Genomic DNA, 57671 nt, shown 5'->3' with positions numbered 1-57671 from the left:
ACAGCAAAATATAGTGAGTTTAGCAAAAATGTAACTTTTACAGCAAATACATTTGGCGGTGGCGGATTTCAAATCAAAGATGCTGCTAGTCCACCAGTTACAAGCAAAGACCATGCTAAAGTTGAAGATAAATATCTTGAAGCTACTGTTAAAAACAGTAAGGGCCAAGTATATACTATAACTAGTGCTGACAAACAAATTAGTAATAATGTAACTGTTGATAATGTACAGTTTGATTTTAAGGGAGTAAGTACATCAACTTCTGTAGCCGCAGGTGCAATAACACCATTAGTTGCATTAACAGAAGCAACAGCTTTAACACCATTAACGGAATTAACACCATTGGCAGATGCAGTAGGAACACCAACAACAGATGGAACAACAACAGCTAATGGGATAACAACAAAAAAAACAACAGCAGCAGATGGGACAGTAACAACGGAAACAACAGATGGTAGTGGGACAAAAACAACAACAGTAACCGCAAAAGATAAATCAACTGTTGTTACAACTACAAAAGGAGCAGTAACAACAGTAACAGATGCAAATGGAATGAAAACTACAACTGATACAAGTAATTTAGATTCAGTAAACAATACTGGATACACTTTAACAACAGTAAAAATTGGAACAACAACAACAACGACTAAATTAAACGCTGATGGAACAATACCAGTAACGAAACGAATAGAAACAAGTGCAATACCACCAATAACAACGACATTAACAACAACAGCATTGAATTCAGGTGATGGAAGAACAACAACTGCAATCCAAAAAGATATAACAGTTGGAGGAACCACACCAACGACAACAACAACAACTTCTTCTGTTACTAAACAAGATAAAACAAATGGATCAGTAACAACAGTAGTTGGAGAAGATGGAATAAGCACAACAACAGACTTTACAGTAGACCCAACAAGTGGCTCAACAACAAAAACAATATCAACATCTTCAGGAACACATTTAGCAACAACTGATCCAGGAACAACAACAACAACAGTAGGGGGAATAACTACAGTAACTAAAATAGGAACAGATGGATCAATAACCCAAACGGTAATAACACCTTCTGGAACAAATTTAACACCAGGAGATGCGGGAACAACAACAACAACAGACGTGGATGGAACAACGCAAATAACAACTAAAATAGGAACAGATGGATCAATAACCAAAACACTAACACCACAGGCAGGTGCCCCTACCACTACAGTAACAACTACAACAGTAAAAATAGCAACTGCATATAATGCTCCAACATCATTAACTGGAGCAACTGATGTTAAGGATTTAAAAGATAAGATTGTAAGTTTTGTTAATGATTATAACAAATTATTACAAAGCATGAATACAAAGATTTATGAAACAAGAGATAAAGATTATATGCCTTTAACAGATGAACAAAAGAAGGCAATGAGTGAGACTCAAATTACAGCATGGGAGAAAAAGGCTCAAACAGGATTGCTTAGAAAAGATGATGACCTTCAAAGAATAACAAGTGAAATGAAAAATGCTATGTCTTCTGTTATGTCAGGCTCAGGGTTAAGCTTGGAGAAGATAGGAATAGCTCCAATAAAAAATTATACAGATAAAAATGGAATGCTTAGTATAGATGAAAGTAAATTAACAACAGCATTAGAAGCAAATTCAGGAGATGTACAAGATCTGTTTAAAAGAGCAGCATCAACTACAGATCAAGGCGGAGCAATAACTCAACTTAAATCAGCTTTAAAGAGTGAATTTAAAACAAGTACTTCATCGCTATCAAAAAAGGCTGGATATTCAGGAAGTAGTACTGAAACTGATAATACTATAACTAACAGTATAGCTAAGAAAAAGACATTAATAGCACAGTTAAATAGTTCTTTAACTACTAAAGAGAATGCATTATATAAAAAATATTCAGCATTAGAAAAAGCAATGGAACAATTAAATTCACAAAAATCATCATTAGCTAGTATGCTTGGACAATAGGCATAAGTTTACTAAAATTAGTTAAGTAAAGAGGATAGGATTTATGAATTTAAATGAATATTTGGAAGAGTATAGAACTTTAACTTTAGATTTAATGGATAAGATTAGAGAAGATGGAGAAATAGATATTCTAATTGAAAAAAGAGAAGATATTTTAAAATCGATAAATAACATTAATTTTGATAAAGAAGAAATTAAAAAGATAGGAGATTCATTAAAACTGCTAGAATTAGAGGAAGAATTAGAAATTTTAGCTAAAAAAGAAAAGGTTAAAGTTAAGAAGGAAATAGAAAATCTAAAGAAAATTAAACAAGCTAATACTAATTATAATAGTATTGAAAATAAATCTAGAGTGTTTAATAAAACCATATAAGGAATATTCAAATAAATAACAAGTCAGTATGCTAGTCTATTTTGTGCCATATTGTATCAGCAATATTAGGTTATGAGCTAATATTACATCGTTGTCTGACATAAAATATACATTGCATTTTTGACTTGTTATTAAATTTCATATTCCTAAAAATAAAATTTAAAAATAGTGTAAAGGTTTAAAACTTTCTGTCGAATATATAAATATAGGATTTAAAAGCTTATTACTTATATATTTACAAAATATAATAAAAAACTTGAAAAAGTTTAAATAAAAGCTAAAGTAATATGTATTTAAACCGAATAATAAAGTATACAGCTTGCAAGCTATTAACTCTTAAGAGTTGATATATATTAAAAACAAAAAAATGGACATGGAAGTCCAAAAACAAAAATCAAGGAGGAATTTATTATGATAATTAATCACAATTTACCAGCAGCTAATGCTAACAGAAACATAAACATCAATCAAGGTGCTTCAAGCAAATCAATGGAAAAACTTTCTTCAGGTTTAAGAATTAACAGAGCTGGAGACGATGCAGCAGGTCTTGCAATATCTGAAAAAATGAGAAATCAAATTAAAGGTCTTGACCAAGCTTCATCTAATGCACAAGATGGTATTTCAATGATTCAAACAGCAGAAGGTGCTTTAAATGAAACTCACTCAATTCTTTTAAGAATGAGAGAATTAGCCAATCAATCAGCTAATGGAACTAACACTGATGCTGATAGATCATCAATACAAGATGAAATGAACCAATTAACTTCAGAAGTAAACAGAATTGGTAATACAACTGAATTCAATACTCAAAAAGTATTAAATGGTGGTATGGATGCTGAAGATGGAGCTAAGATTACTAAATCTACTAGTGCTTCAGTTACAATGTCAACATTTACAGCAGCAAAATGTGTTGGGGCTGATAAAGTAACTGTTGATGGAATTACTTTTAATTTCTCAGGCGTTACTACTACAGGTACAACAGCTGATAAGGATATTTTAGGTGCAGTTACTGCTGGTGGTAAGAAACTATCAGATTTAGTTGATATAACATTTAGCGGTGTTTCTATGACAATGACTGCAAAATCAAGTGGAACTACAAGCACCATAAAAGCAGCAGCAGGTCAAGTAGGTGCCAATGATGTAAAAGGAGATCCAACTACAATAGAAAGATCAGGTCTTCAAGGTACTGTAAGTCTTACAGCAGCAGGAGGAAAGACTTTGGCTGCAAATTCTACATTCAAAATTGCAGTAGGTACAGGTAGTGATGTTACTGTTACATTAAACGCAGGCGTTTCTCCTAAGGTTTATGATACTGCAAATGCAGACAAAAATGTAGCGAATGCAGCACTTCAAGATTTAGTGAAAGATATGAATGCATCACTACAAAATGCAGGATTAGGTGGAACAGTTACTGCCTCACTTTCAAAAGATGATAAACTTCAATTTATATCAGAATCAGGATTGGATTTAAAAGTTACTGATGGAACTAATACTCCTTTAACAACTACTTATGGCGCAACTACAATAGCATCTGGAAATGTACAACAAGTTGTTGGAGCAGGAGCTCAAGGATCTGGATTTAATACTACTCTACAAGTAGGTGCTAATAAAGGTCAATCAATGGCAGTAAATATTGCTGATATGAGAGCTAATGCTATTGGGATTACTGGAAATGCAGGCCAATCAGGATTTACTACAACAAATGTTGTAACTAATGGTACAACAGATGTTAAACAAGAATCAGCATTAAATGTTATGAATAAAACAGATGCTACTAATGCACTTGATGTTCTTGATAAGGCTGTAGCTAAAGTATCAGGTCAAAGAGGTAGCTTAGGTGCAATACAAAATAGATTAGAACACACAATAAACAATCTTGGAACTTCTTCTGAAAACTTAACTTCAGCAGAATCAAGAATTAGAGACGTTGATATGGCAAAAGAAATGTCAACATACTCAAAGAATAATATTCTTTCTCAAGCTGCACAAGCTATGCTTGCACAAGCTAAATCACAACCAGAACAAGTTCTTCAATTATTAAGATAGTTCTGTAAAAAGAAGAGTAGAGGCAACTCTACTCTTTTTATATGCTTTTTATAGAGAAACAATATACTATTGTTGTTTTTGTATAAAGAATATATAATTTAGTTTGAAGTTTTATAATAGGAGAGAATAATTATGAAGTTAAGCATATGTATGATGGTGAAAAATGAAGAAAAATTTCTAGATAAATGTTTAATATATTTACAAAAACTTATGGAAAATATTGATTCTGAATTAATTATTGTAGATACTGGTTCAGAAGACAGTACTGTAGACATAGCAAAAAAATATACAGATAAAGTATATTTTCATAAATGGGACAATAATTTTTCGGATATGAGAAATATAACTATAAGCTATGCACATGGAGAATGGATATTTATAATTGATGCTGATGAAATGCTTATAGAGTATGAAGATATAGTGAAATTTTTTAATAGTGAATATATTAAAAAGTATAATACTGTATTTATAAATGTAAAAAACTTAACGGGGTCAGATGATATTTCTACTTATTCTACTCTTTCTTCTGCAAGAATATTTAAAAATGATGGTGAATTTAAATATGAAGGTGCAGTTCATAATAGACCTTTGTTTAAAGAGCCATTTGCTTATGTTAATGGCTTAATAGAACATTATGGTTATATATTTAATGATAAGGAGTTTGCCGAAAAAAAATTTAAAAGAACAACTACTATTTTAAAAAACGAATTAGAGAAAGATTCAGGTAATATTTACTATTGGTATCAGCTATCTGTAAGTTATAGCATGCATAATGATGAGCGAGAAGCTCTTGATTGTGCCATTAAGGCTTTTAATATTATGGAAAAGAAAATAGCTATAAATGATTTAGAAAATTATTTATATGTGTATACACAATTAGCATTATGTTATTTAAAAATTAAAAATTTCAATAAGGTTGAATATATTTGTAGTAAGGCTATAGAAGCAAAAATTAACCATATTGATGTTTGTTATTTATTGGGAAAAAGTCAGTTGATTTTAGATAAAAACAATGAAGCTATAAGAGCTTATGAAAAATACTTAGTTTATTTGGACAAATATGACAATAAGAAAAATATTAATGTTCAAACATATTATCATGGCAAAAGAGAATATGTGTTTTTTGATTTATTTGTATTATATAGAAGAATAGGGGATTACAATCAATCTATAAAATACTATAGCAAAATTAAAGATGTATTTATATTAACAAATGAAGAAGCAGTAGAAGAAAACATAAACTTATATCTTGACATGAATGATTATACTGGATTAAAGAACTTTTATAATAATATAGTAATTAGATATGATATTAGAAACACTTTTATTTTATATTTAGAAAAATATAAAGATAGCAATAAAATTGAAATGAATAAATTAAAGGCTATTTTAAATGAAAATGCTTTATATACGGATTTATATATGGACTTATTAGAGTTTAGAATAGCTATTAAGAATAATGACGATTGTTTATTAAATGATTTTGAAATTATGAGACATATGGAAGAGGAAGATTTTAATGAATTATATTATTTTTACGGTGATATTTTATACTATTATATGAAATATTCATTTAATAAATTTATAAATTGTATTAAGAATGTAAAAGAGAAAAAAGCAATTGAGTTTTTTAAATATTTAGATAATAAGTATGATGATTTTATAAAAGTACTTTTAAACACATGTTATGTTGATGTAAAGGAAGATTTATGTGTTATATGTATAAAGAAGACCATTACAAAGTATTTGGTTGCAGTTGCTAAATTTGATGATATAAAATATAAAGAAATCTTTAATACATATGTTCAATATGGAGTTAATTATATAGAAATAATTTATAAAGTGGAATTGTTAGAAAATGAAGAAATATATTTCTTCGATGATGAAGAATTAGCTTTTTTTGCATATATGAGAAAAGCTAACTTAATAAAAAGTTCAAATGAAGAAAAATATTTAAAATATTTAAAAAAGGCTTTAAATATATATCCATATATGCATAGTGGTATTAAATCTTTATTGGATGAACTTAAACAAAAGGAAACTAACAGTGAAATGGGAATTTACAAAAGTCAAGTTGTGCAAACTATAAAAGTTCTTATAAGCGAAAATAAACTTGATGAAGCTAAAGAACTTATAAATGAGTATGAAAATATAATATCTGGTGATACGGAAATTCAAACTATAAAATCTATGTTTACATAAAAGTGAGGATTATAATATGGAAATATCAATATGTATGATGGTAAAAGATGAAGAAAAGAACATTAGAAGGTGCTTAAACAGTCTTAGACCTATATTGCAGAATATAGATTCCGAATTGATAATTATAGATACAGGGTCTAAAGATAAAACTGTTGAAATGTCAAAAAAATATACAGATAAAATATTTTTTCACCCATGGGAAAATGATTTTTCTGGAATGAGAAATAAATCCATAAGTTATGCAAAGGGAAAATGGATTTTAATAATAGATGCTGATGAAGAAATAATAAATTGTGATAATATTATTCAATTTATAAAATCGCCGAAGGCTAAACCATTTAAAACAGGACTTTTAGATGTGAAAAATATACATAATTTATCTGATGATTCTCAATATGCAATGCTTAAATCTCCAAGGATATTTAAAAATGATGGTAGCTTTCATTATGAAGGGATTGTTCATAATAGTCCAATATTTAAGGAACCTACAATTGATTTAGAAACAACAATAATTCATTATGGGTACATAGAAGAAAATGAAGAAGTATTAAATGAAAAATTCATAAGAACAAGTACTTTACTAAAATGTGCATTAGAGAAAGAACCTGAAAATATTTATTATATGTTTCAACTTTCAGTAACATATACAAGCCATAATGATTATTCTGAGGCTTATGAAATCATTAAAAATGCTTATGAATTACTGAATAAATGCAAAAATAAAAGTAAGTATAAATATGTTTATTATCAAATGGCATTATGTTCTTTGAAGTTAGAAGAAGATGAACTTGCAAAGAAAGTTTGCGAAGAGGGATTAAAGATAGATAATGAATATGTTGATTTAATGTTTTATTTAGGAAAAGCAAAAGGGTTATTGGGAGAATATGAAGAATGTATACAAGCTTATAAAAAATATATGAATTTATGTGATAATTATAATAATATGAATATAAATTTTGATGTAACTTTAGGAATGTATACCTTAGGACAAAAAGATGAAGCTCTACAAGATATGGTGAAAATATATTTTAAAATTGGAAATTTTGATGAAGTTTTAAAATTTGCGTCTCAAATTGAAAAAGATAAGTACATACAAAATGTGTTGGAGCTAATAATTAGAGGAGCAATAAACTCAAAGAATATAAAATATATTAAGAATTTTTATGAAGAAAAAATTATGAGCGACAAGATAAAAGAAAATAAATTCTTTGAAATTTTAGAAAAGTATTCTAATGAGGAAAGTATTTATGAGATTTTTTCTATATATAATAATGATTACTCAAAGCTATATTTATTGAGACATAAATATAATAAAAAGGATATAAGTTTACAAGGTGTTATTGATAATATAACATTTGAAGGTGATTTCAATAAATTGGAAGATTATTTTGGAGATATTATTTATTATAAGTTGAAATATTGTAGCTATATACCTACCATATTTGAGACTGTATGGGATAAAAATATAAACAGGTATTTAGATTACATTTTAAAAAAGTATGAAGATTTTAGTAATGTAGTTGTTAAATATATTAACTATTTTAAAGATGAGATGAATTATAAAAATTTAAGAATTAATAAAATTTTATGTAGGTATGTGTTGTTAGTTGATAAAATTTATGATTCTGAATATGAGTGGATTTTTAAATATTATTTAAGTATAGGTGTTAGATGTATTAAATATGTTTATAATGATTATTTGATGGAAGAAAAATATATTAACTTTTTCAAGGATGAAGAGGAAAAATTTTTAATATTAATTAAGATTGCTATGGAAAATAAAGAATATAAAAAAAATTATATACAATATTTAAGAAAGTCTTTAGAAGTATATCCTTATATGAAAAAAGGGATAGAAATATTTTTAGAAGACCTTAAAATGGAAGTAGATTATGATAATAATGAATTTGAAACTTATAAAAAACAAATAAAAAAGACAATTGAAAGTTTTATAGATATCGATGATTTTAGGAATGCAGAAACTTTAATTAAAGAGTATGAAGGTATAGTAAATAATGACTTGAATATAGTCTTGTTTAAATCTCAAATTGCAATTGGAAAATTAAAATCACATACGAAACATAAAAAAAGATGCTTAGTTTTATGTCATTTTTTTTCTGTATATACCAAGAATTTTTTAGAGAAGCTAAAAAATGATTATGACATAGAATTTGATGTATTAACTATGGATGAAAATTATAAGGTCAAAATAGATAAAAATATCATAGAAAATGTATTTATATATAGAAATATAGATGAATTAACTGATAAAATAAATTTAATTGAAAAATATGATATAATTCATATTCATTTTTTAGCATATTTTTATGGTTTAGTTGCAAAACAAATAAGAAAAAAATGTGATAAGATAATTGTAACTATATGGGGAAGTGATTATTATAGAACCACACAAGAGCAAAAACAGTTTCAAAAAAATATATTTGAAATAGCTGATAATATTAATTTTGGAAATGAAAATACATTAATTAATTTTAATAATTATTATAATAAAGTATATAGCAGTAAACTATCAATTTGTAGATTTGGGTTAATACAACTTGATTATATTAAAGCTTTTATAAATGATGATAAAACTGAGATAAAAGAATTATTGAGCTTACCGAAGGATTCTATAATAATAACTTGTGGATATAATGCATCACCAGAACAGAATCATTTAAGTATAATTGACTCAATACTTAAAGTTAAAAATCAGTTGCCTGCTAACTGCTATTTTTTATTTCCTATGACTTATGGAGAAAAAAGTTTGTTTAGTATTGTAAGAGAAAGACTTAGAGAATCTGGAATAAAGTATAGAATTTATGATCAATTTCTAAGTGAAGAAGATACTGCTAAGCTTAGATTAGTTTCAGATATAATGATACAAGTACAGACAACAGATCAATTAAGTGGTTCTATGCAAGAGTATTTATATGCTGATAATGTTATTATTACAGGAAGCTGGTTGCCATATAGTGTATTTAAAAATAAGGGGATATATTTTATAGAGGTTGATAAAGTTGAAGAAGTGGGTAAGAAACTTATGTATTCAGTTAGAAATTTACATAAGTTAAAAAATAAATGTGGTAAAAATAAAGATATTATTTGGAATATGACATCTTGGGAAAAGGCTATAGATAATTGGATTCATGTTTACAAAAAAGAAATATGATTTTAAATCTCGTAATAAGTAAGTACAAAATTAATTGATATTTAATATAGTTGTTGAGGGGAGTGATTAGGGTGAATTTATCAGGCAAAAAAGTATTGGTTACTGGAGCTGATGGTTTTATTGGTAGTCATTTGTTAGAAAGGTTAATAGAAATTGGAGCAGAAGTAACAGCACTTGTTCAATATAATTCCTTTAATAATTGGGGGTGGATTGATACCTTTGATAAAAGTGTTAAAGATAGTATAAATGTAATAGCAGGTGATGTTAGAGAATACGATTGTATTAAAAGAGTGGTCAAAGGGAATGAAGTGGTATTTCATCTTGCTGCTTTGATAGCAATACCTTATTCTTATAGTTCGCCTATGGCTTATGTAAGAACAAATGTTGAAGGGACTACTAATGTTTTAGAAGCATGTAGAGAATATGATGTTAAAAAAATAGTACATACGTCAACTTCTGAAACATATGGTACCGCACAATATGTACCAATTGATGAAAAACATCCTATGCAAGGGCAATCTCCATATTCTGCTTCTAAAATAGGTGCTGATAAAATTGCAGAAAGTTATTATAAAAGCTTTAATTTGCCAGTTGCTACTATAAGACCTTTTAATACATATGGCCCAAGGCAGTCTGCAAGAGCTATTATACCTACAGTTATAAGTCAAATTCTAGATGATAAATTAGAAATAAAATTAGGTTGTTTAACGCCTACTAGAGATTTTAATTATGTGCTAGATACTGTAGAAGCTTTTATAAAAGTTGCAGAAAGTGATTTAACTTTAGGTGAAGTAATAAATACTGGATCAAACTACGAGATAAGCATAGGAGAGTTAGTAACAAAAATATCAAACATAATGGGTAAAGAAATTGCTATAGTTTGTGATGATAATAGATTAAGACCAGAGAAAAGCGAAGTAAATAGATTATGGGCAGATAATAGTAAAATAAAGAAATTGACAGGTTGGAAACCCGAATATTCCTTAGATGATGGATTAATACATACGATAAAATGGATTGAAAATAATATGAAATATTTTAAAACTGATATTTATAATGTTTAAAAAGGGAGAGATAATATGAGAGCTATAATTATGGCAGGTGGAAAAGGTGAAAGGCTTAGACCTTATACTACCGTAATTCCTAAACCTCTTATGCCAATTGGAGATGTGGCTATTTTGGAAGTTGTAATATTACAGTTGAAAAAAGCTGGATTCGATAGAATAACTATAACTGTAAATTATTTGGGTAAACTTATAGAAGCTTATGTAGGTGATGGCTCAAGATTTGGAATACCAGTAGATTTTATTTATGAGGATAAACCTTTAAGTACAATAGGACCTTTAGCGTTTATAAAAGATTTGAAAGAAACATTTTTAGTAATGAATGGTGATATTTTATCTAATATTGATTTTAAGGAATTAATGGATTTTCATAAAGATAAAAATGCAAAGGCTACAATTGCTACGTATAAAAGAAATCTAAAGGTAGATTTTGGCGTGTTAAAATATGATAAGGAGAGAAAAATTGACCAATTTATAGAAAAACCTGAATATAATTATGATGTAAGCATGGGTATTTATGCTTTTGAGCCAGGCATATTAGAATATATAACAAAGGGTGAACCTTATGGAGTAGATTCTCTTGTCTTAGATATGATAGAAAAAAAGGATAAGGTATATAGCTATAATTTTGATGGTTATTGGTTAGATATTGGAAGACCTGATGATTATGAAATTGCAATAGAAAAATTCAAAAATGAAAAAGAAGAGTTTCTATAAAATTTAGTAAAGCAGGTGAAAAGTTGAAACAAATTTTAATTACAGGTTCAAATGGCTTTATTGGAAGTAAACTTAAAAGCAGATTAATAGAATTGAATTATGATATTATAGAATTTAATTCTAGTGATGGAGATATATCAGATTTTAATTCAATAAAAAATATAAATTTTGAAAATATATATCATATATTTCATTTAGCAGCTAAAATTTTCGTACCTAATAGCTGGATTAATCCACAAGAATATTATAAAGTAAACTCTTTTGGAACAGTTAATATTTTGGAATTTTGTAAGAGATATAATAAAAGTTTAACTTTTATTAGTTCTTATATTTATGGGCAACCTGAAAGGTTACCAATTTCAGAGGAAGATAAATTAAATCCCAACAATCCATATGCACATTCCAAATTTATGGCAGAACAGTTTTGTGAATTTTATGCAAAACAGTTTAATGTTGATATTGCAGTAATAAGACCTTTTAATGTATATGGTGAAGGGCAGAATAAAAAGTTTTTAATTCCTCTTATTATAGATCAAGCACTGAATGATGATGAAATTAAAATAAAAGACTTATCACCCAAAAGAGATTATATTTTTTTAGATGATTTAATTGAAGCTTTAATTTTAACTATCAATAAAAAAGGGTATTCTATTTATAATATAGGAAGTGGAAATTCTATAAGTGTAAAACAAATAATTGATGTAGTACAGGAAGTACTTTCAATTAATAAACCTATTATTAGTGAAGATATTAAAAGAAAAAATGAGATTTTTGATGTTATAGCTAATATAGGAAAAGCGAATAATGAGTTGAATTGGTTTCCAAAGCATTCATTTATCGATGGTATAAGAAAAATTATAGAGCAAGATAAGAAATAATTTTTTATTTTAAAACCTTAGAAAGAAGTGATAATATGAATGATGAAATTGATTTGATTAAACAAGAAATTAAAGATAATATAGATGTTTTAATAAATAATAATAAATTAGAAGAGGCTCAGGGGTTAATTAGTGAATATATAAAAATTTATAAAGATGATGCAGAAATTTATTCAATTAAAGCTGTAATTTTAATATTACAAGGTTCTATTGAAGAAGCTGAAGAGGTAATAAAGGAAGGACTTGTTTATGATGATGAGAGTTTTGATTTAAATTATAATTTGGCGTACATATATGAAAAAAAGGAAAATTTTGTAGAGGCATTACAACTTTATGAAAAATCTTTAGAAAAATGTAATGATGAAAATTCACGAAAAGAATTGATTGATAGCATAGGAAAAATAGAACAGGATCAGGACGTAATAGAGTATAGGAAAAGTTTACCTTTGGTTAGTATTTGTATTCCTGTTTATAATGGAGAGAAATACATTAAGTATACAATTGATTCTGTGCTAAATCAGACTTATAGGAATATTGAGATTATAATATCAGATAATTGTTCTATAGACGATACAGTAAATATTGTGAAGTCTTATAAAGATAAAAGAATAAAATTGTATAAGAATGATACTAATCAAGGTCCTTTAGACAATACCAATAAATGCATTGAATTATCAAATGGAAAGTATATTAAATTTGTATATGCTGATGATACTATTCATGGCAATTGCATCAAAGAGATGGTAAGCATTATGGAAAGAAATTTGGATGTTAATTTATGTGGAGTTAATTTTTGTCATGTCAATGAAAAGAATGAGAAAATTAGTGGGTATATATTAAATATGAGTTGTGGTAAATATGAAAGTAAATTTATTTTTAAGCAATTAATAATTAATGGAAATATTATCGGTTGTCCTTCTGGTGTAATGATAAGAAAAGAAGCATTAAACATAACTGGATTATTTGGTGATAGTAACTTAAAATATATGGCCGATTATGATATGTGGATAAAGTTATGTAAGTTTGGAAACTACTATTTTATCAATAAGGAGTATATGTACTTTAGAGTTCAATCCGAATCTATAACAAATCAAAATATAGTCACAATTAAAAGAGTTAGTGACTTTTATTATTTGTTAGACAAATACATAGATAATAATAGTTTTTCAGAAATTGAAATAAAAAATGCATATATAAATGCGAATAATAGGAGTTATTATAGTTTACAAAATAATAAAAATTCACTTAAAAAGTTAGAAATAGCAGAATATATATTAAATAATAGTAAATATATACCTGATAATGAGAAAATAAGCTTATTGAATTTTAAACATAAAATATAGTAAATATCAAAATCAAATTACAATAAAATTTTAGATTAGAGGAACGTAATATGAATATATTTGAATTAAAAAAAATTTTTAAAATTAATAATTTAAAAGAATTATATACATACCTATATGAAATTAAAGAGTGTAAGAAACTTGGAAGTTTAGATGAATTAATCAAAACTAAACAAATAGTTCTATTTGGAGCAGGAAGGATTGGTAAACAAGTACTAAATACTTTAAAAAAATATGGTTTTAAAGTAGCGTATTTCTGTGATAACAATAAAGATATATGGGGAGATTGTATAGATGGAGTATATATACTTCCGCCTAATTATATAAAAAACAACATAAAAGATACATTAGTAATAGTATCTATGATGACGTATGTAGAGGTAATAAAACAACTGGAATCTATGAATGCTCAATATATTTTTTCTGATATAGATGGAACATTAGGTTTTTTACCTTGTCCTAATTTGTATAATAATATAGAAAAACTTAAACAAGTAAATGATTTGTTTATTGATGATTTTTCTAAAAAAGTTTATTTAAATGTTATTAAAGCTAGAATTTTTCAACAACTTTCTTTTGGATTGTCTGGTAACTTACTTATTCATCCAATAGTTACTGGACCACAATATTTTGATACTGAGTTTTTTATATATACTGATAATGAAATTTTTATTGACTGTGGTGCCTATGATGGAGATTCAACTGTAGAGTTTTTTTTAACAATGCACCAATTAAATCTAAAAAATAGCAAGGTATATGCTTTTGAGCCTGATAGAGAAAATTACGATAATTTCTTAAAAACAATTGAAAATTATAATTTAAATAATGTTAAAATCTTTAATTATGGTGTTGGCAATGATAATTATAATATATCTATGGAACAAATACAAAATTGTAGAAATAATAATGAAGAATATGAAATTAAAATATGTAAAATAGATGATATTGTAAAAAATGAACCCATTACTTTTATAAAAATGGATATAGAAGGTTTTGAACTAGATGCTTTAAAAGGAGCAGAGAATACTATAAAAAATAATAAACCTAAACTTGCGATTAGCATTTATCATAATAGTCAGGATTTATATGAAATACCGTTATATTTAAAATCTATAGTTCCAGAGTATAAATTTTTTGTGAGACATCATTCAAATAGCACAATTTTTGAAACTATATGTTATGCTTATGTAGATAAGGAGTGAAATAATGAAAGCAAAAGTAAAGCCAAGGATATCTTTAAATGAAAGGACAAAGTTAGAGGATGTCATACCTTTAGAAACACCATTTACTGTTTTTATAGATGTTTCGAGTGCATGTAATTTTAGTTGTGAATTTTGTTTTAATAGAGATAAAAATAATATTGGAAGAATGCAAGAAGTGATGAAATTTGATTTATATAAAAAAATAATTGATGATTTGACTAAATTTTCTAAAAAAATAAAATGTATTAGGCTTTATAAAGAAGGAGAACCTCTAATTAATAAATGGTTACCTGATATGATTAAATATGCAAAAGAAAAAGATGTAGCTGATAAAATTGAGTTTACAACGAACGGATCATTGTTAAATATAGAAAAAAACAAAGAACTAATAGATGCAGGATTAGATAGAATTGTTATTTCGGTAGAAGCACTTTCAAAAGAAAAATATAAATCTATATCAAAAGTTGATATAGATTTTGAAGAATATATTAGCAATATTAAGCATTTTTATGATAATAAAAAACAATGCAAAGTCTGTATAAAATCTACAGATATAGGAGTGAAAGGAGAAGAAGAAAAATTTTATGAAATATTTGGTGATATTTCGGATGAAATTTTTATTGAAAATATAACTCCAATTTGGCCAAATTTTGAAATAGGAGAGTTAAAAGAAAAGTGTGATAAAGGATTATATGGGCAAGAATTAGAAAAAGTAAACATATGTCCATATATATTTTACTCTTTAACGATTAACTCAGATGGAACAGTAAGTGCATGTTTTGTAGATTGGGAACACAAGATTATAGTTGGAGATGTAAAAGAACAGTCTTTTTATGATATATGGAATGGTGAAAAGTTAAAAGAACTTAGAATTATGCATCTAAAAAAAATGAGGGGAAATCATGAAACATGTGGTAAGTGTGGTCAACTTGATTTTGGCGCATCTGACAATCTGGATAAATATTCGGAAAAATTATTAAAAAATTTAATATGATATAGTGTGGTGAAAAAGAATATGGCAGAAATAAAATCTAAATTATCTACTGATAGAAATGATTTATCAAAAGTTTTACCATTAAAAACTCCATATGTAATTCAGATAGATCCTGCTAGTAAGTGTAATTTTAAATGCAAATTTTGTCCTACTAGTAAAGATAATGATAAAAAAAGAACGATAATGAGTTTCGAATTGTTCAAAAAGATTATTAATGAATTAGTCTATTTTGATGATAAAATTAAAGCTATTAAGCTTTGGAAGGATGGCGAACCTTTATTAAATAAGAATATATCAGAAATGATAAAATATGCAAAAGAAAAAGAAATTGCAGAAAAAATTGAAATAACAACTAATGGTTATTTACTGAATGAACAATTAAATTATAAATTAATAGAATCGGGATTAGATAAAATTATTATATCAATAGAAGGATTAAATGAAGATGATTATTTAAAAAATTCAGGAGTTAAAATAAATTTCAATACGTTTATTAAAAATATAAAACATCTGTATGATAATAAAAAACAGTGTGTTGTGCATGTGAAAATTATAGATGTAGGCTTAAGTGAAGATTGTAAAGAAAAATTTTTCGAAATGTTTAATAATATTTCTGATGAAATGTTTATTGAAAAAGCTATATCTTGTTGGCCAGATTTTGAAGATGAAAGTATAAGTCACAACTCATTAAATGTTTGGGGAAGCGATATTGAGCAAAAAGAAATATGCTCACTACCATTATATTCATTGGTAGTTAATGCAAATGGTAAAGTTTCAATGTGTTGCAATGATTGGCAACAGAAATTAATAGTGGGTGATGTAAGTAAACAAAGCTTAAGAGAAATATGGGATAGTACTAAAGTTAAAGAGTATCAAATTTTACAATTAAGCAAAAAGAGAAAATCAATCGCTGTTTGTTCTCAATGTATGTATCCAGACTATGTTTGTATAGATAATATTGATAAAAATGCATTAGAAATTTTAAATAAATATAAAAATAATTAAAATAGGGGAATTTTGAATGAATAAAGTTTTGCATATTACCGCACATCTTGGTGGAGGAGTAGGGAAGGTACTTTCTAATGTATGTAGTTACAATCAAAATGATGAATACGAACATGCAATTATTTTATTAGAAAAACCACAGCAACTACAATTTGTAAATCAAGCGTTAGAGAATGGGGTAGAAGTGTTTATAGAACCATCAAGAGAAATCATTGAAAAAAAAATAAAAGAATATGATATAGTCCAAATTGAATGGTGGAATCATCCTCTTATGTGCAAATTTCTTTATAATTTCCCCGAAATGCCTGTAAGGTTGATTATTTGGAGTCATATATCAGGTTGTTCTTATCCATTTATAAAAAAAGACTTTATAAAGAATTGTAATAGATTTTTATTTACGTCACCTTATTCTTTAGAAAATATTTATTTGAGAAATCAAGATACAGAAGAATTTATAAAAAATAATACAGATATAATTTACAGTTCGGGTGGATTTAGTAATATTAAAAAAAGGGAACATTTTAATGATAATGTCTTTAATATTGGGTATATTGGTACATTGAATTTTTGTAAACTAAAACCTGAATTTGTAACTTATTGCAATGAAATAAATATATCAAACTCTAAGTTTATCATGGTAGGAGATAATAGTACTCAAAATGCAATTTTAAATGAAGCAGAAAAAAAAGGGATTGATGAAAGATTTGAATTTATTGGATATACTGATAATGTTCAAAATCAATTAAATAGGTTTGATGTTTTTGGATATCCATTAAATACAGAACACTATGGAACTACAGAGAATGCTTTATTGGAAGCTATGGCAGCAGGGGTACCACCAATTGTATTGAATCAATGTACTGAAAAATACTTAGTTAAAAATATGGAAACAGGTATTGTTGTAAATAATGAAAAAGAATATGGAAATGCAATAAGATATTTGTATGAAAATGTTGATGAACGAATTAGAATAGGCAATAATGCAAGAACGTATGTGTTAGAAAAGTTTAGTTTAAAAAATACAATAATGAATTTAAATAAAAGTTATGAGTGCGTAATGAAAACAGAAAAAAAAGATTTTTCATTTAAAACTATACTTGGAAGTACACCGTCAGAATGGTTTTTATCTTGTTTAGGTGATGATAAGCAAATATTTAAAAATGGCATACAGAGCCTAAAATGCAATAATTATGAAGAAATATTAGAAAACCAACAACAAATACAAAATTGTAGACAAATTCTTAAAGAAAAAAATAAAAGCTCAATTTATCAGTTTCAAAGATATTTTAAAGATGATAAGTTTTTAAGCTATTGGAAAAATGTCTTAGAAAGAAAAGAAATATAAAGACTACATAAGGAAAGGAGTTAATTATAACGTATACTATAGATTCAATTAACAAAAAAAAATTACATTATATGTTAGATACGATATTGAATTACAAGCAGGAAATAAAGCTACTAAAGAATTTAGATTTACTAAATAATGAAATAATACTTTATGGAGCTGGGAAACTTGGGGAGCTTGCTATAGAAATTTTAAATCAAATAGGAGTTATTCCTAAGCTTATTATTGATAAGGCACCTGAAAAACGTGGAAAATTACTTAAGGGAATAAAAATAATATCACCAGATGATATAGATGAAAATGACAAGGATAAATCCATATTTGCTATTTGTACTGTTAATGTTCCATTTAATGAATTATATAATTTTTTAAAATATTATGATTGTAAGAATATATTTCCATTTTTTGATTTAATTCAAGGGTATTCTAAGCAATTAGGAATAACCAATGGATGGGTTTGTAATAAACTATCTCAAGATGATAAAGATAATATTATTAAAATTTATGATGGATTTCAGGATGATATTTCAAGAGCTTTATATCTACAAGTACTTTATTGGAGAATTAAAAGAGAAGAGATCCTGTTTAAAGATGCAAGAGTTACTGTAGGAGAAAAATTCTTTCCAAAGGATATTCTACATACATCTAAACAAGATGAATTTTTTATAGATTGTGGAGCTTATAATGGATACATAATTAAAGATTTTTTGAAATATTGTAATTATAATTTTAATAAAATAATTGCGTTTGAACCAGATTTGAAAAATTATACAGAACTTAATAAATATATTTCTATTCTGGATGAGCATGTTAGACATAAAATTGAAATATGTAATTATGGTATTGGAGATAAAAAAGAAAAGCAGTATTTTTATTCAGGATTAGGTGAAGCTTCAAGATTTGAAGATCAACATAATAAGGAAATTGTAGATTTAAATACTATTGATAATATTTTTCAAAATTATAACAATATATCATATTTAAAAATACATGTAGAAGGATATGAATTAAAAGTTTTAAAAGGAGCATTAAAAGTTATTAATAATAGTCGCCCTATTATTGGGGTCACAATATATCATAATGAAGAAGGTCTTTGGAAAGTACCTAAGTTTTTAATGGAAAATTTGCAAGGTTATGTATTTTATAATAGATTACATTGCTATTGTGGAATTGCTAGCGTATTATACGCTATACCAAAAGAAAGAATTGTATAATTACACATATAATATTTGTAGTTATTTTAAGTAAACTATTGAGTTATGGAGGAAGTTTTAGTGTTAAACTAAAGAGTAAGATTTCTCGAAATAAAAACTTGAAAAAATTTTAAACAACTAAAACAATAATCACTTTTTCTGTACAATGGTATAGAAGGGGTGATGAAAAATTGTTAAGATTGAAGGTGTTAGAATTATTTGGGTAGATTAAGTAAATCAAAGAAAGAAGATTTACTTAATCTCAGATATTAACTCGAGGTTCCTCTAAAATGTATGCCAAGCCTATGTTTTCGACAGGTTTTCAAGAAATTATGTCACTACAAGTTAAATAGTAGGAATAAGGATAGTTTTCTTAGAAAAGTTCTGATAGAAATCATAATTGATTATATAGAAAACCATATTTTCTATCACCACCACATATTATCAAATTAGGTCACTATATTTATAAAAACTGCATTTTAAATGAGTGTAGCCCGCGTAATACATTGAAAAATTAAAATTTTAGCACTTTTTTTAATTAAAATCGGGAAAGTCGGGTTAAGACATTTATCAATAGATTTTGAAACAGTATAAAAGTATTGGAATATTAAATTACTAATTAATAATTGAGATTTTAAATATAAATTTTATTTAAGAATTCCTAATATTTTGGGAATATCTACAGTCTTCCATGGGGGATGTAAATAAATAATTATACAAGGAGTGATAAAATTATGAATATTTTATTTGTAATACCTTTAAATGTAAAAATAAATACTGATGGTAATAATAAGGAACAAATAATTAAATCAGTTCCCTATGGTGTTTTATCAATAGCTACATATATAAAAGCTAATTCAGCTAAAGAAATAAATATAGAAGTATTAGATTTTAATTCATTTTCATATAATGACCTAGAAATGTGTGATATTTTAACAGAAAAAATAATTAGTTTTAAACCTAATATTTTAGCGGTATCTGTAATGTTTAACTTACCATATAGTTATTTGAATGAATTTTCAAAAATAGCACATTGTTATGATGAAAATATACTTATTTTAGCTGGTGGAATAGTTGCCACTAATTCATTTCAACAACTATTAGATGAAAATAAATATGTTGATGCTGTTTGTTATGGTGAAGGAGAAATTCCATATTTAAAACTTGTAAATTCTAATGATATTTACGATATAATTGAAAATGACGTCTCATGGATTACTAGAAAGTCAATATTAAAAGGAGTAAAACCACAAACTTCATATATAAATAATCTTGATGAAATTCCATTATTAGATTTTAGTTTAATTAATATTAATTCATATGGAGAAAGGCTTATAACTAAAAATCTAAGGAAAGGGACTTCAAATAATAATGGATCAGTTATTCCTATTCATACAACTAGAGGGTGTCCTTTTAATTGTGTTTTTTGCTGTGCTGGAGCTAATCACGGTAAAAAAGTAAGATATATGAGTGCAGAACGAGTTGTTTCAGATGTTGAAGAAATGATAAAATTATATAATCTTCGAAAATTATCAATTGATGATGATCAATTTTTATTTGATACTCAACGAGCAAAAAAAATTTTAGAAGGTCTATCAAACCTTGGTATAAAGATTGAGTTAGCAAGTGGCATTTCTGTTGCATTTATAGATGATGAAATAGCATATCTTTTAAAAAAATCAGGGGTAGATATAGTAAATTTAGCAATAGAATCAGGATCAGATCATGTTCTAAAAGAAATAATTTCTAAACCGCTAAAAGTTGCTCAAATTAAACCTGCTATAGCTTCATTAAGGAAGTATGGGTTAACTGTTCATGCCTTTTTTATAATAGGGTTTCCAAATGAAAGTGAATATGATAGGGAATGCACATTAAGACTTATAAATGAAATTGGTTTTGATTGGAGTTATATTTATATTGCAACCCCATTTAAAGGAAGTAGATTATATGATTTATGTATAGAAAATAACTATATAGATCTATCTCAAAATATTTTAGACGCAACTACATATAATTGTGTTATAAATGCACCCAATATTGATCCGGAATATATTACAAAAAAAGCGTATATTATGAATTTAGAAGTTAACTTCGTTAAAAACTATAGGATGAGCATAGGCGATTATGAAATGGCAGGGGGGTATTTTAAAAGTATATCAGAAAAGTATCCTAATCATGCTTTTGCACATTATTATCTAGCAAAAGTTTATGAAAAAATAAATGAGAAACCAGAAATTATACAGAAACATTATGATATTTACATGGAAATTCTAAATATTAATGAGGAATGGAGGAACTATGCTAAATATTTTAATTTAATACAATAAACAATTGACAATTAAAAAATTATTTATTCTACTAATGTTTAGCTTTAAATTAACTATTCAAAATTTCTAGAAATAAAAATTCTTTTTTGGAGGTATAAAATTATGTATGCAGTTATACTTGCAGGTGGCTTTGGAACAAGGTTAACTGAAGAAACAGAACTGAAACCAAAGCCTATGGTAGACATAGGCGGAAGCCCTATAATTTGGCATATTATGAATATTTATTCTCATTTTGGTATAAATGATTTTATTGTATGTTGTGGATATAAAGGATATATGATAAAAGAATATTTTGCTAACTATCATATGCACATGAGTGATATGACAGTAGATTTATCTTCTGGAGATATAAATTATTATAATAGCAAAGCTGAACCTTGGAAAATTACTCTTATTGATACAGGATTAAACTCTATGACTGGTGGAAGATTGAAAAGAGTTAAAGATTATATAGGAAATGAAACTTTTATGCTTACTTATGGTGATGGAGTTGCAGATGTAAATATAAAAAAACTTTTAGAGTTTCATAAAACTCAAGGTAAAATAGCAACAGTAACAGCAGTTCAACCTGGTGGAAGATTTGGAGCATTAAATATTGATGATAATGGTACAGTCAATACATTTGAAGAAAAACCTATAGGTGATGGTGGGTGGATAAATGGTGGCTTTTTTGTAATGGAACCACAAATATTTGATTATTTAGAAAATGATAGTACTGTCTTAGAAAAAGAACCATTAGAAATTTTATCAAAACATAACCAACTTTCAGCATATAAGCATAATGGATTTTGGAAGCCTATGGATACATTAAGGGATAAATTAGAATTGGAAAATCTCTGGAAAAATGGAAGAGCACCATGGAAAATATGGGACTAACAGGTAGGTGATTATAAATGATAGCTGGAGTGGTAATAAAACTATTAAAAAAAATACCAGACGATAGAGGAACTATAATGAAAATGCAGGAAGCCTCTGATAATGAATTCAAAGGTTTTGGTGAAATATACTTTTCAACTATATATCCAGACGTAGTTAAAGGGTGGCATCTTCATAAGAATGCAATTTTAAATTATACAGTAATAAAGGGTATGATAAAATTAGTTTTATTTGATGATAGACAAAATTCTTCAACAAAAGGAGAAATACAAGAAATATATTTAGGCGATTATAATTATTGCCTTGTTCAAATACCTCCCAATATATGGAATGGGTTTAAATGTGTTGGAAATAATGAAGCAATAGTAGCGGACCTTATAACGGTTACCCATAAAGATGATGAGATGTTGAGATTGAATCCTCATGAAAATGATATTATAAAATATGATTGGTCATTAAAGGATAGGTAGATGTGTAATGAAAACAGTATTAATTATAGGAGCATCAGGATTTCTAGGTAAGGAATTACATAAAGTTTTTAAATCGGATAATAAATATCTAACATATGGAACTTATTCTAAAAATAATATTTTAGATTTAGAATACGTAGATGTGACGAATTTAGATAATATAAAAAATATTTTTAAAAAAATAAAGCCTAATATTGTAATAATAACAATGGCTTTAACAAATGTAGAATACTGTGAAGTAAATAAGGAAGAAGCTTATAACATAAATGTTGGTGGAATAAAGAATTTAGCGAAAATTTCCAAGATATATGATTGTAAGGTTGTATATGTATCTACTGAATATGTATTTGACGGGAATGATGGACCTTATGATGAAACTTATGATGAAACACCTATAAACTATTATGGTAAAACAAAGTTTGAGGGTGAAAAAATAATACAAAGTGAAATAAAGGAATATATGATTGCAAGAACTACAGTTGTATATGGATGGGATTTAGATTCTAAAAATTTTATAATGCAATTGATACAAAATTTAAGTGAAAATAAAACTATGAAAATTCCTACTGATCAGATTAGTAGTCCAACGTATTGTCCTAATTTAGCTCAAATGATTAAAGAAAGCTGCGATAAAGGAATTAATGGTATATTTAATATGGTTGGAAGTAATGTTATGGATAGATATAATTTTGCTTTAAGAGCAGCAGAAATATTAGATTTAAATCAAAAATTATTAATTCCAATAGAAACAAAAACATTAGGACAAATTGCTAAAAGACCACTTAATGCAGGATTAAAAGTAGAGAAAATATCAAAAATATTAAATAACAAGCCGATGAGTGTTTTAGAAGGGCTTATAGAAGTAAAAAAACTTTATGACAAATATAAAGTTGAACAGTGTGAGGAGGTAGCCTATGAATAATGCATTTAATAATATTTATTCAGGCAAAAAAGTGCTTATAACAGGTCATACTGGTTTTAAAGGGTCATGGCTTTCAATATGGTTAAAAAAGCTTGGAGCAGAAGTTATAGGATATTCTTTAGACCCCCCCACAGATCCATCTATGTTTAGAATATGTAGATTAGATGAAAGAATTACAAATATAATTGGTGATATAAGGGATGAGGCAAGGTTAACAAATGTTTTTAAGGAATATCAACCAGAGATAGTTTTTCATTTAGCGGCACAGCCACTTGTGAGATATTCATACAATTTTCCTAAGGAAACTTATGAAACTAACGTAATGGGAACTGTTAATTTACTAGAAGCTGCAAAAAAAGTTAATAGCGTAAAAGCTGTTGTGGTTATTACTACTGATAAGTGCTATGAAAATAAAGAATGGATTTACGGATATAGAGAAACTGATCCTATGGGCGGATATGATCCATATAGTTCAAGTAAAGGATGTGCAGAATTAGTAGTATCAGCTTATAGAAATAGTTTCTATAGAGAAAATGGCATAGCATTGGCTTCTGCCAGAGCGGGTAATGTAATAGGTGGAGGCGATTGGGCGGAGGATAGGTTAATTCCAGACTTTATTAGGTCAGTATCTGAAAATAGGCCTATATTAATAAGAAATCCACTGGCTACACGACCATGGCAACATGTATTAGAGCCTTTATCTGGTTATTTGAGATTAGGTGCATTAATGCTTAATAATAAAGAAAAATACAGCAATGGATGGAATTTTGGACCTAGTGATACAAATATATTAAATGTAGAAGATATTTTAAAACTTTGTATAAATTGTTTTGGTAAGGGAAGTATTCAAGTAGATGAGTTAGAACATCGACATGAAGCTAATTTATTGAAACTTGATAGTACTAAAGCAAGAAATTATTTAAATTGGTGTCCAGTATACAATGCCAATCAAGCTGTTGAAAATACAATACTATGGTATAAAAGGTATTATAAAAATAGAGATGAAAGTATGTATGAATATACTTTAAATCAAATAGAAGATTATGAAAGGCATTAAAGATGAAAGCTGACAATAATGAACAGTTTAAAAATAATAATAAAGAAGAAATTGAATGTTATTGGACTAAAACCTCTATAAAAGAAGAAAATGAAAATTTTTGGAATAAAAGCTTTATAGTTGAGTTTTGGGAGGGGATATTTAGGGTTTTAAGTACAATTTCGATCTTCTCACTTATTAGAAGGATAGATATTGTAAATAAGCATGGAGTACATATTTTTAAAAGTTATAGATTTGTTGATAGTTGGGTATTATCTAATCTAATTATGTCACTCATTTCTCCAATAATTTTATATTACTTAGATACTAAATATAAAGTAATATTCTATATAATTGGTGTATATTCCATAGAAAGAATTTTTGAAATTATAGTCTATCAAGTTAATGTATTATTATTTGATGGATATAGAAAAAGAAAAGAAGGCAATAGTTATGAGATATATTCTGTAACGAGAATGGTTATTAGCCTTCTGCAAAATTATGTTGAAATAATCTTTTGGTATTCTACTATTATAATAACAACTATAAAATTATTTTCGGAACTGTCAATTTCTTTAGGTGATATCATTATTTCTAGTATATTATGTATGACAACCTATAACATGGATATAGTAAGCAAAGTTAATGATTCCGTTGGAAGTGTAATATCTAATATAATATTTTTTGAAATAATTTGTGGATTTTTAATGACACTAATTTCATTATCAAGATTTATAGGATTATTACCAAGCGTTAAAGAAAGAGATAAACGATAATAATATTATATTAGTTCAAGTAAATGGAGGAGAAAAATGTTTGAAAATAAAACAGAAAATGAAGCAAGACAAGAAATCTTAAATTTAGTAAAACAATACTATAATCAATTTCTTAAAAAAGATACAACATTCAAGGTTGGAGACAGAATATCATACTCTGGAAGAATTTTTGATGAAGATGAAGTATGTAGTTTAGTTGATAGCTCATTAGATTTCTGGCTTACAATGGGGAGATATTCTGATAGATTTGAAAAGGAATTTGCAGAATTTCTTGGAACTAAGTATTGTTCTGTAGTGAATTCAGGTTCATCTGCTAATTTAATTGCTTTTGCTGCATTGACTTCTCCATTACTTAAGGAACGAAAAATAAATAAAGGTGATGAAGTTATAACCGTCGCAGCTGGATTTCCAACAACTGTTGCTCCTATAATTCAATATGGTGTAGTGCCAGTTTTTGTGGATGTTACAATTCCTGAGTATAATATAGATATTAATATGCTTGAAGAGGCATTGTCAAATAAGACAAAGGCTGTTATGGTTGCACATACCTTAGGGAATCCATTTAATCTTTATAAAGTAAAGGAGTTTTGCGATAAACATAATCTTTGGCTTATAGAAGATAATTGTGATGCTCTTGGATCGAAATATTGCATTAATGGAGAATGGAAATATACGGGAACTATAGGGGACATAGGGACATCTAGTTTTTATCCACCACATCACATTACTATGGGGGAGGGTGGTGCAGTCTATACTGATAATTCACTGCTTAATAAGATAATTAAATCTATGAGAGATTGGGGGCGGGATTGTGCATGCCCATCTGGAGTCGATAATTTGTGTGAAAACAGATTTAATGGACAATCTGGTGAATTACCTAAAGGCTATGACCATAAATATGTATATTCACATTTTGGATATAATCTAAAAATAACTGATATGCAAGCTGCAATTGGATGTGAGCAAATCAGAAAGCTACCATTTTTTATAGAAGCAAGGAAGAATAATTGGATTAGATTAAGAGAAGGACTTAATTGTCTTTCAGATAAAATTATTTTACCTAAGTTAGATGAAAATACTGAACCATCATGGTTTGGATTTTTGATAACTTTAAAAGATGATAGTGGTATTAGTAGAGAAGGCTTTGTAAGATATCTTGAAGATAAAGGAATTCAAACTCGTATGCTTTTTGCAGGAAACTTAATTAAGCAGCCTTGCTTTGATGAAATGAGAGAATCAGAAGCTGGATATAGAATAGTAGGAAATCTTAAAAATACTGATAAAATAATGAATGATACATTCTGGATTGGAGTATATCCTGGAATGGATGATGATAGACTTGAATATATGATAAAGGTTATTAAAGAATATTTTTATTTTAGATAGATATTTTCTTTAGGTTCCAGCTCTTGTAGCATTAATATGCTTAATGACGAAAATGATATTTTACTACAAATTGTAACAAAATTAAATACAGTAGAGTTAATTAATAACTTCTTAGATACAAAAGATATAAATATATATGGTACTGGAGAGCAAACTAGAAATTTGCTGTATGTTAAAGATTGTGCTAGATTTGTAGTTGAATCAGGTTATAATGATAACGTAAATGGAGAAATTCTTAATGCAGAAACAGGAAGAGATGTAACAATTAATGAACTTGCTAAAATAATTTCTAATAATAGAGTAAACATAAATCACGTAAGCATATTCACCCTCAAAGTGAAATGATGAAATTGAAATGTAACTATGATAAGGCAAAAAAACTTATTGGATGGGAACCACAATATAGTTTAGAAGAGGGGATAAAAGAGACAGAAGAGTGGATAAAATGTTGATTTCCACTCTCCTTTGTACACAATATTTATATTTTTAAAATATTGTTTATTTTATATGCACCCAAATCACTCATGTGATCAAAATCTCTAAAGTCCTCATCATTAAATAGATTATTATTTAAATCTATAAATTCAAGTTTACTTTCCTTATTTAAGCTTTCAATTATATCATAATACTCTTCCTTGAATCTTTTATCTAAAAATTTATTATAATACTTTGATGTTGGGAAATTTACTATTACAGGTTGTACATTTCTTTTTTTCAAATATATTAAAAATTCACTTAATAAAGCTTTATTTTCTTCTTTAGTTATTTGATATTGAATCAATTTATTATGCTGTTCTGCTCTAACTTTACCAAGCAAATATTTTTCTTCAGCATCTAGTAAATCTAAATTTTTATCACCCAATAAGCTTAATGATTGCCTTGTTATAGAACTAGTAAAGTAACTTTTATTACTATCATAAATAAGTTTACTTAAGCAATTATATAGTGCATCTATATTGAATATTGCTCTGCTTAACGTATCAACATGTTCATTAAGATTTATAATGCTTTTCGTATTAACATATTCATAATGATGACTATCCTCAAATATAGGATAAAATATCTTTTCTATTCCAATAGCTTCATTGTTTTTTGATTTTGATAAGTCAAAATGAAAGGTCCAATAGCCAGTTCCAATATAGCATTTTCTAATGGTACTATTATAGTCTATGATTTCCTTAGCTATTTTAATTGAGTAGTATATATCTTGAGAAGACAAACTTAAATTTACGATATTCTCATTGAGTTTTGTATCATCAATTCCATTCAAAGAATAAGAATGTCCAACAAAAATTTCATGTGTGTTATTATTTTTTGCTTTAGTAATTGAATTGACAAGATAATTGTAATCATAATTATTGTAGAATAACTTATCTACCAATATAAACGTATTATTTATGTATTTATCATAATATATTATTTTATCAAATAAACTAGTTAAATCATGATTTTGTGAAGTAGCTTCTTCACTTAAGATTAAGACATCGAATTCATGTTTTTTCTTTTTAAAGACATTTTCAACATCTAACGAAATACAAATGAAATTTATATTTTTATTAATTATATTTGGAATTAATTCATATCTATCTATACCTACAAAATAAACATTTATTTTGTAGCTTTTATCAATAATATCAGCCATTATTAATTGATTATTCGTAATATTTATATATCTTTCTATAAAGTTATTTAGATTATATTCCTGACTATTTGAAAAATTAATAATATCAATCAGTAAGTTTTCTGCAATATCAAAGCTCTGTATATAAGAATACTGTGGATTCTCTTGAATAAACTCTGATAATTTGTTAATTACCGAGAACATTTCATTTTCACTATCTGCTTTTTCAGCCGCAATACATAATTCTTTTAACAAGTCAATATTGTATATGTGCTTATCTATAGTATAATCAATCATATTTAACAACTCCTAATAAATGTATATTATTATTTTATATAAATAGTTATTTTTCTGTCAGTGCATAACTTAAATTATATAACATTTGTAGATTTTTTAGAAGTTAAATTTTTAATGCTGGAACAGGAAGAAATGTTACTATTAAAGAACTTTCTCAAATAATATCTAAGAATAGAGTAAATATAAATCATGTTAAGCATATTCATCCTCAAAGCGAAATAATGAAATTGAAATGTAACTATTCTAAGGCGAAAAAACTTATTGGATGGGATAAAAGAAACTGAAGCGTCGATAAGTAGTAATAATAGTATTTGTCGTTAAAAATTAGTTTGAATAAGATTTAGTCTTGCTTTGGCTTTATATAATCTTGAAATTCATAATTTGGAAGAACCGGTTAAAGCACTTGATAGTGAAAGCAGAAGAATAGAAGATAGTAAGATATTAGAATAAGTATCAGTAGCCGGGTAAAGAATGGCTATTGATGCTTATTTTATTGTATATATTGGATGTGATTATATCTGTGTTTAAATAAATATGGTAGAATAAATACATGATAGAGCAAAAAGGATAGTTGAAGCTTATTATAAAAAAGACAAAGAAGAAATTATAATATTGAATAATTTTTACTGTGATCCTTTAAATTAAGGAAGGAAATTACTATGTGATGGATGAAAGAGAAGAACTAATACAACAATTAAAAGCAGAACTTCAATGGGTAAAGTATAGAACAAGAATGTTAGACATAATTGAGGAAAAGCTATTAAAAATGAGAAAAATGGCAGAAATAGCTATAGAGGAAAATCTTAGTTCAGATGAAACTCAGGCTATAAATTCTGAAATCAAAGATTTAGAAGAACAGGTTAAAGCGCTTGATAGTGAAAGTAGAAGAATAGAAGATGGAAAGATATTAGAATGAGCATCAATGGCTACGGAAATAGCTATTGGTGCTTAGTTTATTGTATGGGTGTGTTTGATGTAAATGGTGTAGAATAAAACCTAATTTTCTGATAAAATAAAAGTATACAAACATGAATATAATGAAGTACAATAGTCAAATCTAAATATAGAGGATGTGATAGAATGCCTAGGAAAAAAGTGAAAATAATAGATGATAAATTCATAATGTCCCCTAAATATGATTTTGTATTTAAGTATATATTTGGAAATGAGAAACATAAAGACCTTCTAATAGCACTTCTAAGTGATATATTGGTTTTACCAGAAGAAGAATTTGAAGGAATAGAAATAATAAATAGTGAACTGCTAAAGGAATTTAAGGAAGATAAAAAAGGGATACTTGATGTACGAGTAAAAACAAAAGTAGGCAAGCAAATAGATGTTGAGATACAAATACTACCAACAGAATACATGGCAGAGCGCACTATGTTTTACTGGAGTAAGATGTATACAAGTCAAATAAAGCCAGGAGACACATATGATAAGCTCAAGAAATGTGTAACTATAAACATAGTAGACTTCAAGTGTACACCACTGAAGAAGCTCTACTCAAGCTATCATTTAACAGAAGACGAAACAGGATATAGATTGACGGATATACTTGAAGTGCATTTCTTGGAAATACCAAAGCTATTTGATAATGATATTGAGAGAAATGAAAATGACCCAATAGTTCAATGGATGGAATTCTTAGATGCAAAATCGAAAGGTGTGATGGAAATGTTAGCAGAAAAGAATAAGGATATAAAGAAAGCCTATGACTTATTGAAGATAATAAGTAAGGATGAAAAAGCTAGAATATTGTATGAAGCTAGACAAGCCGAAATCAGTGACCAATTGACTAGGATAAAGTCGGCAGAAGAAAAGGGTGCAACAGAAAATGCGATTGAAAATGCTACCAATTTTCTAAGACTTGGAGTAAGTGAAGAAATAGTTGCTAATGGTACAGGATTACCAATAGAAAAGATACTAGAAATAAAAAAGAAAATGGTGCACTAGAAAATATCTCGCAATGTTACCTGGTATCTGGTGATTTATCGAAGGAGAAAATACTTGATATTTTAAGTAATTATAGTATTAAAGTTAAAAAACAAATATTGGAGGGCTAACTATTGATATAGCACAATTATCAATGGTAATGAGTTAATCAAGGGTACAAGAATCTGTTGGGCATAGCGGTGATGATGATGGCTATGGATACTGGCAAGGGAAATGCTAAACGGATGACAGAAATGATAAAGAATTCTGCAGTAGCACATAATCTAGGAAATTACTTGGATTTTAGTTTTAATATAGATGTATGGAAGAGAAGAACTAAAGCAAGAATTGAAATTGGAGTTACAGTGGGTGCAGTACAGACAAGAGATGCTGGATATCATTGAGGAAAAGTTACTGCAAATCAGAGGAATAGTAGATTGATTAAAGAGGTAAACCTTACTAAAGAAGAAATAATATCATTAAATGTTAGACTAAAGAACTTAGCAGCACGGGTTAAAGCATTAGATGGTGAAAATAGAAGAATAGAGGATGAAAAAGTATTGGAATGAGCATCAATGGCTGGAGTAATAGCTATTGGTGTTTATTTTGTCGCATGGGTTATGATATAAATGGTGTGGAATAAAATCTAAATTTCTGATAAAATAAAGTTATAGAAAGACTAAAATATAGAATGTTGAAACAGAAAGGAAGTGCTTCTAGTGGCTATAAACGCTATTAATAACAAAGTATATACTTATGTTGATTATCTAACTTTTACAGAAAATGACTCCATAGAAATTATTGAAGGGAGAATCTTAGCAATGTCACCGGCACCATCAAGAATACATCAAAAAATAATATCTAAAATTATAACAGAATTGAATAATTATATAACTTCTAATAATGGGGAATGTGAAGTTTATCCTGCTCCCTTTGATGTGATTTTAGTTAATGATGATGAAGAGGTTGATAATAGCAAAAATATAGTTCAGCCAGATATTTCAGTAATATGTGATAAGGATAAATTAAATGATAAAGGTTGCATTGGTTCTCCAGATATGATAATTGAAGTAGTATCTCCTTATAATCCTAATAATGACTATATAAAAAAGCTTAATCTATATGATAAATATAAAGTTAAAGAATATTGGATTGTAAATCCTATGAAGAATACTATATTGGTTTACACATTAGAAGATGATAATGGGTATGGTATGCCTGTTAATTACACATTTAAAGATAAAGTAAAAGTAAATATTTATGAAAATCTTCAAATAGATTTTAACTCATTTAACTGATAATGCTACTTTCATGAAATAGAAGAACGTATCTCCATCGCAAGGGCAACTGTGACTTGGAATAAAAAGTAAAATAATTAGTTTAATAAAAATATAGAAAGTGAAAGAGCATCAGTAGCTAATACAGTAGTTACTGATGCTTATTTTTGTAGCTTGAGTGTTGAGGGCGTAACGTTAGAAAAAAGACGTTTTATCATAAATTCCTATATGCCTAAGTGTATATTTAGGTAATCTTGGCAATCTTCAAGAACATACATAGGATCTACAGTAGGATATATCTTGTAATTTCTTAATAAATGTTCAACATCAGTAAGTAGTTATGAAACAGAAGAATGTATTAAAATAGCTGAAGAAATTTATAAAATAGACTCACTACGCTAACAAGCTCGAGCTAAATCCATCACAAGGTTACCAGTATAGTTTACAAGAATTGAATAAAGGAAAATATAATAGAGGTGTATTGCTAAAGATATTTTTTATCATTACGACAATAAAGTATAGTTAGATATATGGCACAAAATAGACTAGAATAAGGATTTGTTATTTTTTTAATTATACATTAGTAAATGATTAAGAGAAAGGATTTGATTTTATGGATATAGGCACAATATCAACAGGTATGCATCAAGCTGCTATTCAAAGTGCAGTTTCTATATCAGTTATGAAGTTGGCAATGAATAATGGAAGCCAAGAAGCAACTCAGATGACAGACATGATAAGTAATATGGCTGTGGATACGAGCAAAGGTATGAACATAGATGCAAGAGTATAATTTTAATGGGGAATGAACGGGGATAATGTAATGAAATTTCATAGTTATTATTTACCATTTATTCTTAAAAAGGAGGTTTTAAAGTGAGACTTAGTCATAATATGTTTTCATTGAACATATATAAAAATTATAAAAATACGCTTTCTGATAATGCTAAAGCACTAAACAATGTAAGTACTGGTAGCAAATTAAGTTCTGCAGCAGATAATCCTAATAAAATAGGTAAGAGTGAAACTCTAAAAATACAGGTATTAACTTATGATGCTGCAAGTAAAAATATTCAAGATACTAATTCTTTAATTCAAACTTTTGATAGCTCACTTCAAGAAATGAATAATAATCTGGTTAGAATGAAGGAATTAGCAGTTAGTGCCGGATCTGGAGCTTTAGCGCCTGATGATAAGAAAATTATCCAAAGTGAAATTGACAGTATAAAAGCCAATATAAATGAGTTAGCTAATAATACTGAATTTAATGGAGTTAAATTATCAGATTCTACCTTAACTGGTGAAAATGTTTCAACAATAAAAACAAGTATTGGAAATATGGATGATGAAAATATGGATATACCGTTTTACAATGTTAGTGCAGAGAACTTAGGGATTAGTACTGTAAATGTAAATGATATAGATGCAGGTAATGAGGCGATTGATAAGGCTGTTGAAATGGTTGGTAAAGTAAGAAGTAAATATGGTTCAATACAAAAACGATTAGAAGGTACAGCGGATTATTTAAGCAGTAAAAGTATTAACACTGAATCAGCTCAAAGTAGGATTGGGGATGCTGATATTGCAGAAGAAATGATGAAATATTCGACAAGTCAAATATTGATACAATCATCAATCGGATTAATGGCACAAAGCAATAATTTCCCTAAAGATGCTTTGAAAATTTTAGAAAATGTTAAATAGCTATAATATAAAATACCTAAAAATGTGATATATATTAAAAAAGTAGCTAAAATTAGTCGCATTAAATTTTATATTTGTTTAAGTTTGTTATATTTTGGTGACTATAATTGCATAGTCACCTTTTGTTTTTAGAAAATTATTATAAAGTCAAATCTTAAATAATTTTATAATAGTATAAATATATAGTCTTAAAGTCAAATTTCTTAACAATATATCATTAATTAATAGAATAATATGTTAAAAAAAATAAAAAAAGTTACCATTACTAAATAAAGTAGCGAAGATATTAAAAAAAGATATAGATAAAATACTTTAATTATTCTATAATTAAGTTATCAATAAATATGAAGAAAATACAAAGAATTTAGGTGAGTTAAGATTATTGAGGAAAATATTCAATTTTACAAGTTATAGTTAATAAGGTAAAATTGCTATTTATAGAAGAAATTTTTGATTTTTATGAAAATAAATGGGGAAATGTGAGGATGTAAAATTATGGAGATTCAATCTATTAGTTCTGATGCTTCTTATGATTTAATTAAATCAGGACTTAAGGCATCAAATACTAGGGCAAAAGCAATTGCCAACAACATGGCCAATATTAATACTAAGGATTATAAGAAATTCAATGTGGTTTTTGAAGAGAATTTAAAAAAGGAAGAGAAGTCTTCAGAATTTCAATTAAAGAGAACTAATTCTGCTCATTTTGCTGGTAGTAATTCAAAAAATGAAGATAATATATCAATAGAACAAGATAAAAGTACTAGCATGAGAAGCGATGGTAATAATGTTGACTTAGATCTTGAAAAAGTTAACCAAGCTGCCAATACATTAAAGTATAATGCTTTAATTACTAGTATAAATAGCAAATTTAATAATTTGAAAACTGTAATTAGATAAGATAAAGAATTTTTATTACTTAATGACAAATAAATTAAATTATTATGACGATTTTTATGAAATGGGGGGATTATGAATGAACGCATTTAGTTCTATGCAAATAAGTGCAACAGGTCTTTCAGCAGAAAGATTAAGAATGGATACTATAACTTCTAATATGGCAAATGCAAGTACAACAAGAAGTGCTGATGGAAGTGGACCATATGTTAGAAAGATAGCTGTATTTCAAGAAGCTCTTGATGCTAAAAAGGAAGCGGCTGGAGTTAAGGCAGTGAAAATTGAAAAAGATAACTCACCTTTAAGAAAAGTATATAATCCAACTCATCCAGATGCGGATAAAACAACAGGATATGTTACCATGCCAAATGTTAATGTATTAAATGAAATGGCTGATATGATGGTAGCAACAAGGTCTTATGATGCTAACATTGATACTTTTAGTGCTTTAAAAAGCATGTTTTCAAAAGCTTTAGAAATTGGGAAGTAGGGAGGATTTGAAATATGAGAATAGAGGATAGTTATTTATTAAATGAAGTGCAATTTAACAATAAATTTCAAAATGTTGGAAATAATAAAAGCAGTGATAAAAGTAAAGAAGAAAAAATCAATTCAGTTGGGTTTGGAGATGTTCTGAAAGAATATATGAATGACACTAACGATAAGATGCTTAAATCTAATGCAACTACAACAAGTTTTATTAAGGGCGAAGATGTTAATATTGATGAAGTTATGATAAAGGCACAAGAAGCTAGTCTAAGCTTACAATTTTTAACTCAAACTAGAGACAAGCTATTGGAAGGATATAATCAATTATCAAGGTTGCAATTGTAGTAAGGTGAGGAGAGCTAAATAATGAAAAAACTTTTAGAAAAAGTTAAGGGGCTTTTGGAAAAGTTTAAATCCCAGAGTAAGAAAATAAAAATTGCTATAGTAGTAGCAATTATAGCAATTATTATAGCAATTATAAGTGGACTTTTTTATTCCTCTTCTAATAAATATCAGATTTTATTTTCTGACCTTGATGCAACAGATTCGCAAACAGTAGTAAATACTTTAACGGAAAGCAAAACAGAATACAAAATAGAAGGTAATAGTATTTTGGTTCTGAAAGATAAAGTTTATGAATTAAGAATGAAATTAGCGCCAAATCTAACATCTGGAAGTAAAGGCTATGAACTTATGGATAGTGGAAGCTCTTTTGGTATGACAGATGAAGAATTTAAAATTAAAAAACTTAGAATGCAACAAGGGGAATTAGAGAAAACTATAAAAGCTTTTCCTCAAGTGGAAGATGCAAGAGTACATATTACTGAGGCTAAAGATTCTGTTTTTGCAAAAGACAAAGAGCCTGGAAAAGCTGCTGTTGCATTAACTTTAAAAAAAGGAACTAAAATTACTGAAGATCAAGTTAAAGCAATAGTAGCAATAGTATCAGGAAGTGTAGACAATATTCCAAGGACAAATATAGATGTTGTAGATCAGAATATGAAATTACTTACTAAAGATATTAATAATGATGAAAATAATCCAGCAAGTTCAGAAGAAATAGCAAAACAACAAGATGCAGAAAAGGTAGATGAAGATAGACTTGAAAAGAAAATTGTCGAGTTGTTGGAACCAAGATTTGGCGTAAATAAAGTTAAAGCAACTGTTAATGTTAATTTAGACTTTGACTCAAAGCAAGAGACCAAAAAAGTAGTTGATCCAAATAAAGTTATTATAAGTCAAGAAAATTCTAAAGAAGCTAATACTTCAGATGCAGGAAAAGCTACAGCTCAAAGCCCTGTAGATAATAATATGCAAAATCAAATAACTACTAATAATGGTGGAAATTCAACTTCAAGTAAAGACAACCAAAAGACTAACTATGAAATTGGTAACAGTGAATCAAAGGTTATAAGTTCACCAGGAGAAACTAAAAGGCTTACAGCTGCAGTTATGGTTAATGGAGATTTAGATGATGCAACTAGACAACAACTTGAAAGCTTTGTAGGAAATGCAATAGGATTAAATACACTTAGAGGAGATCAAGTTCAAGTGGTTGGAATGCCATTTGATACAACGATTGAAGATAAAGCTAAGGCAGACGAAGCAGCCGCAAGTGCAGGAGCAGCAACAACTAGCAAAAATACAATGACTATTATTGCTGGAGTTTTAGGAACATTAGTTTTAGGATTACTTATTTTCTTAATTGTAAAGAGAAGAAAGAAGAAGAAGGTAGAAAATGATCAATTATTAGATACATTAATAGATGATAGTATAATCCCTAAAGAACCAGAGACTTTTGAACCAATAGAATTTGAATCTAGATCACAAAAGACTCATTTAGAAAATGAGATTAAGAAATATGCAATAGAAAAGCCAGAACAAGTTGTAGATATAATCAGATCATGGTTGACTGAAAATGAGAGGTAGGTGATAGCTATGGCAAAAGAAGCAGTTGCATTAACAGGAGTTCATAAGGCGGCAATATTATTTATAACACTTGGGCCTGAAGCATCATCTGGAATATTGAAAAAATTGCCAGAAGCTGATATTCAAAAAATAACTTATGAAATTGCTAATATCACATCAGTTACGCCAGAACAAAGGGAAGAAATATTAAATGAATTTTTACAAATAAATAAAGCTAGAGAATATATAATTGAAGGTGGTATGGATTATGCTAAGCAATTATTATCAAAGGCATTAGGAAATCAAAGAGCAAGCGAAATATTGGAAAAAGTATCAGAGGCTACTGCTCAATACAGACCTTTTTCAATTGCAAGAAAGGCAGATTCTCATCAATTATTAAATGTAATTATATCAGAACAACCTCAAACTATTGCACTCATTTTATGTTATCTTCAAGCAGATAAAGCTGCACAAGTAATGGCAGAGTTACCAGAAGAAACACAAAGTGAAGTTGCTTACAGAATAGCAACCATGAATAATACTTCACCTATGGTAATTAAAGAAATAGAATCTGTACTTGAAAGTAAATTATCTTCAGTAGTAAGAACTGAGATGACATCTTTGGGTGGAGTAGAAACTTTAGTTAATATATTAAATGCAGTTGATAGAACAACTGAAAAAAATATTACTGAAGGTTTAGAAAGAGAAGATGCAGAACTTGCTGATAAAGTTAAAAGTTCAATGTTTGTATTCGAAGATATTCTTTCTCTTGATGATGTATCTATTCAAAGAATACTTAGAGAAGTTGAAGTTAACGATCTTTCACTTGCACTTAAAGGATGTTCTGATGAAGTGGCTAATAGTATTTACAAGAATCAATCAAAGAGAGCTGCTGCTTCATTAAAGGAAGATATGGAATTCTTAGGACCAGTAAGACTTATGGATGTTGAAAAAGCACAACAAAAGATTGTTTCTGTTATTAGAAGGTTAGATGATGCTAACGAAATCATCATTGCAAGAGGTGGAGAAGATGCAATCATCGTATAGTTTAATAAAGAATGGTTTTGCAAAGGAAGGCGAAAGTAAAGTTATTTCAACAGAGTATGTTAGGCCAAAAGCAATGTTTGAAGAACTTTTAGAAGAACAAGCAGTTGAAGAAGAAGAAACGGTCATAGTAAAAGTTCCTCAAATTGATCCGGAAGAACTTCTAAGGCGTTATGAAGATATTGGACATAGAATAATACAAGATGCCAAACGAGAAAAACAAGTTATTGATTTAAGAGCACAAATGGAGGCAAATGCGGCAGAAAAGAAGGCTTATGAAACAGGATATGAACAAGGACTTCAAAATGGATATGATGACGGATATAAAAAGGCTTATGATGAAACAATTGAGGTAGCAAAAGCAGAGGCAGCAGATATTGTTAGTAAAGCAGAATTACTTTTGAAGTCTGCACATGAAAATTATTCAAAATATTTAGAAGCTAAAAAAGTGGATGTAGTAAAATTAGCATTAGAGATAGCTGAAAATATTGCAAAAAAAGCATTAAGTAATGATGATTCAATGAATTTAATTATTGAAGAGGCTTTTAAAATTTCAAAAGGTGAAGATAATGTTATTTTAAAAGTAAATTCGATTCATGTGGAAGAATTAAAATCTGAAGTTCAAAGATGGAAGATGTCATATGGAATAAAGGATGAGATTTTTATAATTACTGATGATTTTATGGAACCAGGAAATGCAATTTTGGAAAAACCTAGTGGAATAGTTAAAGTAGGTGTAGATACTGGGATGGAACAAATACGAGAAGCTTTATTCAGTTAACAATTAACAATTAACAATTAACAGTTGAGGAAAAAATCTCAAAGAGAAAGTTCGAGTAGCCAAATATGAAATTTGGACTCTCACTTTTCCTACGGAGTTTTTAAATTATATATTTAAAGAAATTTCATAGAAATTTTATCATACATTGTCAACTGTCAACTGTTAACTTTTACTTGAATTAAGGGGGTAGTTCTATATGTTGGAGTTAGACTTAGATTTTAACAAGTTAATTAAAAAAGTCAATAGTATATCAACAATATATAGTGAGGGCGTTGTTAAAAAAGTAATAGGGCTTACTATAGAAGTACAAGGTATTAAGGCATTTGTTGGTGAACTTTGTGTAATATATAATGAGAAAAATACTCCTGTAAATTGTGAAGTTGTAGGATTTAGAGATGAATTCATAATTCTTATGCCTCTTGATGAACTTATAGGAATTTCACCAGGTTGCAAAGTTGTACCACAACATAAACCATTAAGTGTTAAATGTTCAGATAAATTACTTGGACATATAATTGATGGACTTGGTAATCCTCTAGATTGCGATATCATATCAATGGAAGGTGAAGATTATCCTCTAGAAAATGATGCTCCAGATCCATTAAAAAGAAAACGAATAAGAGATATAATGCCAACTGGAGTTAGAGCAATAGATGGATTTTTAACTTGTGGAGATGGACAGAGAATTGGTATTTTTGCAGGTAGTGGTGTTGGTAAAAGTACAACTCTCGGAATGATAGCAAGAGAAGCTAAGGCTGATGTTAATGTTATTGCATTAATAGGTGAAAGAGGCAGAGAGGTTTTAGAATTTATTGAAAATGATCTAGGACCGGAAGGTATGAAGAGATCTGTTGTAGTTTGTGCTACATCCGACAAGCCTGCTTTAATAAGAATTAAAGGAGCATTAACAGCTACAGCAATAGCAGAGTATTTTAGAGATAAAGGCAAAAAGGTGATTCTTATGATGGATTCTGTTACTAGATTTGCTATGGCTCAAAGAGAAGTTGGACTTGCTATAGGTGAACCACCAGCAACTAAAGGATATACACCTTCAGTATTTGCTAAGCTTCCTAAACTTATGGAAAGGTCGGGTACATCTGCAGATGGATCAATAACAGCCTTTTATACCGTACTTGTTGATGGCGATGATTTTAATGAACCTATAGCAGATGCTGTTAGAGGTATATTAGATGGACATATAGTTCTGTCAAGAGATTTAGCACATAAAAATCATTATCCAGCTATTGACACATTAAATAGCGTTAGTAGACTTATGAGTCAGATAGCACCTAAGGAACATAAAGAAGCAGCATCTATAGCAAGAGATCTTTTAGCAACTTATAAGGATTCAGAGGATTTAATAAATATAGGTGCATATGTTAAAGGCAGTAACAAAAAAATTGATATGGCAATCAATTATAATGATGCATTGAATAAGTTTCTATGCCAAGGGATTGATGAAAAGTCAAGTTTTGAGGAGACAGAAGATGCTTTAATATCAATGTTTAGATCAGTTAACTGAAAAGGGGTGTTTCACTTTGGCTGAAAGATTTAGGTTTGGTTTAGATAAGCTTCTTGAAATTAGAAAAGAAAAAGAAGAAGAAAGTAAAAGGTTATTTACCGAAAGTCAGAGAGAAAAAAATAAGATAGAAGAAAAATTAGAGGAACTTAATCAAAATTATAATAAATATAAGGGGATAACTCCTAATGAGGATATAATATATCAAAAATTAAAAAGATATTATATTCAAGGAGTTCAAAATGGAATAAAGTCAAATGAAAAAGAATTGGTTATAAAAAATCAAGAAGTTGATAAAAGAAGAAGAGATTTAACTACAAAACAAATGGAAAGAAAAACTGTTCAGACATTAAAGGATAAACAGTATGATGCATATGTAAAGGAACAAGATAGGGTAGAACAAATAAATCTTGATGAATTAGCTCTTTATGCGTATGTGAGAAATCAAGATAATTAACAATTGAAGGGAGGTGAGAATAATGAGTACAGCTACAAAAACATCAAATGATTTTACAAATAATAGCATGGAACTTTCAACAAAAGCTTCAAGGTCAAAAGTATCTAGTAAGTCTACTTCAGAATTGTATAAGGCAGATAATAGTAAAACTACTTCAAAACATGAAACTTCTAAAAGTGAAGAATTTAAAGATGTATTAAGTTCAAAAACTAATTCTAAAGATGAAAATATTCAAAAAGTAGATGATACTAATAAAACTACAACTGAAACTAAAGATACTACTAAAATTGATGAATTAAAAGGAAAACTTGAAGAGCTAGAGGATGATAGTAAATCTACTTCTAAGGATGACGTTAATGATATCTTAACTCAATTACTAAATTTACTTAATAAATTAGGTGTTAAGGAAGAAGATTTAAAGTTAAATGGAGAAATTAATTCTGAAACTTTAAAAACTATGATTGATGGGATTAGTGGAGATGAAGCTTCTAAAAGTAATTCAAGTAGTATTATGGATAAGCTAGTGGCACTTTTGAAAAATGACTCAGTGAAGGGTAATTTAGATACTGATTCGCTAAAATCAATGGAAAAACTTTTAAATAATTTAAGTGCTAATCTTGCAGATGATAATACTGAAGGCACAAAAGATATTAAAAGTGGGATAAAGAACTTAATGTCACAAATATCTAATATCCTAGATAATAAGCAAAATCAAAATGGAAAAGTTTTAACGCTAGAAGATATGTTAAACAAAAACTATTCACAAGATAATAAAGAAAGTTCAACTGAAAATCAAAGTAATAAGAATGCTACGAGCGAAGCTACAAAAGATAATAAAGAAGTATCAAAAGAAGATAAGTTCCTAAAGTCACTAATTAATGATGATAAGGACAGCACTTCAAATAAAATAAATTTATTTGCATCAAGAAATCAAACTGTTCAAAATCAAGGCGTTGATGCGGTTAAAGAACTTACAATCAACAAAGCAACATTTGCAGATGATTTAATAAAAGATGTTAAATTTATGAGTAATAATTCACTTAAAGAATTAACAGTTAAGATTAATCCGGGAAACTTAGGAGAAATAACTATAAAACTAATTCAAGAGGATGGAGTTATGAAAGCTAATTTAAAAGCTAATTCAAAGGAAACAACTGCATTGCTTTCGCAAAATTTAGTTGATATTAAAAAGCAACTAGGTGAGCAAAATATTAAAATAGCAGATGTTAATATTGAACTTTATCAAGATGATACGACTTTCTTTAACCAACAAGGATTTGGAAGTCAACTTTCAGAAGAACAAGGGAGAAGTAATAATAGCAATAGTAAGAATAATGCAACAATTACTGAAGAAGATCTGATAGATAATATTGAAACGAGTAATAATAATAATATAGAATTTTTTGCATAGGAGGTAAAAAATATGGGTAATTCAGTAAATGCATTTAATGATTCTACTATCAATGTTCCAACTTCGGGAATCACAGAAAATGGAACAAAAATTAGAAGACGAACTGATAGTACTATGGATAAAAATGCGTTTTTGAAGATTTTGTCAGCACAACTAAGTCATCTAGATCCATCACAAAATCAAGATTCAACTGCATATGTTACTCAAATGGCTCAATTTACATCAATGGAACAAATGCAAAATTTAAATACTACCATGTCAAATTCTGCTTATCAACAAATGGTTGGTAAAACAGTAATAACAAATGAAACAAATGATAAGAATGAATATATTCAAGGCTATGTAACTGAGGTAATAAAAAAATCCGGAGGAACTTATTTCAAAATGCAGATTGATGGAAAAGAAAAAGAAATTTCTGCTGAAAATGTAATAGGAACTGTACAAGCAAATGATACTGACGCAATTTCAAATAGTAACGCAATTTCAAATGGTAAAACGGCAATTAATTCAGATTTCTTAGCGGCTTCAGCTTTAGCGGGTGGCCAAAAAAGTGTTGTTATAGGAAGCACAGGTACAGATAATAAGATTACTTTTGTAAAAGGAAAAGTAACAGGTGCTTATATTGATGGTGTTAGTGCAAAAGTAAAAATAAAAGTCGATGTTTTAGATGCTGAAAATAACACAGCAAATAAGACCTATAACTATGACGATATAATAAAAGCTGGTGATTTGACACCTGATGAGATGACTGCAACAATAAAAGAAGTAGAAGCAGCATTAGCAAAAACAGCAGCAGATAAAGCAGCAGCAGATGCAGCGGCAAAAACAACATCATCTAGTACATCAACAGGCGCATAGATGAGTTATAGAATTATTAACGGACAAGCATATTCAGTAGGGAATATTGGTCAAATTGGTAGTAGTACAAAAACTAAACTAAATAGCACAACTAATGATAAGGATAAAACAAGTTTTAAACAAGTTCTAGATAGTATAAAAAGTAAAGATGAAGGTTTTACTGTATCTAAACATGCAGCACTAAGACTGAATGAAATTAATTTTACAGAAGAAGACATGAAACAAATAGAAAAAGGATTTCAAATTGCAAAGGATAAAAATTCAAAGAATACAGTTATGTTATATAAAGACGTGGCACTAATTGCAAGTGTTGAAAACAAAACACTTATAACAGCTGTTGATAAAGAACGAGCAAAAGACAATATATTTACCAATATAGATAGTGTAGTAATTTTATAGGCTGGACCTAAGGGAGGCCTCAACTTGTTGAACGATAGAAGCAAGTTAAAAAATATGATTTAGGAGGAGTATATTATGGCATTAAGATCTATGTATACAGGAATAAGTGGAATGAAAGCTAATCAAACTAAATTAGATGTTGTAGCTAACAATATAGCCAATGAAAGCACAACGGCATTCAAGGCTTCAAGGACGGCATTTAGTGATATGTTATATCAAAATTCCGGAGAAGCAACTTCACCTACGTCCAATAAAGGTGGTACAAATGCTAAACAAGTAGGTCTTGGAGCAAGCGTATCAAGTATAAATAAAATGATGGGACAAGGAAATAAGTTAGCAACAGGAAGAAAGCTTGATGTTTGTGTTGATGGTGAGGGATATTTAATTGTTTGTAATGGCCCTGTAAATGGAAAAATTGATTCAACTGGTAATAAAGTAGCTTCTGGAAGCCCAGCAATGTCATCAGTTTCATATACAAGAGATGGAAATTTAACTTTAGATAAGGACGGAAATTTATTAACAACTGATGGACAGAGAGTTATGGGGTATCAAATTACAAATGGACTCATAACATATAGTACTACAACACCAATAACACCTATTATAGTAACAGGAGCTCCAGCTGATGGAGCAGTTGCAGTTGCAAATGCATTAGTACCATTAGTAATACCAGCTTCGATAGGTGCTGACAAAATTAAAGATTTCAATATAGGATCAGATGGGGTTATTACGGCTAATCTTAGTGGCGGAAGTAGAGTTGCAATAGGTCAAATAGCTATGGCAAGTTTTACAAATCCAGAAGGATTAACAGCTATTGGAGGTAATATGCTGTCGGAATCAACAAATTCAGGATCTGCTCTAGTAAAGTCACAACTTGGAGCAACTGGAACTGCGGATAATAGTAAAGCCTTTGGAAGTATTAATTCAGGAACACTTGAAGCGTCAAATGTAGATTTAACAGAACAATTTACAGAGCTGATTACAGCAACTAGAAGTTTTCAAGCTTCATCTAAGCTTATATCAAATGGAGATGAAATTCTTCAAACAATTACTGGATTAATTAGATAGTTTGAAGTTTACAATAGTATGATATAATAATGAGCAAGTTGAGCCTATCATATATAAGCTCAACTTGCCAATATTTAAATTAAAATGAATAATGCAGAATACATATAAGAGAATTAACAGTTAATAGTTGATAATGGATAATGAAGGAACAAGCTCAAAGAGAAAGTTCAAGAGATCAAATATAAAATTTGAATTTTCACTTTTCCCTAAGGCGATTTGAAACAATCATTTTCAATTGTCCATTTTAAATTGTCAATTGAAAAGTGTGTATTGTGAATTGTACATTGATTAATTTAAAAGAATAAGGGGTGAAATTTATGATAGACGTAACAGGAATGAACCACGAAAAATTCATACTAAATGCTGATCATATTGAAAAAATAGAAGAGGTCCCTGAAACAATAATAACATTAATAAATGGGAAAAAATATATAGTCCTTGAAAGTGTAGATGAAGTAAGAAGTGCAGTTATAAAGTACAAGAATAAGATATTTACATACAAAATATAAGAATTAACATTTTAATTGTTGGAAATAGTAAGGAGTGATACTAATGGCTTTTGGAAAAGGAAAAGACAAAGAACAAGGTGAAAAAACTGGTAAAAGCGGCAAAGGGGTTATGATAATTTTATTCATTTTAGGGTTGTTGGTTTTAGGAGCAGCAACTTTCGGGGGAGTATATTTATATATGAAAACTAGTAAAACAATAGATGCCAAAGAAGTCGTTATAGAAAACACATATATGGACTTAAAAGAATTTACAGTTAATTTAGCTGATGAAGGTGGAAAAAGATATTTTAAAGGGGAATTATCGTTAGGTTATGATATAACAAAAGATAAATTAAAGACAGAATTAACTGCTAATGAAGTAGTTGTAAGAGATGATATAATATTTTATTTTAAAAGTCAAAAAGCTGATTATATAAATAATGTAGAAAATAAAGAAGCTATGAAAAAACAACTAATCGAGGCTATTAATAAGGACTTAACAAAAGGCAAGATTACAGATATTAGATTTAAAAGTATGATAATTCAGTAGGTGAAAAATGAATTTTGAATTTTTAGGAATGCTTGTTAAACTTATTTTAGCATTGGGAGTAACACTCGGATTAATGTTTTTAAGTTTTAAATTAATGGGTACAAAGCTGAATGCAATTAATAATAACAAGTATGTAAAAGTTATTGAAAGAGTACAAGTAACAAAAGAAAATACTATATTAATAGTTAAAATTGGGAAAAAGGGATTTGTAATGACTAGTACTGCAGGACAAATGGAAAAATTATCAGAACTATCGGAAGAGGAAATTAATGTTATTGAGGAAGATAAGAAAAAAGTAGCTAAAGAGATGACGGAAAGCTACACTAAATTAATGTTAAATTCAAAAGAATTCTTTTCTAAAATAGTAAAGAATATAAGATCGAAGGAAGAGAAACATGAAAAATAATAAAAACAGAATAATATTGACCCTCATGATGGCTCTTGGACTTATGATGTTTTGTAGTATAAATGCATATGCAGCTCCGAGTAGTACACAACTGCCACAACTTAATTTATCACTTGGAGATAAAAGTGGTACACCACAAGATTATGTATCAAGTATTAAAATATTAATATTTTTTACTATTATATCATTGTTACCATCTATAGTAATAATGATGACATCTTTCACTAGAATTATAGTGGTTTTTTCATTTCTTAAAAGTGCAATGGGAGTACAACAGGCTGTTCCAAATCAGATTTTAACAGGTCTTGCTATATTCTTAACATTATTTATTATGGCGCCTGTTTATAATCAAATAAATACGAATGGAATTCAGCCATATTTAGAAAATAAAATAACTCAAGAACAAGCAATTGAAGAATCCTCAAAGCCGTTAAAAGAATTTATGTTAAATCAAACAAGAAAAAAGGATTTAGAATTATTTGTTGAAATTAGTGGAGCTGATAAAGCAAATTTAACAAAAGAAAATGTTTCGTTTATTACATTAATTCCTGCTTTTGCAATAAGTGAATTAAAAACGGCATTTCAAATTGGATTTTTAATATATTTACCATTTCTTGTAATAGATATGGTAATATCAAGTATTTTAATGGCAATGGGTATGTTTATGTTACCACCTACAATGGTATCTCTTCCATTTAAATTAATAATATTTGTAATGGTTGATGGATGGTATTTATTAACAGAGTCCTTAATAAAGAGTTTTATGTGAGGTGAGATGTTATGACACAAACAATGCTTAATGCTGTAGTTAAAGATACAATAATGACAGCGGCAAAAGTATCAGCACCTATATTAATATCAGTTCTTGTATTAGGATTAATTATAAGTATATTTCAAGCCACTACTCAAATACAAGAACAAACATTAACTTTTGTACCTAAATTAATAGCAACAGCTGTTGTTGGAATATTTTTAGGTAGTTGGATGCTGCAAACAATTATGGCTTTTACAACTAGAATCTTTGATTTAATTTCAAAGATTACCACATAAGGAGGTAAGCCGCTGTGATAGACGTAGCCTACTTCCTTGCATTATTTTTGGTTTTTTTAAGAATGACTTCATATTTTATAGCTGTTGAAATATTTTTTCCATCTGGAACACCTCAAATTTTTAAAGGTGTATTTTCACTTATACTTTCATTTGGAATTATATCGGGTATAGATTATACTACAATAAATGCTATAAATAATGGTTATACTTTGGTGTTTTATGCAATAAGTGAAATAATGACTGGGTTAATACTAGGTTACATAACCAATTTAATTTTTCAAGCAGTAAAATTTGCAGGAGCATGGATGGATATTCATGCAGGGTTTTCAATGGTATCTGTACTTGATCCAACAAGTCATACTACATCAACTTTACTTGGAAACCTTTCTTATTTTATTTCAGTAGCATTTTTTTTCATAATAGATGGACATCATGTACTTATAAAAATGTTAATTGAAAGTACAAATATAGTACCTATTGGAAAAACCATAGTTTATCAAGAAACTTTAATGGGTGTTATGCAAACTATTTTTAGGTGCTTTACATTAGGGGTAAAAATAGCGATACCTTTAGTACTTATAATTGTTATAACAGATATATGTTTGGGATTGATTTCAAGAACAGTACCAACAATCCCAATTATGATTTTTGGTATGCCTATTAAAAATATGCTTGGTCTTGTAACATTTATTATATTATTACCGTTAATGCTTAAATTAATAGGTGCAACTATATTTAATTTGCCGAATATTTTCCGGGAAATAGTTAAGTTACTACCAGCAGTTCCATTAGCATTGATTTTTGCGAGTGATGACAAAACAGAAGAAGCAACTCCAAAGAAAAAATCAGAGTCTAGAAATAAAGGACAATTAGCTAGAAGTAAGGATGTTTCAGTAGCAATTACAATGGTGGTTTGCACAATGCTTATATCTTCTTTATGGGGAATGTTAACTAATGGATTTAAAGATGTAATCATTTATTTTTTTAAATTTCCTATGCTAGAAAGTTTAAATCAAGGAACACTTTTTAATATAGTGATTACTGTTGTATTAAAAATAGCAGCACTACTTTTACCTTTTGCATTACCTATAATGATTGGTGGAATTGTTGCAAGTTTACTTCAAACAGGTTTTTTATTTACAGGAGAACCTTTGAAACCTTCTTTTGGAAAGTTAAATCCAATATCAGGACTGAAAAATATGTTTTCTAAAAGAAGTTTAGTAGACTTAGGAAAGAACATAATAGTAATAACTATCGTGTCAACTTTAGCATATAAATATATATTAGCAAATTATCAGAATATATTGGGTATTTCAAACTTATATTTACCGACCTTAGGAAATGAGGTTAAAAATTTAGTCGTTGGCATTTTTAAGCAAATAACCATAGTTCTTGTTATTATTGCAGCTACTGATTATTTTCTTCAAGTTAGAATGCATAATAAAGAAATGAAGATGACAAAACAAGAAATTAAGGATGAATACAAACAATCAGAAGGAGACCCACAATTAAAAGGGAAAATTAAGCAAAAGCAAAGAGAAATGGGGATGAAGAGAATGATGTCATCTGTAGCAGATGCTACAGTTGTAATAACTAATCCTACTCACTTAGCTATTGTTTTAAAATATGAAGAAGGCGGAAATATGGATGCTCCAAAAGTTGTGGCTAAAGGAGCGGATTATATTGCAATTAAAATAAAGAGTGTAGCAAAGGAACATGATGTTCCTGTTATCGAAAATAAATCACTAGCAAGAATGATGTATGATAGGGTAGAAATAGATGAAGATATCCCACAAGATTTATATCAAGGTGTTGCAGAGATTTTAGCAGTGGTGATGAAACTTAAAAAGAAATAATAAACTCAATTGAAAATACTAATTTACAAATGTGAATGTTGAATTTAATAAAAGTTCTCATGGGACTTAAAAGATGATATTATATAGATAACAAAGATAAAGTTTTGTATATGGAATTATGAAAGATACTTCACATATTAGTAAAATAAGATTTAAATTATATAAAGTTGATAATTAAAAGTGATAAGTGGAGAATGGGAGGTTTAAATTTTGGAATTTGGAAATAGAGGGCTAAAGATAAAAGACAATTTGGACGTAATAGTAGCAGTAGGCGTTATAGTCATAGTGCTTATGATAATAATACCATTGCCCAAACAAGTCATTGATGTGCTTTTAGCCTTAAATATAACAATTTCTATAGTAATAATTTTGATTACAATGTTTACAACTAGTGTATTACAACTTTCAGTATTTCCTACCTTGCTTTTGGTTACAACACTGTTTAGATTAGCACTTAACATATCGTCAACAAGATTAATACTTTCAGATGCAGATGCGGGAACTATTATTACAGCCTTTGGTAATTTTGTAATACGTGGAAACTATGTGGTTGGTATAGTTATATATTTAATTATAATGGTAGTACAATTTATGGTTATCACAAATGGTTCTGGAAGAATTTCAGAAGTAACAGCTAGATTTACACTTGATGCTATGCCAGGTAAACAAATGAGCATTGATGCAGATTTAAATTCAGGAATGATTGATGAAGCTCAAGCTAAAAAAAGGCGCCAAGACCTTCAATCAGAATCAGATTTTTATGGATCTATGGATGGTGCATCTAAATTTGTTAAGGGTGACGCTGTAGCAAGTATTATTACTACAGTTATAAATATAGTAGCTGGTATTATAATTGGTGTACTTCAAAAAAATATGACTGCATCTGTAGCAGCTCAAACTTATGTTATATTAACGGTTGGTGATGGTCTTGTAAGCCAAGTTCCAGCACTACTTATATCAACAGCATCTGGTATTTTAGTTACACGTTCAGGAAGTTCGGGTAATTTAGGAGATACTTTATCTAAACAATTAACAGCGTTTCCTGTTGCTACGGGAATTGCAAGTACTTTAATGCTAGCTTTGGGACTTATACCTGGTATGCCTAAATTTCCTTTCTTTTTAGCTTCAGCAGCAACAGGAGGATTAACGTATATGCTTTATAAAGAAGCAGCAGTTAAAGAAGCAAGTGAAATTATATCTGAAGAAGAAGAAATAATTCAATCAGAACGTAAAGAACCAGAGAATGTTATGAATTTAATTTCCGTAGAATCAATGGAAGTTGAAATCGGATATGGTCTTATACCACTTGCTGATGAGGCATCAGGAGGAGATTTACTTCAAAGAATTGCATCTGTTAGAAGGCAGTGTGCTATAGAAATGGGAATTGTAGTTCAGCCTATAAGAATTAGAGATAATCTTCAACTTAAGACTAATGAATACATAATAAAGATTAGAGGAACAATGGTTGTTTCATCAGAGTTAATGCCAAGTATGCTACTTTGCATGGACCCAACTGGGGAAAATTCAGATATGCCAGGTATAAAGACAATCGAACCAACATTTGGTCTTCCAGCAGTTTGGATAAATAAGGATCAAAGAGAAGAAGCAGAAATTAAAGGATTAACAGTAGTTGATCCAACAACAGTCATGGTTACTCATTTAACCGAAACTATAAAAAGCCATTCTTATGAATTACTTGGAAGACAAGAAGTTAAACTTATTGTTGAGAATGCAAAAGAAAAATACAGTGCAGTTGTTGATGAACTTATACCAGACTTGTTATCTATTGGTGAACTTCAAAAGGTATTACAAAATTTACTTAGAGAAAAGGTTCCAATTAAAGATATTGTTACTATAATGGAATCTTTAGCTGATAATTGCAAAAACACTAGGGATTTAGAGATATTAACTGAATATGTTAGATTTTCATTATCTAGAACTATTTGTAACCAAGTAGTTAATGAAGAAAAGACAATATCAGTAGTGACTTTAGATCCTAATATAGAGGAAACAATAGCTAATAATACACAAAAATCTGTTCAAGGTTCTTTTCCAACAGTAGATCCAGATACAACTACAAAAATACTTACAAGTATAAAGAATACTGTGGAATCAGTTTATTTTTATAATAATCAACCAATTATATTGGTTTCTCCAAATATAAGACCTGTATTTAGAAAATTAATAGAAATGGTATTTCCTCATATTATGGTAATTTCTTTAAATGAAGTGCCAAATGATGTTCAAATTAATAGTGAAGGAGTCGTAAGAATATAGATGGTTATTAAAAAATATCTTGTAAAAAACATGAATGAAGGTTTGACTCGCATTAGATATGAACTGGGAAAAGATGCTATTATTATAAGTCAAAGAAAGGTTAGAAAGCCAGGATTAAAAGGATTATTTTCTAAAAAAGTAATTGAGGTTACAGCAGCGGTTGAAAATTCACCAAATCAAGAAAAAAATAATTTTAATGAAGATAAAAGTCATTATGATAGAGATGAGGAATTTAAAAATTCTTTGGAAAGTATTAAAAAAATGATGCAAGGTGAAATGTCAGTTTCAAGTGAAACTGTAAAAGTTAAAGAAATTGAAAAACCTGAAACATTAACTAGTAAAATATTTGAACATAATTCAAATAGAGAAAAAGAGGTTAATAAAGTTAATATTGAAGAAGAAGATAAAAAGGTAGAAGATTCTAATATAGAAGCTATACATAAAGAAGTTAGTGAGCTTAAAAATTTATTTAACAGAGTAATAGAGGGTACGTCATATCAAGAAAATTCAAATGATTATTTAAAAGAGAAATTAAAAAAATTAGAGATTGATGAAGAATTCCAAGCTGAAATTATGAAAATAGTAAAGGAAAATTGTAATGAAAGCAAAGATGAGACAGAAGTACTAAGGGATGTTTTTGAAAAAGATATTTTAGTATCTAGACAAGGTTTAAGTGGACGTGTTGTATTAGTAGGACCAACTGGAGTTGGGAAAACTACTACCATAGCAAAACTTGCAGGGAGACTTGCTCTTGTTGAAAAAAAGAAAGTGGGATTAATAACAGTAGATACATATAGAATTGGAGCTGTAGAGCAACTTAAAACTTATGCTGAAATAATGAATATTCCTTTTGAAGTAGTTATTACCATGAAAGAAATGGAAGAAGCTATTGAGAATATGAAGGACTGCGAGGTTGTACTCATAGATACTACAGGAAGAAGTAGTAAAAATGCAATGCAAATTTCAGAACTTAGAGCTTTTGTTCAAAAGGCACATCCTGATCATGTAAATATGGTAATAAGTGCAACTACAAAAAATAGTGATATAAAGAGTATATTAAAGGGTTATGCAGAACTTCAATATGATAATATTATTATTACAAAACTTGATGAAACTAGTGTTTATGGATCTTTGTATAATATAGCTAAGATTTCTAATAGGCCAGTTAATTTTATAACTATAGGACAAAATGTACCTGATGATATAAAGGTACCTACAAAGGAAGAGATAGCAAGCTTCATCCTAGGGGAGGAAATACTATGTTAGATCAAGCAGACGCGTTACGAAAATTGATAAATAATGAAGAAGAGCAACATAAGAAGATATCTACAAAAATCATAACAGTAACATCTGGAAAAGGTGGAGTTGGAAAAAGTAATTTTGTTGTTAATGTAGCTATAGTTCTCCAAAACAAAGGTAAAAAGGTTTTGATATTTGATGCTGATTTAGGCATGGGAAATGATGATGTCTTAATGGGTCTTTATCCTAAACATAATATATTTGATATTATATTTACTGATTTGGAAATAAAAGATATAATCATAGAAGGAACTAATGGCGTAAGCTTAATTCCAGCAGGATCTGCATTAAGTAAAGCCCAAGAGCTAGAAGAAAGCGATAAAAAAATATTTTTAGAAAAACTTGATACATTAGATGAGTATGATTACATATTAATGGATACAGGTGCGGGTGTTAATAAAGATATTTTATCGTTTATAGCAGCATCAGAAGAATTGATTATTATAACTACTCCAGAACCGACATCGTTAACAGATGGTTATAGTTTAATAAAAGCTATAGATCACTATAAACTTAAAACAAGCGCAAGAATAATTGTAAATAAAGCATTCACTAAAGAAGAAGGTCAAGAAACTTATAATAGATTTGATAGAGCAGTTAGTAAATTTTTGAAAATTAATATTGAATATTTGGGATGTATACTAGATGATAAAAAATTAGTACAAAGTGTAAGACAGCAAAAACCTTTTGTTGTCCTCTATCCTAATTGTGATGCAACTAGAGATGTAGAAAACATTGCTATGAAAATTATGGGTCAAGAAATTAATTCAGTAAATGGAGCAAAAGGATTATTTAGTAGATTATTTAATAGATTTTCATAGGAGGAATTTACGATGGAAGACTTTAACCTAAAAGTTAATGATAGAATAAATGTAATGATAGAAAGAAAAGCATATAAAACATTAATTATAGATGTGCAAGATGATTTCTTAAGGATAAATTTGCCGGTTAATGAAGGTGAATATCTAATGTTACATGTAAATGAGAAAATTGAGTTCAATTCTTATTTAGATGAAGGTAGATGTTATAAATTTTATTCTAAGGTAATTTCGAGGGGAAAAGAAGGGAATATAATATACTATAAGATATCAAAACCTTTCGATATAAAAAAAATACAACGAAGAAGTTTTTTTAGAGTGGATTTATTCGATATGATAGAGTATAAAATAATTACAAATATTGATAAAGAAGATGTTGATAGTGTACCTTATAAAGAGGGATTTATGGTGGATTTAAGCGGTGGTGGATTAAAGCTTAAAGTAAAAGATGATATAAAAAGAGATGATTTGATCTTAATTAGAATGGCAATAAAAGGTGCTGAAATTGAAGCGAAGTGTGATACTGTTAGAATTGAAAATACAGAAGATAAAGAAAAATTATGTGGTTTAAAATTTTTAAATATTACACCAGCTCAAACTGATACTATAATTCAGGGTCTTTTTGAAATAGTGAGAAAACAAAGATCAAAATTATAAATTATGGATTTAGGGTATAGAAGCTAGTAAATGAATGAAGTGATAGGGGGTAATATGGTATGCACGCAGAAAATGATGTAGATGGAAAAACGCAAATAATACAAGAATATATTCCATTAGTAAAGTATATTGCCTCTAGAGTGATGTTTGGGAAAAACAAATACATGGAGTATGAGGATTTAGTGAGTTATGGTTTAATTGGACTTATGGATGCATTAAATAAGTTTGATAGCACAAAGGGAATGAAATTTTCATCTTATGCATCTATAAGGATTAAAGGGTCAATGATAGATGAATTAAGAAAAAATAGACCAATATCTAAAGGTGCTATGGATAAATTAAATAGGTATAATAAAGCCATTGATGCTTTACAAATGAAGCTACTCCGAGAACCTACAACTGATGAAATAGCAAAGTATTTAGAGATTTCTTTAAGTGAAGTAGCAGAAATTGAAAATTATATAAATTATATTTCAATGGTATCCTTAGAAAATGTTATTTTTTCAGAGGATGAAGATGTAAACCTTATTGGTATTATAGAAGATAAAAATAGTCCGAGTCCTGATGCTTGTCTACAAGACAAAGAACAATTAGAGGTTTTAACCCATGCAATAACTTTACTTAAGGAAAAGGACAGAACTGTATTGAATCTTTACTATTATGAAGGTTTAACATTAAAAGAAATAGGTGTAGTACTAAGTGTGTCAGAGTCTAGAGTTTGCCAATTACATAGTAGGGCTATTAGTAATTTGAGAGAATGTATGAAAAAACTACATTACATAAATTAAATAAAAAAGTGCTAAATTAACTATTCATCAATTTTGCTTAGCAAAATTCTTATTCGAGGTGTTTTATGCCATTAATATTAATGATAATAGGTCTTATTTTGATAATTTATAATTATCGTGCTATAAAAAAAGAAAATGGAGTTGAAAGAGAAGAGGATATTTTAAATATATCATTTCAAAGTGTGTTACAAGATAATAAAGAAGAATTAAATGATTATAAAATGGAAATTGGACTTTTAAGAAGAGATATAGCTGAGAGTTTAACAGAATTGCAAGAGGAAATTATAGATATAAAAAATAATTTAAATAGGCTCAAGAATAATAAAAAAATGTACGAAAATAAAGAAGAGTTAGAAAATAAGGATTTTCTAACTGAAGATGATATAGATAGTAATATAAATGGGGAATATAATAAAGTTAATGAGCAAAAAGTAGAAGAAATTAATGAAATGCATGATAGTATAAATGAAATATCTGAAAATTTATTGGTTGACTCAGATATAATGGGCGAAATAATATCTGAAATTGATTTTTTACAGAAGGCAGATAGTAGTAAAACTCAAAATATTAAAAGGCTTTTAGAAGATGGGTTAACAGAAGAACAAATATGTCACGAATTATCTGTGAGTAAGGGGGAAATACTATTAGTAAAGGGTTTATTCAAAAGATAAAAGAAAGAGTATCTTTTTTCATGGATAAAAAGATTTTATTAGGAATCGGAATCGGATTAGTTTTAGGGGTTATATGTATGTTTGGATATAAATATACAATTAATATTTCTGATAGCCAAATAGAAGAAAAAGCTAGGGGTTTAGGAATGATTTACGAGAGTGAGAATAAGTCGATTTTCAAAGGAGAGGATTAAATTGATAAGAGGATTGTATACTTCTGTTTCAGGGTTAATAGCATTACAAAATGAGCAGGAAGTAATCACCAATAATATTGCAAATATAAATAATAATGGTTATAAAAAACGAGAACTTACAAAAAAAAGTTTTGAAGATGTTATGATATCCAATAGACAAAAGCTTTTAGGAGATGAATATGTAAAAAACAATATTGGTAGTTTAAATTTAGGTGTAAAAATTAATGATGTAGAGACGGTTTTCACACAGGGATCTTTTAAGGCTACAGATAGCAGTACAGATTTTGCTATTGATGGAAGAGGTTTTTTTGTGGCTCAAAATGGAAATCAAGAGGTATATACAAGAGATGGAAACTTTAAGATTAATCAACAAGGATATTTAATAACAAATGATGGATGTGAAGTTTTAGGAACAAATATTACAACTGGTACTAAAGAGCCAATATATATAGGTAATAATAAGTTTTCTTTGGATGGAGGAAATAATATTAATATAGAAGGTATTGGTGCAACACATACATTATTAACAGTTGATTTTAAAAATGAAGATTATAAATCATTAGAGCCACTTGGTGACAACTATATAACAAAAAACAATCCTATTTATAATTCTATAGTTAATGTAAGGCAAAATGTTCTTGAAACATCAAATGTGGATCCAGCAGCAGAAATGGTAAAGCTTATGGAAGTAAAAAGACAATTTGAAACAAATCAAAAGTTTGTTAAGATGCAGGATGAAACACTTCAAAAAGCTGCAAGTGAATTAGGACGCGTATAATAAGGGGGAATAAATTATGTTTAATATTTTTGCTACTGCTCAAAGTGGAATGAATGCATATCAAGAAAAAATAGACTTTCTTTCAAATGACTTAGTTAATAGTTCAACAACAGGATATAAAAGTACAGATGTAGGATTTAAAGATCTTTTAACAGAATCATTAGACAGAAACGGGACTCCACTTGTAAATAAAAAAGCTATAACGGGTACCGGAGTTAAATTAGGTACTAATTATGCAACAAATAAGCAAGGTAATATTTTAACAACAGGTGGAAAAACTGACTTAGCTATAGATGGAATAGGATATTTTGCTTTGCAGCAAGATGATGGAAATGTAGTATATACTAGGGATGGCAGTTTTAAGATTGATGCTAATGGAACATTAGTAGATTCAAATGGAAAAAAAGTATATATTCAATATGAAGATGGAGCTTCAGAAGGAAATCCAGCCTTAAAAAGTGAGAATATATCTATAGATCAAGAGGGTGGAATAACCATGAAGGTTGGAGACGAAATGACTAAGATTGGAAGTATTCCAATTTTTACAGCAATAGGAGACAAAGGATTTATTCCTTTAGGAAATAATTGTTTTACTCCAAGTTCAGATGCGCAAGTAACAGCAAGTGATAATTATACAGTAGTACAAGGTGCTTTAGAAGCATCAAATGTAGATACTGGTGAAGTTTTCTCTGATCTAATATTAACTCAAAGAGCTTTTCAACTTAGTTCAAAAGCAATAACAGCAGCAGATGATATGTGGAGCATGATAAATAGTATGAGATAAACTGCAATTTTGTGAAGCAAAATTAATTAATGATTAATAGTGAATGATGAATGATTAAAGGAGATTTTACACGCACGACCCCA

At 28.3% G+C, this 57671-nt stretch carries 56 protein-coding genes and 2 pseudogenes (1 of these 58 cut by a window edge); 57 read left to right on the top strand and 1 reads right to left on the bottom strand.

Features of this window, described 5'->3' with window-relative positions:
* From fliD to psyc5s11_RS23350, 22 genes and pseudogenes are all read left to right on the top strand, one after another.
* Positions 1 to 1980 carry the 3' portion of a flagellar filament capping protein FliD gene (gene fliD, locus psyc5s11_RS23460; RefSeq protein ID WP_224034878.1) on the top strand. 555 nt of this gene lie to the left of the window's left edge, so the window shows 1980 of its 2535 coding nt (coding positions 556-2535); the start codon falls outside the window, past its left edge; the stop codon is at positions 1978 to 1980.
* A 43-nt stretch (positions 1981 to 2023) separates the two neighbouring features.
* Positions 2024 to 2353, top strand: a complete 330-nt coding sequence (locus psyc5s11_RS23455; RefSeq protein WP_224034877.1) for a hypothetical protein — start codon at positions 2024 to 2026, stop codon at positions 2351 to 2353.
* A gap of 411 nt (positions 2354 to 2764) precedes the next feature.
* Complete coding sequence (locus psyc5s11_RS28135; protein WP_311196386.1) at positions 2765 to 4399, top strand: flagellin N-terminal helical domain-containing protein; 1635 nt, start codon at positions 2765 to 2767, stop codon at positions 4397 to 4399.
* Positions 4400 to 4531: 132 nt separating this feature from the next.
* Positions 4532 to 6601, top strand: a complete 2070-nt coding sequence (locus psyc5s11_RS23440) for a glycosyltransferase (RefSeq protein WP_224034876.1) — start codon at positions 4532 to 4534, stop codon at positions 6599 to 6601.
* A gap of 16 nt (positions 6602 to 6617) precedes the next feature.
* Positions 6618 to 9773, top strand: coding sequence for a glycosyltransferase (locus tag psyc5s11_RS23435; protein ID WP_224034875.1), 3156 nt, complete (start codon positions 6618 to 6620; stop codon positions 9771 to 9773).
* A 71-nt stretch (positions 9774 to 9844) separates the two neighbouring features.
* Positions 9845 to 10837, top strand: coding sequence for an NAD-dependent 4,6-dehydratase LegB (locus psyc5s11_RS23430; RefSeq protein ID WP_224034874.1), 993 nt, complete (start codon positions 9845 to 9847; stop codon positions 10835 to 10837).
* A 15-nt stretch (positions 10838 to 10852) separates the two neighbouring features.
* Entirely contained in the window at positions 10853 to 11554 is a 702-nt protein-coding gene (locus psyc5s11_RS23425) for a sugar phosphate nucleotidyltransferase (RefSeq protein ID WP_224034873.1), read from the top strand.
* A gap of 23 nt (positions 11555 to 11577) precedes the next feature.
* Positions 11578 to 12432, top strand: a complete 855-nt coding sequence (locus psyc5s11_RS23420) for an NAD-dependent epimerase/dehydratase family protein (RefSeq protein ID WP_224034872.1) — start codon at positions 11578 to 11580, stop codon at positions 12430 to 12432.
* Positions 12433 to 12467: 35 nt separating this feature from the next.
* Positions 12468 to 13775, top strand: a complete 1308-nt coding sequence (locus tag psyc5s11_RS23415; RefSeq protein ID WP_224034871.1) for a glycosyltransferase — start codon at positions 12468 to 12470, stop codon at positions 13773 to 13775.
* 50 nt (positions 13776 to 13825) lie between these two features.
* Complete coding sequence (locus psyc5s11_RS23410) at positions 13826 to 14977, top strand: FkbM family methyltransferase (protein WP_224034870.1); 1152 nt, start codon at positions 13826 to 13828, stop codon at positions 14975 to 14977.
* A 4-nt stretch (positions 14978 to 14981) separates the two neighbouring features.
* Positions 14982 to 15971 carry a radical SAM/SPASM domain-containing protein gene (locus tag psyc5s11_RS23405; protein WP_224034869.1) on the top strand — a complete coding sequence of 330 codons (990 nt, stop codon included), beginning with the start codon at positions 14982 to 14984 and terminating at the stop codon, positions 15969 to 15971.
* A 21-nt stretch (positions 15972 to 15992) separates the two neighbouring features.
* Positions 15993 to 16976 carry a radical SAM/SPASM domain-containing protein gene (locus psyc5s11_RS23400; RefSeq protein WP_224034868.1) on the top strand — a complete coding sequence of 328 codons (984 nt, stop codon included), beginning with the start codon at positions 15993 to 15995 and terminating at the stop codon, positions 16974 to 16976.
* Positions 16977 to 16992: 16 nt separating this feature from the next.
* Positions 16993 to 18321 carry a glycosyltransferase family 4 protein gene (locus psyc5s11_RS23395; protein WP_224034867.1) on the top strand — a complete coding sequence of 443 codons (1329 nt, stop codon included), beginning with the start codon at positions 16993 to 16995 and terminating at the stop codon, positions 18319 to 18321.
* A 71-nt stretch (positions 18322 to 18392) separates the two neighbouring features.
* A complete protein-coding gene (locus psyc5s11_RS23390; RefSeq protein WP_224034866.1) occupies positions 18393 to 19535 on the top strand; it encodes an FkbM family methyltransferase in 1143 nt (380 codons plus the stop codon).
* Positions 19536 to 20248: 713 nt separating this feature from the next.
* Complete coding sequence (locus tag psyc5s11_RS23385) at positions 20249 to 21841, top strand: B12-binding domain-containing radical SAM protein (protein ID WP_224034865.1); 1593 nt, start codon at positions 20249 to 20251, stop codon at positions 21839 to 21841.
* A gap of 102 nt (positions 21842 to 21943) precedes the next feature.
* The gene (gene rfbF, locus psyc5s11_RS23380; RefSeq protein WP_224034864.1) at positions 21944 to 22717 is read left to right on the top strand and encodes a glucose-1-phosphate cytidylyltransferase; all 774 of its coding nucleotides are present in this window, start codon (positions 21944 to 21946) and stop codon (positions 22715 to 22717) included.
* A gap of 17 nt (positions 22718 to 22734) precedes the next feature.
* Entirely contained in the window at positions 22735 to 23187 is a 453-nt protein-coding gene (locus psyc5s11_RS23375; protein ID WP_224034863.1) for a dTDP-4-dehydrorhamnose 3,5-epimerase family protein, read from the top strand.
* A 7-nt stretch (positions 23188 to 23194) separates the two neighbouring features.
* On the top strand, positions 23195 to 24109 hold the full coding sequence (locus tag psyc5s11_RS23370) for an SDR family oxidoreductase (RefSeq protein ID WP_224034862.1): 915 nt from the start codon (positions 23195 to 23197) through the stop codon (positions 24107 to 24109).
* Entirely contained in the window at positions 24102 to 25166 is a 1065-nt protein-coding gene (rfbG, locus tag psyc5s11_RS23365; protein WP_224034861.1) for a CDP-glucose 4,6-dehydratase, read from the top strand. Before psyc5s11_RS23370 ends, rfbG begins: the two co-directional genes overlap by 8 nt.
* A 2-nt stretch (positions 25167 to 25168) precedes the next feature.
* Positions 25169 to 25921 (top strand): hypothetical protein, encoded by a 753-nt coding sequence (locus psyc5s11_RS23360; protein ID WP_224034860.1) that lies wholly within the window; start codon positions 25169 to 25171, stop codon positions 25919 to 25921.
* A 36-nt stretch (positions 25922 to 25957) separates the two neighbouring features.
* Entirely contained in the window at positions 25958 to 27307 is a 1350-nt protein-coding gene (gene rfbH / locus psyc5s11_RS23355) for a lipopolysaccharide biosynthesis protein RfbH (RefSeq protein ID WP_224034859.1), read from the top strand.
* A 99-nt stretch (positions 27308 to 27406) separates the two neighbouring features.
* Positions 27407 to 27759, top strand: a pseudogene (locus tag psyc5s11_RS23350) (NAD-dependent epimerase/dehydratase family protein); the annotation flags it as partial.
* Between the two features lie 26 nt (positions 27760 to 27785).
* On the opposite strand, the gene psyc5s11_RS23345 reads toward psyc5s11_RS23350, so the two are convergent.
* Complete coding sequence (locus tag psyc5s11_RS23345; RefSeq protein ID WP_224034858.1) at positions 27786 to 29225, bottom strand: hypothetical protein; 1440 nt, start codon at positions 29223 to 29225, stop codon at positions 27786 to 27788.
* A gap of 107 nt (positions 29226 to 29332) precedes the next feature.
* Here psyc5s11_RS23345 and psyc5s11_RS23340 point away from each other — a divergent pair.
* The 35 genes and pseudogenes from psyc5s11_RS23340 to psyc5s11_RS23175 all read left to right on the top strand — a co-directional run.
* A pseudogene (locus tag psyc5s11_RS23340) lies at positions 29333 to 29509 on the top strand (NAD-dependent dehydratase); the annotation flags it as partial.
* Positions 29510 to 29889: 380 nt separating this feature from the next.
* Positions 29890 to 30141, top strand: a complete 252-nt coding sequence (locus psyc5s11_RS23335) for a hypothetical protein (protein ID WP_224038256.1) — start codon at positions 29890 to 29892, stop codon at positions 30139 to 30141.
* Between the two features lie 164 nt (positions 30142 to 30305).
* A complete protein-coding gene (locus psyc5s11_RS23330; protein WP_224034857.1) occupies positions 30306 to 31181 on the top strand; it encodes an Rpn family recombination-promoting nuclease/putative transposase in 876 nt (291 codons plus the stop codon).
* 167 nt (positions 31182 to 31348) lie between these two features.
* Positions 31349 to 31564 (top strand): YjfB family protein, encoded by a 216-nt coding sequence (locus tag psyc5s11_RS23325; protein ID WP_224034856.1) that lies wholly within the window; start codon positions 31349 to 31351, stop codon positions 31562 to 31564.
* Between the two features lie 33 nt (positions 31565 to 31597).
* Entirely contained in the window at positions 31598 to 31729 is a 132-nt protein-coding gene (locus psyc5s11_RS27955; RefSeq protein ID WP_258712382.1) for a hypothetical protein, read from the top strand.
* 150 nt (positions 31730 to 31879) lie between these two features.
* Positions 31880 to 32458, top strand: coding sequence for a Uma2 family endonuclease (locus tag psyc5s11_RS23320; protein WP_224034855.1), 579 nt, complete (start codon positions 31880 to 31882; stop codon positions 32456 to 32458).
* A 592-nt stretch (positions 32459 to 33050) separates the two neighbouring features.
* Positions 33051 to 33230: a YjfB family protein gene (locus psyc5s11_RS23315; protein ID WP_224034854.1), complete on the top strand. Its 180-nt coding sequence runs from the start codon at positions 33051 to 33053 to the stop codon at positions 33228 to 33230.
* Positions 33231 to 33313: 83 nt separating this feature from the next.
* Positions 33314 to 34141: a flagellin gene (locus psyc5s11_RS23310; RefSeq protein ID WP_224034853.1), complete on the top strand. Its 828-nt coding sequence runs from the start codon at positions 33314 to 33316 to the stop codon at positions 34139 to 34141.
* 495 nt (positions 34142 to 34636) lie between these two features.
* A complete protein-coding gene (flgB, locus tag psyc5s11_RS23305; protein WP_224034852.1) occupies positions 34637 to 35041 on the top strand; it encodes a flagellar basal body rod protein FlgB in 405 nt (134 codons plus the stop codon).
* A gap of 76 nt (positions 35042 to 35117) precedes the next feature.
* The gene (flgC, locus tag psyc5s11_RS23300; RefSeq protein WP_224034851.1) at positions 35118 to 35528 is read left to right on the top strand and encodes a flagellar basal body rod protein FlgC; all 411 of its coding nucleotides are present in this window, start codon (positions 35118 to 35120) and stop codon (positions 35526 to 35528) included.
* Positions 35529 to 35542: 14 nt separating this feature from the next.
* Positions 35543 to 35872, top strand: a complete 330-nt coding sequence (gene fliE / locus psyc5s11_RS23295) for a flagellar hook-basal body complex protein FliE (protein ID WP_224034850.1) — start codon at positions 35543 to 35545, stop codon at positions 35870 to 35872.
* Between the two features lie 21 nt (positions 35873 to 35893).
* Positions 35894 to 37456, top strand: coding sequence for a flagellar basal-body MS-ring/collar protein FliF (gene fliF / locus psyc5s11_RS23290; protein WP_224034849.1), 1563 nt, complete (start codon positions 35894 to 35896; stop codon positions 37454 to 37456).
* 9 nt (positions 37457 to 37465) lie between these two features.
* The gene (gene fliG / locus psyc5s11_RS23285; protein WP_224034848.1) at positions 37466 to 38482 is read left to right on the top strand and encodes a flagellar motor switch protein FliG; all 1017 of its coding nucleotides are present in this window, start codon (positions 37466 to 37468) and stop codon (positions 38480 to 38482) included.
* Complete coding sequence (locus tag psyc5s11_RS23280) at positions 38466 to 39260, top strand: FliH/SctL family protein (protein WP_224034847.1); 795 nt, start codon at positions 38466 to 38468, stop codon at positions 39258 to 39260. Before fliG ends, psyc5s11_RS23280 begins: the two co-directional genes overlap by 17 nt.
* 196 nt (positions 39261 to 39456) lie before the next feature.
* A complete protein-coding gene (gene fliI / locus psyc5s11_RS23275; RefSeq protein WP_224034846.1) occupies positions 39457 to 40782 on the top strand; it encodes a flagellar protein export ATPase FliI in 1326 nt (441 codons plus the stop codon).
* A 16-nt stretch (positions 40783 to 40798) separates the two neighbouring features.
* Positions 40799 to 41236: a flagellar export protein FliJ gene (gene fliJ, locus psyc5s11_RS23270; protein ID WP_224034845.1), complete on the top strand. Its 438-nt coding sequence runs from the start codon at positions 40799 to 40801 to the stop codon at positions 41234 to 41236.
* Positions 41237 to 41258: 22 nt separating this feature from the next.
* Positions 41259 to 42647, top strand: a complete 1389-nt coding sequence (locus psyc5s11_RS23265) for a flagellar hook-length control protein FliK (protein ID WP_224034844.1) — start codon at positions 41259 to 41261, stop codon at positions 42645 to 42647.
* Positions 42648 to 42659: 12 nt separating this feature from the next.
* On the top strand, positions 42660 to 43505 hold the full coding sequence (locus psyc5s11_RS23260) for a flagellar hook capping FlgD N-terminal domain-containing protein (RefSeq protein ID WP_224034843.1): 846 nt from the start codon (positions 42660 to 42662) through the stop codon (positions 43503 to 43505).
* A complete protein-coding gene (locus psyc5s11_RS23255) occupies positions 43506 to 43904 on the top strand; it encodes a TIGR02530 family flagellar biosynthesis protein (protein WP_224034842.1) in 399 nt (132 codons plus the stop codon).
* 75 nt (positions 43905 to 43979) lie between these two features.
* Entirely contained in the window at positions 43980 to 44972 is a 993-nt protein-coding gene (locus psyc5s11_RS23250; RefSeq protein ID WP_224034841.1) for a flagellar hook-basal body complex protein, read from the top strand.
* Positions 44973 to 45289: 317 nt separating this feature from the next.
* Complete coding sequence (locus psyc5s11_RS23245) at positions 45290 to 45481, top strand: flagellar FlbD family protein (RefSeq protein ID WP_224034840.1); 192 nt, start codon at positions 45290 to 45292, stop codon at positions 45479 to 45481.
* Positions 45482 to 45524: 43 nt separating this feature from the next.
* Entirely contained in the window at positions 45525 to 46010 is a 486-nt protein-coding gene (locus tag psyc5s11_RS23240; protein WP_224034839.1) for a flagellar basal body-associated FliL family protein, read from the top strand.
* Between the two features lie 7 nt (positions 46011 to 46017).
* Complete coding sequence (locus psyc5s11_RS23235; protein WP_224034838.1) at positions 46018 to 46416, top strand: flagellar biosynthetic protein FliO; 399 nt, start codon at positions 46018 to 46020, stop codon at positions 46414 to 46416.
* Positions 46406 to 47185 (top strand): flagellar type III secretion system pore protein FliP, encoded by a 780-nt coding sequence (gene fliP, locus psyc5s11_RS23230; RefSeq protein WP_224034837.1) that lies wholly within the window; start codon positions 46406 to 46408, stop codon positions 47183 to 47185. The genes psyc5s11_RS23235 and fliP overlap by 11 nt, the downstream gene beginning before the upstream one ends.
* A gap of 11 nt (positions 47186 to 47196) precedes the next feature.
* A complete protein-coding gene (fliQ, locus tag psyc5s11_RS23225) occupies positions 47197 to 47466 on the top strand; it encodes a flagellar biosynthesis protein FliQ (protein WP_224034836.1) in 270 nt (89 codons plus the stop codon).
* A 14-nt stretch (positions 47467 to 47480) separates the two neighbouring features.
* On the top strand, positions 47481 to 49322 hold the full coding sequence (locus tag psyc5s11_RS23220) for a fused FliR family export protein/FlhB family type III secretion system protein (protein ID WP_224034835.1): 1842 nt from the start codon (positions 47481 to 47483) through the stop codon (positions 49320 to 49322).
* Positions 49323 to 49532: 210 nt separating this feature from the next.
* Positions 49533 to 51599: a flagellar biosynthesis protein FlhA gene (gene flhA / locus psyc5s11_RS23215; RefSeq protein WP_224034834.1), complete on the top strand. Its 2067-nt coding sequence runs from the start codon at positions 49533 to 49535 to the stop codon at positions 51597 to 51599.
* Positions 51600 to 52865, top strand: coding sequence for a flagellar biosynthesis protein FlhF (flhF, locus tag psyc5s11_RS23210; protein ID WP_224034833.1), 1266 nt, complete (start codon positions 51600 to 51602; stop codon positions 52863 to 52865).
* The gene (locus psyc5s11_RS23205; protein WP_224034832.1) at positions 52859 to 53719 is read left to right on the top strand and encodes a MinD/ParA family protein; all 861 of its coding nucleotides are present in this window, start codon (positions 52859 to 52861) and stop codon (positions 53717 to 53719) included. Before flhF ends, psyc5s11_RS23205 begins: the two co-directional genes overlap by 7 nt.
* A 12-nt stretch (positions 53720 to 53731) precedes the next feature.
* Positions 53732 to 54373 carry a flagellar brake protein gene (locus tag psyc5s11_RS23200; protein WP_224034831.1) on the top strand — a complete coding sequence of 214 codons (642 nt, stop codon included), beginning with the start codon at positions 53732 to 53734 and terminating at the stop codon, positions 54371 to 54373.
* Positions 54374 to 54432: 59 nt separating this feature from the next.
* Positions 54433 to 55161, top strand: a complete 729-nt coding sequence (locus psyc5s11_RS23195; RefSeq protein ID WP_224034830.1) for a FliA/WhiG family RNA polymerase sigma factor — start codon at positions 54433 to 54435, stop codon at positions 55159 to 55161.
* 65 nt (positions 55162 to 55226) lie between these two features.
* Positions 55227 to 55832, top strand: a complete 606-nt coding sequence (locus psyc5s11_RS23190; RefSeq protein WP_224034829.1) for a hypothetical protein — start codon at positions 55227 to 55229, stop codon at positions 55830 to 55832.
* A gap of 20 nt (positions 55833 to 55852) precedes the next feature.
* On the top strand, positions 55853 to 56026 hold the full coding sequence (locus psyc5s11_RS23185) for a hypothetical protein (protein WP_224034828.1): 174 nt from the start codon (positions 55853 to 55855) through the stop codon (positions 56024 to 56026).
* Between the two features lies 1 nt (position 56027).
* Positions 56028 to 56804 carry a flagellar hook-basal body complex protein gene (locus psyc5s11_RS23180; protein WP_224034827.1) on the top strand — a complete coding sequence of 259 codons (777 nt, stop codon included), beginning with the start codon at positions 56028 to 56030 and terminating at the stop codon, positions 56802 to 56804.
* A 16-nt stretch (positions 56805 to 56820) separates the two neighbouring features.
* Positions 56821 to 57588, top strand: a complete 768-nt coding sequence (locus psyc5s11_RS23175; protein ID WP_224034826.1) for a flagellar hook-basal body complex protein — start codon at positions 56821 to 56823, stop codon at positions 57586 to 57588.
* Positions 57589 to 57671 lie beyond the last annotated feature (83 nt).

It is taken from the genome of Clostridium gelidum (genome assembly GCF_019977655.1).
GTDB classification, from domain to species: Bacteria; Bacillota; Clostridia; order Clostridiales; family Clostridiaceae; genus Clostridium; species Clostridium gelidum.
This window is presented reverse-complemented; position numbering and strand designations above follow the sequence as displayed.

Coding starts and splice junctions, on each gene's coding strand:
- psyc5s11_RS23260 (WP_224034843.1), top strand. CDS start 42,660: ATGGGTAATTCAGTAAATGCATTTAATGATTCTACTATCAATGTTCCA.
- psyc5s11_RS28135 (WP_311196386.1), top strand. CDS start 2,765: ATGATAATTAATCACAATTTACCAGCAGCTAATGCTAACAGAAACATA.
- psyc5s11_RS23440 (WP_224034876.1), top strand. CDS start 4,532: ATGAAGTTAAGCATATGTATGATGGTGAAAAATGAAGAAAAATTTCTA.
- flhF (WP_224034833.1), top strand. CDS start 51,600: ATGGTTATTAAAAAATATCTTGTAAAAAACATGAATGAAGGTTTGACT.
- psyc5s11_RS23235 (WP_224034838.1), top strand. CDS start 46,018: ATGAATTTTGAATTTTTAGGAATGCTTGTTAAACTTATTTTAGCATTG.
- psyc5s11_RS23200 (WP_224034831.1), top strand. CDS start 53,732: ATGGAAGACTTTAACCTAAAAGTTAATGATAGAATAAATGTAATGATA.
- psyc5s11_RS23410 (WP_224034870.1), top strand. CDS start 13,826: ATGAATATATTTGAATTAAAAAAAATTTTTAAAATTAATAATTTAAAA.
- fliF (WP_224034849.1), top strand. CDS start 35,894: ATGAAAAAACTTTTAGAAAAAGTTAAGGGGCTTTTGGAAAAGTTTAAA.
- psyc5s11_RS23265 (WP_224034844.1), top strand. CDS start 41,259: ATGAGTACAGCTACAAAAACATCAAATGATTTTACAAATAATAGCATG.
- fliP (WP_224034837.1), top strand. CDS start 46,406: ATGAAAAATAATAAAAACAGAATAATATTGACCCTCATGATGGCTCTT.
- psyc5s11_RS23190 (WP_224034829.1), top strand. CDS start 55,227: ATGCCATTAATATTAATGATAATAGGTCTTATTTTGATAATTTATAAT.
- psyc5s11_RS23240 (WP_224034839.1), top strand. CDS start 45,525: ATGGCTTTTGGAAAAGGAAAAGACAAAGAACAAGGTGAAAAAACTGGT.
- psyc5s11_RS23345 (WP_224034858.1), bottom strand. CDS start 29,225: ATGATTGATTATACTATAGATAAGCACATATACAATATTGACTTGTTA.
- psyc5s11_RS23455 (WP_224034877.1), top strand. CDS start 2,024: ATGAATTTAAATGAATATTTGGAAGAGTATAGAACTTTAACTTTAGAT.
- fliQ (WP_224034836.1), top strand. CDS start 47,197: ATGACACAAACAATGCTTAATGCTGTAGTTAAAGATACAATAATGACA.
- fliG (WP_224034848.1), top strand. CDS start 37,466: ATGGCAAAAGAAGCAGTTGCATTAACAGGAGTTCATAAGGCGGCAATA.
- psyc5s11_RS23435 (WP_224034875.1), top strand. CDS start 6,618: ATGGAAATATCAATATGTATGATGGTAAAAGATGAAGAAAAGAACATT.
- psyc5s11_RS23335 (WP_224038256.1), top strand. CDS start 29,890: ATGGATGAAAGAGAAGAACTAATACAACAATTAAAAGCAGAACTTCAA.
- flgC (WP_224034851.1), top strand. CDS start 35,118: ATGAACGCATTTAGTTCTATGCAAATAAGTGCAACAGGTCTTTCAGCA.
- psyc5s11_RS23375 (WP_224034863.1), top strand. CDS start 22,735: ATGATAGCTGGAGTGGTAATAAAACTATTAAAAAAAATACCAGACGAT.
- rfbF (WP_224034864.1), top strand. CDS start 21,944: ATGTATGCAGTTATACTTGCAGGTGGCTTTGGAACAAGGTTAACTGAA.
- psyc5s11_RS23425 (WP_224034873.1), top strand. CDS start 10,853: ATGAGAGCTATAATTATGGCAGGTGGAAAAGGTGAAAGGCTTAGACCT.
- psyc5s11_RS23175 (WP_224034826.1), top strand. CDS start 56,821: ATGTTTAATATTTTTGCTACTGCTCAAAGTGGAATGAATGCATATCAA.
- psyc5s11_RS23390 (WP_224034866.1), top strand. CDS start 18,393: ATGTTAGATACGATATTGAATTACAAGCAGGAAATAAAGCTACTAAAG.
- psyc5s11_RS23195 (WP_224034830.1), top strand. CDS start 54,433: ATGCACGCAGAAAATGATGTAGATGGAAAAACGCAAATAATACAAGAA.
- rfbH (WP_224034859.1), top strand. CDS start 25,958: ATGTTTGAAAATAAAACAGAAAATGAAGCAAGACAAGAAATCTTAAAT.
- psyc5s11_RS23400 (WP_224034868.1), top strand. CDS start 15,993: ATGGCAGAAATAAAATCTAAATTATCTACTGATAGAAATGATTTATCA.
- psyc5s11_RS23360 (WP_224034860.1), top strand. CDS start 25,169: ATGAAAGCTGACAATAATGAACAGTTTAAAAATAATAATAAAGAAGAA.
- psyc5s11_RS23330 (WP_224034857.1), top strand. CDS start 30,306: ATGCCTAGGAAAAAAGTGAAAATAATAGATGATAAATTCATAATGTCC.
- psyc5s11_RS23370 (WP_224034862.1), top strand. CDS start 23,195: ATGAAAACAGTATTAATTATAGGAGCATCAGGATTTCTAGGTAAGGAA.
- rfbG (WP_224034861.1), top strand. CDS start 24,102: ATGAATAATGCATTTAATAATATTTATTCAGGCAAAAAAGTGCTTATA.
- psyc5s11_RS23255 (WP_224034842.1), top strand. CDS start 43,506: ATGAGTTATAGAATTATTAACGGACAAGCATATTCAGTAGGGAATATT.
- psyc5s11_RS23315 (WP_224034854.1), top strand. CDS start 33,051: ATGGATATAGGCACAATATCAACAGGTATGCATCAAGCTGCTATTCAA.
- flgB (WP_224034852.1), top strand. CDS start 34,637: ATGGAGATTCAATCTATTAGTTCTGATGCTTCTTATGATTTAATTAAA.
- psyc5s11_RS23395 (WP_224034867.1), top strand. CDS start 16,993: ATGAATAAAGTTTTGCATATTACCGCACATCTTGGTGGAGGAGTAGGG.
- fliI (WP_224034846.1), top strand. CDS start 39,457: ATGTTGGAGTTAGACTTAGATTTTAACAAGTTAATTAAAAAAGTCAAT.
- psyc5s11_RS23245 (WP_224034840.1), top strand. CDS start 45,290: ATGATAGACGTAACAGGAATGAACCACGAAAAATTCATACTAAATGCT.
- psyc5s11_RS23250 (WP_224034841.1), top strand. CDS start 43,980: ATGGCATTAAGATCTATGTATACAGGAATAAGTGGAATGAAAGCTAAT.
- psyc5s11_RS23185 (WP_224034828.1), top strand. CDS start 55,853: ATGGATAAAAAGATTTTATTAGGAATCGGAATCGGATTAGTTTTAGGG.
- psyc5s11_RS23415 (WP_224034871.1), top strand. CDS start 12,468: ATGAATGATGAAATTGATTTGATTAAACAAGAAATTAAAGATAATATA.
- psyc5s11_RS23405 (WP_224034869.1), top strand. CDS start 14,982: ATGAAAGCAAAAGTAAAGCCAAGGATATCTTTAAATGAAAGGACAAAG.
- psyc5s11_RS23385 (WP_224034865.1), top strand. CDS start 20,249: ATGAATATTTTATTTGTAATACCTTTAAATGTAAAAATAAATACTGAT.
- fliE (WP_224034850.1), top strand. CDS start 35,543: ATGAGAATAGAGGATAGTTATTTATTAAATGAAGTGCAATTTAACAAT.
- psyc5s11_RS23205 (WP_224034832.1), top strand. CDS start 52,859: ATGTTAGATCAAGCAGACGCGTTACGAAAATTGATAAATAATGAAGAA.
- psyc5s11_RS23280 (WP_224034847.1), top strand. CDS start 38,466: ATGCAATCATCGTATAGTTTAATAAAGAATGGTTTTGCAAAGGAAGGC.